47 protein-coding genes and 2 pseudogenes are annotated in these 57671 nt (G+C 63.0%); 24 read left to right on the top strand and 25 right to left on the bottom strand.

Translation table 11 applies throughout. The features are described 5' to 3' along the window. The first annotated feature begins 78 nt into the window (after positions 1-78). Positions 79-585 (top strand): GNAT family N-acetyltransferase, encoded by a 507-nt coding sequence (locus tag ACGLHT_RS08455; protein ID WP_137164219.1) that lies wholly within the window; start codon positions 79-81, stop codon positions 583-585. A gap of 747 nt (positions 586-1332) precedes the next feature. Here the strand turns inward: ACGLHT_RS08455 and ACGLHT_RS08450 are convergent. The 3 genes from ACGLHT_RS08450 to ACGLHT_RS08440 are packed head-to-tail and all read right to left on the bottom strand — an operon-like array spanning position 1333 to position 7035. Next, positions 1333-2709 (bottom strand): efflux transporter outer membrane subunit, encoded by a 1377-nt coding sequence (locus tag ACGLHT_RS08450; RefSeq protein ID WP_274119951.1) that lies wholly within the window; start codon positions 2707-2709, stop codon positions 1333-1335. Then, a complete protein-coding gene (locus tag ACGLHT_RS08445; RefSeq protein WP_274119950.1) occupies positions 2709-5840 on the bottom strand; it encodes an efflux RND transporter permease subunit in 3132 nt (1043 codons plus the stop codon). The genes ACGLHT_RS08450 and ACGLHT_RS08445 overlap by 1 nt, the downstream gene beginning before the upstream one ends. A 10-nt stretch (positions 5841-5850) precedes the next feature. Then, entirely contained in the window at positions 5851-7035 is a 1185-nt protein-coding gene (locus ACGLHT_RS08440) for an efflux RND transporter periplasmic adaptor subunit (protein WP_274119949.1), read from the bottom strand. A 151-nt stretch (positions 7036-7186) separates the two neighbouring features. Between ACGLHT_RS08440 and ACGLHT_RS08435 the strand changes: the two genes are divergently transcribed. From ACGLHT_RS08435 to ACGLHT_RS08410, 6 genes and pseudogenes are all read left to right on the top strand, one after another. Then, the gene (locus ACGLHT_RS08435) at positions 7187-8581 is read left to right on the top strand and encodes an ATP-binding protein (RefSeq protein ID WP_137164214.1); all 1395 of its coding nucleotides are present in this window, start codon (positions 7187-7189) and stop codon (positions 8579-8581) included. Next, entirely contained in the window at positions 8578-9240 is a 663-nt protein-coding gene (locus ACGLHT_RS08430; protein ID WP_137164213.1) for a response regulator, read from the top strand. The genes ACGLHT_RS08435 and ACGLHT_RS08430 overlap by 4 nt, the downstream gene beginning before the upstream one ends. Positions 9241-9680: 440 nt before the next feature. Beyond that, a complete protein-coding gene (locus tag ACGLHT_RS08425) occupies positions 9681-10082 on the top strand; it encodes a GFA family protein (protein ID WP_137164211.1) in 402 nt (133 codons plus the stop codon). A gap of 320 nt (positions 10083-10402) precedes the next feature. Next, complete coding sequence (locus ACGLHT_RS08420) at positions 10403-11977, top strand: phospholipase D family protein (RefSeq protein ID WP_137164210.1); 1575 nt, start codon at positions 10403-10405, stop codon at positions 11975-11977. A 68-nt stretch (positions 11978-12045) separates the two neighbouring features. Further along, complete coding sequence (locus ACGLHT_RS08415) at positions 12046-12438, top strand: DUF5329 domain-containing protein (RefSeq protein WP_274078438.1); 393 nt, start codon at positions 12046-12048, stop codon at positions 12436-12438. A gap of 31 nt (positions 12439-12469) precedes the next feature. Continuing rightward, a pseudogene (locus tag ACGLHT_RS08410) lies at positions 12470-12660 on the top strand (aldehyde dehydrogenase); the annotation flags it as partial. A gap of 59 nt (positions 12661-12719) precedes the next feature. On the opposite strand, the gene ACGLHT_RS08405 reads toward ACGLHT_RS08410, so the two are convergent. Next, positions 12720-13631, bottom strand: coding sequence for a LysR family transcriptional regulator (locus ACGLHT_RS08405; RefSeq protein ID WP_274078437.1), 912 nt, complete (start codon positions 13629-13631; stop codon positions 12720-12722). 9 nt (positions 13632-13640) lie between these two features. On the opposite strand from ACGLHT_RS08405, the pseudogene ACGLHT_RS08400 reads away from it, so the two are divergent. From ACGLHT_RS08400 to chrA, 7 genes and pseudogenes are all read left to right on the top strand, one after another. Further along, a pseudogene (locus ACGLHT_RS08400) lies at positions 13641-14309 on the top strand (ketopantoate reductase family protein); the annotation flags it as partial. Beyond that, positions 14306-14704: a VOC family protein gene (locus ACGLHT_RS08395; protein ID WP_025339475.1), complete on the top strand. Its 399-nt coding sequence runs from the start codon at positions 14306-14308 to the stop codon at positions 14702-14704. The pseudogene ACGLHT_RS08400 and the gene ACGLHT_RS08395, both read left to right, overlap by 4 nt. Beyond that, positions 14701-15156 carry a MaoC family dehydratase gene (locus tag ACGLHT_RS08390; RefSeq protein WP_075045462.1) on the top strand — a complete coding sequence of 152 codons (456 nt, stop codon included), beginning with the start codon at positions 14701-14703 and terminating at the stop codon, positions 15154-15156. The genes ACGLHT_RS08395 and ACGLHT_RS08390 overlap by 4 nt, the downstream gene beginning before the upstream one ends. Beyond that, a complete protein-coding gene (locus tag ACGLHT_RS08385) occupies positions 15153-16385 on the top strand; it encodes a CaiB/BaiF CoA-transferase family protein (protein WP_274119948.1) in 1233 nt (410 codons plus the stop codon). Before ACGLHT_RS08390 ends, ACGLHT_RS08385 begins: the two co-directional genes overlap by 4 nt. Next, positions 16382-17200, top strand: a complete 819-nt coding sequence (gene aroE / locus ACGLHT_RS08380; RefSeq protein WP_274119946.1) for a shikimate dehydrogenase — start codon at positions 16382-16384, stop codon at positions 17198-17200. Before ACGLHT_RS08385 ends, aroE begins: the two co-directional genes overlap by 4 nt. A gap of 290 nt (positions 17201-17490) precedes the next feature. Beyond that, complete coding sequence (locus tag ACGLHT_RS08375; RefSeq protein WP_137164205.1) at positions 17491-18432, top strand: chromate resistance protein ChrB domain-containing protein; 942 nt, start codon at positions 17491-17493, stop codon at positions 18430-18432. Further along, on the top strand, positions 18425-19795 hold the full coding sequence (gene chrA, locus ACGLHT_RS08370; protein ID WP_274119945.1) for a chromate efflux transporter: 1371 nt from the start codon (positions 18425-18427) through the stop codon (positions 19793-19795). Before ACGLHT_RS08375 ends, chrA begins: the two co-directional genes overlap by 8 nt. Before the next feature lie 41 nt (positions 19796-19836). On the opposite strand, the gene ACGLHT_RS08365 is transcribed toward chrA, so the two are convergent. The 13 genes from ACGLHT_RS08365 to ACGLHT_RS08305 all read right to left on the bottom strand — a co-directional run bounded on the left by ACGLHT_RS08365 (position 19837) and on the right by ACGLHT_RS08305 (position 36639). Then, positions 19837-22248 (bottom strand): TonB-dependent siderophore receptor, encoded by a 2412-nt coding sequence (locus ACGLHT_RS08365; protein WP_274119944.1) that lies wholly within the window; start codon positions 22246-22248, stop codon positions 19837-19839. Positions 22249-22282: 34 nt separating this feature from the next. Next, the gene (locus ACGLHT_RS08360; protein WP_025339468.1) at positions 22283-22777 is read right to left on the bottom strand and encodes a RidA family protein; all 495 of its coding nucleotides are present in this window, start codon (positions 22775-22777) and stop codon (positions 22283-22285) included. 19 nt (positions 22778-22796) lie between these two features. Continuing rightward, positions 22797-24359 carry an FAD-dependent oxidoreductase gene (locus tag ACGLHT_RS08355; protein WP_274119943.1) on the bottom strand — a complete coding sequence of 521 codons (1563 nt, stop codon included), beginning with the start codon at positions 24357-24359 and terminating at the stop codon, positions 22797-22799. 542 nt (positions 24360-24901) lie between these two features. Next, the gene (locus tag ACGLHT_RS08350; RefSeq protein WP_085588200.1) at positions 24902-26002 is read right to left on the bottom strand and encodes an LLM class flavin-dependent oxidoreductase; all 1101 of its coding nucleotides are present in this window, start codon (positions 26000-26002) and stop codon (positions 24902-24904) included. A gap of 31 nt (positions 26003-26033) precedes the next feature. Beyond that, a complete protein-coding gene (locus ACGLHT_RS08345) occupies positions 26034-27368 on the bottom strand; it encodes an LLM class flavin-dependent oxidoreductase (protein WP_075045455.1) in 1335 nt (444 codons plus the stop codon). 72 nt (positions 27369-27440) lie between these two features. After that, on the bottom strand, positions 27441-29060 hold the full coding sequence (locus ACGLHT_RS08340) for an ABC transporter ATP-binding protein (protein WP_274119942.1): 1620 nt from the start codon (positions 29058-29060) through the stop codon (positions 27441-27443). Beyond that, a complete protein-coding gene (locus tag ACGLHT_RS08335; RefSeq protein ID WP_075045453.1) occupies positions 29057-29971 on the bottom strand; it encodes an ABC transporter permease in 915 nt (304 codons plus the stop codon). Before ACGLHT_RS08335 ends, ACGLHT_RS08340 begins: the two co-directional genes overlap by 4 nt. Position 29972: 1 nt before the next feature. Beyond that, the gene (locus tag ACGLHT_RS08330) at positions 29973-30923 is read right to left on the bottom strand and encodes an ABC transporter permease (RefSeq protein WP_075045452.1); all 951 of its coding nucleotides are present in this window, start codon (positions 30921-30923) and stop codon (positions 29973-29975) included. After that, positions 30920-32539 carry an ABC transporter substrate-binding protein gene (locus ACGLHT_RS08325; protein WP_274119941.1) on the bottom strand — a complete coding sequence of 540 codons (1620 nt, stop codon included), beginning with the start codon at positions 32537-32539 and terminating at the stop codon, positions 30920-30922. The genes ACGLHT_RS08330 and ACGLHT_RS08325 overlap by 4 nt, the downstream gene beginning before the upstream one ends. A 155-nt stretch (positions 32540-32694) precedes the next feature. Next, positions 32695-33489 carry a class II aldolase/adducin family protein gene (locus ACGLHT_RS08320; RefSeq protein WP_075045450.1) on the bottom strand — a complete coding sequence of 265 codons (795 nt, stop codon included), beginning with the start codon at positions 33487-33489 and terminating at the stop codon, positions 32695-32697. A 17-nt stretch (positions 33490-33506) separates the two neighbouring features. Beyond that, complete coding sequence (locus ACGLHT_RS08315; RefSeq protein WP_085616298.1) at positions 33507-34451, bottom strand: D-isomer specific 2-hydroxyacid dehydrogenase family protein; 945 nt, start codon at positions 34449-34451, stop codon at positions 33507-33509. Next, the gene (locus ACGLHT_RS08310) at positions 34448-35581 is read right to left on the bottom strand and encodes an acyl-CoA dehydrogenase family protein (protein WP_274119940.1); all 1134 of its coding nucleotides are present in this window, start codon (positions 35579-35581) and stop codon (positions 34448-34450) included. Before ACGLHT_RS08310 ends, ACGLHT_RS08315 begins: the two co-directional genes overlap by 4 nt. 167 nt (positions 35582-35748) lie before the next feature. Then, positions 35749-36639 carry a LysR family transcriptional regulator gene (locus ACGLHT_RS08305; protein WP_075045447.1) on the bottom strand — a complete coding sequence of 297 codons (891 nt, stop codon included), beginning with the start codon at positions 36637-36639 and terminating at the stop codon, positions 35749-35751. A gap of 198 nt (positions 36640-36837) precedes the next feature. Here ACGLHT_RS08305 and ACGLHT_RS08300 point away from each other — a divergent pair, with 198 nt between their 5' ends. Both ACGLHT_RS08300 and ACGLHT_RS08295 read left to right on the top strand, forming a co-directional pair. Beyond that, positions 36838-37803 carry an ABC transporter substrate-binding protein gene (locus ACGLHT_RS08300; RefSeq protein WP_274119939.1) on the top strand — a complete coding sequence of 322 codons (966 nt, stop codon included), beginning with the start codon at positions 36838-36840 and terminating at the stop codon, positions 37801-37803. A gap of 16 nt (positions 37804-37819) precedes the next feature. Continuing rightward, a complete protein-coding gene (locus ACGLHT_RS08295; protein WP_075045444.1) occupies positions 37820-38776 on the top strand; it encodes an aliphatic sulfonate ABC transporter substrate-binding protein in 957 nt (318 codons plus the stop codon). Between the two features lie 68 nt (positions 38777-38844). Here ACGLHT_RS08295 and ACGLHT_RS08290 read toward each other — a convergent pair whose 3' ends face one another. The 5 genes from ACGLHT_RS08290 to ACGLHT_RS08270 form a co-directional block, all read right to left on the bottom strand. Then, positions 38845-39336, bottom strand: coding sequence for a GNAT family N-acetyltransferase (locus ACGLHT_RS08290; RefSeq protein ID WP_274119938.1), 492 nt, complete (start codon positions 39334-39336; stop codon positions 38845-38847). Between the two features lie 299 nt (positions 39337-39635). Beyond that, the gene (locus ACGLHT_RS08285; protein WP_025339453.1) at positions 39636-40901 is read right to left on the bottom strand and encodes an MFS transporter; all 1266 of its coding nucleotides are present in this window, start codon (positions 40899-40901) and stop codon (positions 39636-39638) included. Between the two features lie 33 nt (positions 40902-40934). Beyond that, positions 40935-42005: a sugar phosphate isomerase/epimerase gene (locus tag ACGLHT_RS08280; RefSeq protein WP_274119937.1), complete on the bottom strand. Its 1071-nt coding sequence runs from the start codon at positions 42003-42005 to the stop codon at positions 40935-40937. 112 nt (positions 42006-42117) lie between these two features. Next, entirely contained in the window at positions 42118-43623 is a 1506-nt protein-coding gene (locus ACGLHT_RS08275; protein WP_274119936.1) for a PLP-dependent aminotransferase family protein, read from the bottom strand. Positions 43624-44009: 386 nt separating this feature from the next. Further along, positions 44010-44531, bottom strand: coding sequence for an SRPBCC domain-containing protein (locus tag ACGLHT_RS08270; protein ID WP_274119935.1), 522 nt, complete (start codon positions 44529-44531; stop codon positions 44010-44012). An 87-nt stretch (positions 44532-44618) separates the two neighbouring features. Here ACGLHT_RS08270 and ACGLHT_RS08265 point away from each other — a divergent pair, with 87 nt between their 5' ends. From ACGLHT_RS08265 to ACGLHT_RS08255, 3 genes are all read left to right on the top strand, one after another. Next, the gene (locus ACGLHT_RS08265) at positions 44619-45524 is read left to right on the top strand and encodes a LysR family transcriptional regulator (RefSeq protein ID WP_274119934.1); all 906 of its coding nucleotides are present in this window, start codon (positions 44619-44621) and stop codon (positions 45522-45524) included. Between the two features lie 302 nt (positions 45525-45826). Continuing rightward, positions 45827-46063 (top strand): hypothetical protein, encoded by a 237-nt coding sequence (locus ACGLHT_RS08260; RefSeq protein ID WP_337993816.1) that lies wholly within the window; start codon positions 45827-45829, stop codon positions 46061-46063. A 772-nt stretch (positions 46064-46835) separates the two neighbouring features. Next, positions 46836-49388, top strand: a complete 2553-nt coding sequence (locus ACGLHT_RS08255) for an EAL domain-containing protein (protein WP_274119932.1) — start codon at positions 46836-46838, stop codon at positions 49386-49388. A 22-nt stretch (positions 49389-49410) separates the two neighbouring features. On the opposite strand, the gene ACGLHT_RS08250 is transcribed toward ACGLHT_RS08255, so the two are convergent. Further along, the gene (locus tag ACGLHT_RS08250) at positions 49411-50325 is read right to left on the bottom strand and encodes a LysR family transcriptional regulator (protein ID WP_137164192.1); all 915 of its coding nucleotides are present in this window, start codon (positions 50323-50325) and stop codon (positions 49411-49413) included. A gap of 199 nt (positions 50326-50524) precedes the next feature. On the opposite strand from ACGLHT_RS08250, the gene ACGLHT_RS08245 reads away from it, so the two are divergent. From ACGLHT_RS08245 to hutH, 4 genes are all read left to right on the top strand, one after another. After that, the gene (locus ACGLHT_RS08245) at positions 50525-51493 is read left to right on the top strand and encodes an ABC transporter substrate-binding protein (protein ID WP_015270114.1); all 969 of its coding nucleotides are present in this window, start codon (positions 50525-50527) and stop codon (positions 51491-51493) included. Positions 51494-51568: 75 nt separating this feature from the next. Continuing rightward, entirely contained in the window at positions 51569-52420 is an 852-nt protein-coding gene (locus ACGLHT_RS08240) for a proline/glycine betaine ABC transporter permease (RefSeq protein ID WP_137164191.1), read from the top strand. Then, positions 52417-53250 carry a glycine betaine/L-proline ABC transporter ATP-binding protein gene (locus ACGLHT_RS08235; RefSeq protein WP_081742278.1) on the top strand — a complete coding sequence of 278 codons (834 nt, stop codon included), beginning with the start codon at positions 52417-52419 and terminating at the stop codon, positions 53248-53250. Before ACGLHT_RS08240 ends, ACGLHT_RS08235 begins: the two co-directional genes overlap by 4 nt. 11 nt (positions 53251-53261) lie before the next feature. Beyond that, a complete protein-coding gene (gene hutH / locus ACGLHT_RS08230) occupies positions 53262-54785 on the top strand; it encodes a histidine ammonia-lyase (RefSeq protein WP_038408167.1) in 1524 nt (507 codons plus the stop codon). An 87-nt stretch (positions 54786-54872) separates the two neighbouring features. Here hutH and ACGLHT_RS08225 read toward each other — a convergent pair whose 3' ends face one another. Continuing rightward, complete coding sequence (locus tag ACGLHT_RS08225; protein WP_137164819.1) at positions 54873-55730, bottom strand: SDR family oxidoreductase; 858 nt, start codon at positions 55728-55730, stop codon at positions 54873-54875. Positions 55731-55928: 198 nt separating this feature from the next. Here ACGLHT_RS08225 and ACGLHT_RS08220 point away from each other — a divergent pair, with 198 nt between their 5' ends. After that, positions 55929-57281, top strand: coding sequence for a sodium:proton antiporter (locus ACGLHT_RS08220; protein WP_137164818.1), 1353 nt, complete (start codon positions 55929-55931; stop codon positions 57279-57281). 90 nt (positions 57282-57371) lie between these two features. On the opposite strand, the gene ACGLHT_RS08215 is transcribed toward ACGLHT_RS08220, so the two are convergent. Next, positions 57372-57590, bottom strand: coding sequence for a general stress protein (locus ACGLHT_RS08215; RefSeq protein ID WP_003256807.1), 219 nt, complete (start codon positions 57588-57590; stop codon positions 57372-57374). Between the last annotated feature and the right edge of the window lie 81 nt (positions 57591-57671).

Genomic DNA, 57671 nt, shown 5'->3' with positions numbered 1-57671 from the left:
AGACATCAGGTGTAGCCGCAGTCGAGCCGCAGCTGGCATGCTTGTTGATCGCTAGCGGGAAGACGCAGGGAGTCTACGATGGAACGGTCTTGCATTACTTATTACCTGGAAATGATCTCGGCTTCCGAGTTGCAGGAAAAACCACAGCGTCACGACCTTCAGATCATCGAATGTGAAGTGCCTCAGGCGGAATTCAATCGTTTTCTCTACAAGCTGGTAGGAACGCCCTGGGAGTGGGGCGATCTTGATAGCTGGAGCAGTTCCGAATGGCAGGCACTCGTTGAACAGGAGTGCCACCGTACCTGGGTTGCCTATCACCGCGGCGCGATAGCCGGCTATTACGAGCTTTATCGCCCCGATGGCTGTAACTGCGAAATCCGCTACTTCGGGTTGGCACCGCAGTTTCTAGGGTGTGGCTTCGGCGGGGCACTCTTGAGTCACGCTGTTCGATCTGCGTGGGAATGGCAAGGTACAGAGCGGGTGTGGGTACACACATGCACGTTCGACCATCCTGCCGCGCTTGGAAATTATCAGGCGCGCGGATTTCGTGTTTTCAAGCAGGAGGAGACGCAGCCAAGCCAATGAGCGCTGACGCCAGACTGCGAAAGCTCGCCATGGAAGAAGGCGGCCGATCACGAGGGGCCGTTTTCGGCCCAAAGCGAACACTGATCCAAAGCTCTTTAGTCAGTGCAGGCCTCATCGTCGGCAAGCCGGCTCCCACAGGAATATCACCAGTTCAGGCATGCGCTGTACTTGTGGGAGCCGCGCTTGCCGGCGATGGGCCGCGAAGCGGCCCCGGTTACAGATGTCCGCTTTGGGTCGTTTGCTGCCGGTCGTAGATGACGGCTTTCGACCCAAAGCAGACGCTGAAAAAAACTGATGTCGTGAGTGCCATGCGCACTCTGTGGGAGCGGGCGTGCCCGCGAACACCGGCGCAGCCGGTGCCAGTCTCCGCGTTTGATTCTTCGCGGGCGCGCCCGCTCCCACAGAGATTGCTGTTCGGCTCACCGGCAGCAACGGGTCGTTTGCTGCCGGTCGTAGATGACCGTTTTCGACCCAAAGCGGACACTGATCTAAAGCTCTGTAGTCAGTGCAGGCCTCATCGCCGGCAAGCCGGCTCCCGCAGGAATATCACCAGCCTTCAGGCATGCGCTGTACTTGTGGGAGCCGCGCTTGCCGGCGATGGGCCGCGAAGCGGCCCCGATTACAGATGTCCGCTTCGAGTCGATAGCTGGATGGGCGGGGCTGAAAATTGGCTGCCTACACATTGCTCTTTCTGAACGATGTCGAGAGCAGATGGGGGCATTATCGGGCTTGTATCAACTGGATTTTTCACCGTTTTCCCCATTCGCCACCAAGTGTTTTGTACAAGGTCACCCGGTTGGTCTGTTCTGTCAGTTTCAGGTTGATCAGCGACTGCTGCGCCGAATACAAAGAGCGCTGGGCGTCGAGCACGTCCATAAAGCTTTCCGAGCCTTCCTTGTATAGGGCCAACGAGAGCTGATAAGCGGTGTCGGTAGCGTCGGTCAGGCTGCGCTGGGCATCAAGGCGCTCATTGATATGACCACGCACTGACAGCGCATCAGCCACTTCGCTGAACGCGGTCTGGATCGTCTTCTCGTAGGTCGCCACTTCGATTTCGCTGTTGACCTTGGCTGCATCCAGGCTGGCCCGATTGCTGCCTGCGTTGAAGATCGGCAGGTTGATCGAGGGGGCGAAGCTCCATGCGCCACTGCCGTCTTTGAACAACCCGGACAGCTCGCTGCTGGCGGTGCCGCCGCTGGCGGTAAGGGTAATGCTCGGGAAAAACGCAGCCCGAGCCGCACCGATATCAGCATTGGCCGCCTTCAGTGAATGCTCAGCGGCCAAAACGTCCGGGCGACGCTGCAGCAGGCTCGAGGGCAGGCCCTGCGGCACGCCCACCAGCAGTGTGGTATCGAATGGCTGGTCGCCTGGCAGCAGCGTGTCGCTCAGGCGTTCGCCGACCAGCAGTTCGAGGGCGTTACGGTCCTGCTCGACCTGGCTGGCATAATTGGCCGCATCGGCCCGGGCGGACTCGACTGTACTGCGCGCTTGCGCCAGGCTCACCCCGGACTCGCCGCCCAGTCCATGGCTCTGCTGCACCAGAGTGTAGGTTTTCTGCTGGCTGGCATAGGTGTCATTTGCCAGCTTGAGCAGTTGCTGGTCGGCGGCCAGGGTCATCCAGGCCGTCGCGACCTCGGCTACCAGACTGAGCTGCGTGCTGCGGCGAGTTTGCTCCAGCGAAAGGTACTGCTCCAGCGCAGCATCCTTGAGGTTACCCAGGCGGCCAAACAGGTCCAGCTCATAGCTGCTGACGCCCAGGCCCACGCTGTACTGGCTGCTGACCGCCGAGCTGCCGTTGGTCACGCTGCGCTGTCGGGTACCTTCGGCAGTTGCCGAAACTGCCGGAAACAGCTCGGCGCGCTGGATGCGGTACTGCGCCCGCTGGTATTCGACATTCAATGCGGCCACGCGCAGGTCGCGGTTGTTGGTCAACGCCAGCGCCACGGTATCGCGTAGGCGGGCATCGGTGAACAGCGATTTCCAGTTGATATCGGCGCTCGTGGTGCTTGCGCTGGTGGCGGTTGGCCACTGCTCGGCTACCGGTGCTGCCGGGCGCTGGTAGTCGGGTGCGAGGTTTACGCAGCCAGTAAGCACCAGCGCCAGCAACAAGGGGGACAGACGCATCACGCTTCTCCTGCAACAGTATCGACAGTGCTGGCGCCTCGGCCGGCCAAGCGCTGCACAAGGGCATAAAACAACGGGATGAAGAACAGGCCAAGCAGGGTGGCGGCGAGCATGCCACCCAGCACGCCGGTGCCAATTGCTTTTCGTCCACCGGCCCCGGCGCCGCTGCTCAGTGCCAGCGGCAGTACGCCAAGGATGAATGCCAGCGAGGTCATCAGTACTGGCCGCAGGCGAATGCGCACGGCCTCCAGGATGGCAGTGATGAGGTCCTGGCCGCGCTCGTATCCTTCTTTGGCGAACTCGACGATCAGAATGGCGTTTTTCGCCGTCAAACCCACCGTGGTCAGCAACCCGACCTGGAAGTAGACATCGTTGGCCAGGCCGCGCAGGCCCGTCAGCAGCAGCGCGCCAAGGATCCCCACCGGCACCACCAGCATCACCGCAAAGGGCACCGACCAGCTTTCGTACAGCGCCGCCAGGCACAGGAACACGAACATGATCGAGATGGCATACAGCAGGGGGGCTTGGGTACCCGCCATACGTTCCTGGTATGACTGCCCGGCCCAGGCGTAGCCGATGCCGTCAGGCAATTGCGCCATGATCTGCTCGACTGCCGTCATGGCCTCGCCGGAGCTCACGCCACTGGCCGGCTCACCTACCAGTTCGTACGAGCCGAAGCCATTGAAGCGCTCCAGTAACGGCGAAGCGGTGCTCCATGAGGTGTTGGTGAATGCCGACAACGGCACCATGGCATCACTGTCGTTTCGCACATACCAGGCGCCGATATCCTCGGCCAGCATGCGCTTGTCGGCCTCGCCCTGCAGGTAGACTTTCTTCACCCGGCCGGCGTCGACGAAGTCGTTAACGTAACTGCCGCCCATCACGGTGCTGAGGGTGTCATTGATATCGCTGGCGGAAACACCCATGGCACCGGCCTTGCGGTCGTCGATGGCGACGTTCAGCTGGGGCGTGTCTTCCAGCCCCTGAGCACGAACGTTGGCCAGGCGCGCGTCTTTGGCCGCCAAGGTAAGGAACTGATCGCGGGCCTTGAGCAGCTCGGCGTGACCGAGGCCTGCCAGGTCCTGCAACTGCACATCGAAGCCTGAGCTCTGTCCCAGGCCTTGGATAGCCGGTGGGGCTATGACGAACACATTGGCATCGAGGATCTTTGCCAGCGCCATGTTGGCCCTTCGTGCCACCGCTGTGGCGCTGTGTTCGTCGCCCTGGCGTTCGCTCCAGTCCTTGAGTTTGATGAAGGCTCGCCCCGAATTCTGTGCGTTACCGCCGGTACCCAGGCCGCGCACAGTGAGGATCGACGCCACCTCCGGTTGTTGCAGCATGTATTCCTGAACCTGGCGGTTGACCGCTTGCAAGCGCTCGTCGGTGCCGCCCACCGGCAGGGTCATCTGCATCATCAGCATGCCCTGGTCTTCCTCAGGCAGAAAAGCCGTGGGCAGTTTCTCGAACATCAGCGCCACGCCACCCAGCAGCAGTACGTAGACCAGCAGGCCGCGCAGCGGACGCGCAAGTACATTGCCGACACCGCGCTGGTAGCGCTGTGAGGTACGGTCGAAGGTACGGTTGAACCAGCCGAAGAAGCCACGCTGCGTTGTACCGTGGGCCGTCACCGGCTTGAGCAGGGTGGCACAGAGGGCCGGAGTCAGGGTCATCGCTACCAGGACAGACAAGGCCATGGCTGCTACCAGGGTTACCGAAAACTGACGGTAGATGATCCCGGTTGAGCCGCCGAAGAAGGCCATCGGGATGAATACTGCCGAGAGCACCACGGCAATACCGATCAGCGCGCCGCTGATCTCGTCCATCGACTGGCGGGTCGCCTCACGCGGCGACAGGCCTTTTTCGGCCATGATGCGCTCGACGTTCTCCACCACCACGATGGCATCGTCAACCAACAAGCCGATCGCCAGCACCATGCCGAACATGGTCAACGTGTTGATCGAGTAGCCGAGCATCGCCAATACGCCGAAGGTGCCGAGCAACACCACTGGTACGGCAATGGCGGGGATCAGCGTGGCGCGCAGGTTCTGCATGAACAGGTACATGATCAGCACCACCAGGGCGATGGCTTCGAACAGGGTCTTGACCACCTCCTCGATGGAAATCTTCACGAACGGCGCGGTGTTGTAGGCCACCTCGCTACGCAGTTGCAGCTTGCTGGGGAAGAACTGTTCCAGTTCGGCCAACTTGGCTTGCACCGCTTCAGAAACGTCCAGTGCGTTGGCACCGGTGGCCAGGCTCACCGCAAGGCCGCCGGAAGGCCGGCCATTGTGCTCGGCGACCACGTCGTAGCTTTCGCTGCCCAGCTCTACCCGGGCCACGTCGGCCAGAGTCACCATAGCGCCGGCACTGTTGGACTTGAGAACCAGGTCGCGGAACTGCGCGGCGGTCTGTAGCTTGCTGCGGGCGTTGATGGTGGCGTTGAGCTGCTGGCCGGCGCGAGCAGGCAGAGCGCCCAACTGGCCGGCCGAGGTGTCGACGTTCTGCGCTTCCAGCGCGCCGCTGATGTCTGAGGGCATCAGCGCGAATTGCTTGAGCTTGTCCGGGTCGAGCCAGATGCGCATGGCGTAGCTCGAACCGAGGGTGGTCACATCGCCGACGCCGCTGACCCGGCTGATCTGGTCATACAAGGTGCTGGAGATGAAGTCACTGATGTCGGTGGCGGTCACATCAGGGCTGTCCGATACCAGGGATACGATGATGAGGAAGTCGCTGGCCGAATTGTTGATCTGGATACCCTGCTGCTGCACGGTATCGGGCAGGCGCGCCTTGGCCTGCTCCAGCTTGGTCTGCACCTGCATTTGCGCGGTATTTACATCCGTGCCGGCCTCGAATGTCAGGGTGATTTTGGCGCTGCCGGACGAGCTGCTGGTGGAGGACATGTAGGTGAGGCCGTCGAGGCCGGTCATCTGCTGTTCGATGACCTGGGTCACCGAATCTTCCATTGTCTTGGCCGACGCGCCGGTGTAGGTGGCGTTGAGGCTGATCTGCGGCGGGGCGATGTTGGGATACTGCGCCAGCGGCAGTTCGAAGATGGCCAGGCCACCGCCAAGCATGATCAGGATGGCGATGACCCAGGCGAAGATTGGCCGGTCGATGAAAAAACGTGCCATGGGATGGGCCTCAGTTGCTATCGTTGTGAGCGGTCAGGGGGGTGTTCTGCACCTGCACCTGTTGGCCAACACGCACCTTTTGCAAACCCTCCATGATGACCTTGTCGCCAGCTGCCAGGCCGTGACTGACCCACCAACGGTTGTCTACAGCACGGGCCAACGTCAGCTCACGCTGTTCTACCTTGCCATCGACCACTACCAGGGCGGTGGCGCTACCGCGCTCGTCACGGCTGACGGCCTGCTGCGGTACCAAAATAGCGTCGTTCTGTACGCCTTCCTGCAACGTTGCCTTGATGTACATGCCCGGCATCAGCAGGCCGTCGGGATTGGGCACCACTGCGCGGAACGTCACACTGCCGGTGCTTTGGTCAACGCTGACGCCGTTGAAGGTGAGGGTGCCGGCATGGGCGTAGGCGCTCCCATCTTCAAGTTCCAGGGTCACACGAGCGGCATCCGCCTGCCCGCTGCGTGCCAGCTTGCCTTCGGCCAGTTCGCGCTTGAGGCGTAGCAGGGTGCTGCTTGGCTGGGTGAAGTCGACGTAGATCGGATCGAGTTGCTGTACCGTGGTGAGGGCCGTGGTCTGCTCGGCAGTGACCAGTGCGCCAGGGGTGACCGTGGAAGTGGCTGTGCGGCCATCGATCGGTGCGTTGATGCGGGTGTAGTCGAGGTTGATCTGTGCGGTACGCTGCTCCGCCAAGGCAGACTGCAGGCTGGCACGGGCCTCGAGCAAGGCCGACTGGGCGCTTTCGTTGTCTTCGGCACTGATTGCGTCGAGCTTCACCAGTTGAGCATCACGCTTGGCTTTGAGTTCGGCAGCCCGCAGCGTGGCTCTGGCCGAGCTGACGGTGGCCTTGGCCTGGGCCAAGGTGGCCTGGTAGGACTGCGGGTCAATCTGGTACAGCGCCTGGCCGGCCTTGACCGTGTCACCCTCATTGAACAGACGTTTCTGAATGATGCCGCCAACTTGCGGACGGATCTCGGCAATCAGGTGGGCGCTGGCGCGACCGGGCAGGGTGGTGGTCAGGGCCTGGGCGGAGGTTGTCACTTCATGCACCGCCACTTCCTGTACAGGAGCGGGGGCTGCAGCGGTTTCGGTTTCACCGCACCCTCCCAGGACAAGTAGGCCGGCGCCAAGCAGTAGCGCCCGGGACCAAGGTGATCGTGTATAGAACAGGGAGAGGAATAACGTATGCATCGCAGGCTCCGACCCAATTGATTCAGATGGCCCAAGCGTGCGTGGAAATTGTGCAGCAAATGTGCAGAAAGGATGGAGATTGGCCTGCGCGCCTTGCGGCGCTGGAGTTGGCACGCTTCAATGGTGGCAATTCCAATTCACCGGCGGAGCTATGAGAGTCAGCCTTTCGCACAAGTTTTTCTTCGCGATGCTCTTGGTCTGCACTTTCGCCGTGTTGGGCATGGTGTTCGCCGCCTACTTAAGTTTGAAGTATGGCTTTCTCGGCTACCTCAATCAGCAAGCCGAGGAGCGCATGGATCGCATCGTGCCGCGGGTCGAGCAGGCCTATGCGCGTAATGGCAGCTGGGACTTCATCCGTCGCGACAAGGACCAGTGGTTCGAACTGCTGCGCCCGGACGATATCCAGCCGGACAAGACTTTCGACCCCAGCTTGCTGACGGTCTCCGACCTGACTGGCGCGTTCGTGCGCTTCGCCCTGCTCGATGCCCAGCGCCGGCCGATCATCGGCTACCAGGGGCCTGGCAGTGAAATGCTGCTGCGCCCGATCAGGCATCAAGAACAGCTGGTCGGCTGGATGGCCCTTGCGCCGCTGCAGTCGGTGACCAGCGTGGGTGACCGCCGCTTCCAGCTGAACCAGCTGCGCTCCAGCCTGCTGATAGGTCTGGCCTGCCTGTTGGCCACGGGTGTGATCGCCTGGTGGCTTAGCCGTGCCTTGCTGCGCCCGATCCGTGAAGTGGCCAGTGCCACCCATCGCCTGGCTGCAGGTGATTATGAAATCCAGCTGCCGGTGCGTTCGGCAGACGAAGCTGGGCAACTGGCCGGCGATTTCAACCGCATGGCCGCCACGCTGGCGAGCAACGAGCGCCTGCGCCGCGACTTCATGGCTGATATTTCCCACGAGCTGCGCACGCCGCTGGCGGTGATGCGGGCCGAACTCGAAGCCATGGAAGATGGCATTCGCCCGGTCGATAGCAACGGTCTGCGCTCGCTGCAAGGCGAAGTCGGGTCGCTGAGCAAGCTGGTCGACGACCTGTTCGACCTGTCGTTGACCGAAGTAGGTGGACCGACCTATCGTCGCGAACGTATCGACCTGCGGGTGCTGCTGCCGGTGGTGGCCGATGCCTTCCAGGCCGGTTTTGCCGAGCGTGGCCTGGCGTTGCGCCTGGAGTTGCCGGAAGAACCGCTGTGGGTGCTGGGCGATGAGTCACGCCTGGGCCAGTTGTTGCACAACCTGCTGGAAAACAGTCGCCGTTATACCGATGCGGGCGGTCACACGGTGCTGCGCGCATTCCAGGACGGCGACCAAGTGCTGGTGCAATGCGAGGACACCGCCCCCAGCGTGGACAGTGCATCCCTGGCGCGCCTGTTCGAGCGTTTCTACCGCGCCGAGCGTTCGCGTAACCGTGCCAGTGGGGGCACCGGCCTGGGCCTGGCAATCTGCCGTGGCATCGCCGAAGTACACGGTGGCAAGCTGACGGCCAAGGGCTCGGCCTTGGGCGGCTTGCTGTTGTCACTCACGCTTCCGGTTGCCGGAGATCAGGCATGAGCCAGATTCTGTTGGTGGAAGATGAACCCAAGCTCGCCGCGCTGGTGGGCGATTACCTGCGCGCCGGTGGCTACCGCGTCGACCACCAGGAGGACGGCCTGGCGGTGATCCCGGCGATTCGCCAGGGCCAGTACGACCTGATTCTGCTCGACCTGATGCTGCCCGGTCGCGATGGCCTGGATATCTGCCGCGAGCTGCGCAGCTTCAGCCAGATGCCATTGATCATGATGACCGCCAGGGTCGACGAGATCGACCGCCTGCTGGGCTTGGAGCTGGGCGCCGACGACTACATCTGCAAGCCGTTCTCACCACGCGAGTTAGTCGCACGGGTCAAGGCCGTGTTGCGCCGTAGCGGGCAGCAGGCACCGAGCCTGGGCGTGGAGCTCGACTCTCGATCATTCCAGGCGCGCTACATGGGGGTGGCGCTGGACCTGACGCCGGTAGAGTTTCGCATGCTTGCGGCACTGGCGGCTCGCCCGGGACAAGTGCTGTCACGCGACCAACTGATGAATCACATCTACCGAGACCATCGCGTCGTCGCAGACCGAACCGTAGACAGTCACGTGAAGAATTTACGGCGCAAACTGTCAGGGGTAACTCCAGGACATGACCCGCTCAGGTCGGTATACGGGGTGGGTTACAGCCTGGAGCTTGAGTAGAACCCGGCCGCCAGCGGAGCGCCAGTGCCAGGCGCAACCGGTTGGGCACAAGGTTATCGAAATCAACTGCTCATCTATTTCATATCTAAATTCCCGAGCGGTTTGGTTGTTACGCCAGACCGGAGCAGATACGAGGGCGCTTTCGACCCGTAGCGGTCATTTTGCCCCACAGCAATCATTGTGGGAGCGGGTTCACCCGCGAACACCGGCACGGCCGGTGCCATCCACCGCGGCGCCTGCTTCGCGGGTAAACCCGCTCCCACAGAGTACGCGTCGCGCTTACGAAACCAGTTATCTTTTAGCGTCCGTTTTGGGTCGAGAGCAGCTGGTCGTGGGTGACCGCTTTCGACCCATAGCAGCCATTTACCGAGAGCGAATTACAACCTGTCGACCAATTCAGCCAAGACAGTTACGCTCGCGTCATTTGCACGGAAGCATCAATGAAAAAGACTTACGAAGGTAGCTGCTTGTGCTCAGCAGTAAGTTTCGAACTAGTCACTGCGCCAAAGGCAGTTACTCACTGCCATTGCAGCCAGTGCCGCAAAGGTCACGGGGCTGCATTCGCATCCTACGGTAGCGTCCCGCGTAGCGACCTGCGAGTACTACGTGGCGCCGATAGCATCAGGACGTATGCGTCTTCACCGACAGTAATGCGCGAATTTTGTCTGGCGTGCGGTTCGACTTTATTCTGGTCACGTTCTCAAGGTGAATATGCCGGCTGGATATCCATAGCGCTAGGAACGCTTGATACCCCCTTCGAGCCGAAGCAGCAGAGACATGTGCACGTCGACTCCGCTGCGCCTTGGTACACACAGGCCAGCATTCGGATCCAGCTCGGCTGACCGACATAGGTTAATACTCGCTATCAACAGGAGCAGCCGATTTGCAACGGACGCCAAGAGCATAAGTGCGCTTGCAGTTGACCTAGTCGTCGCAGCCTGATCAGGTTATGCAAGGTCCTTAGATGCTAGATCGCGACTGATTGGCGGCAGGCGCCTTCGGTGAAGGCACCGCGGTCAGCAGGAGATGAACTACGCTTCTGTAATAACACCGCAGATCGAAGAAACATTGCACAAGGTCGATACGGCCGGATGCTGGTGGTAAGGGACTGGCCATTCTTCGGGACCCGGCACCCTCATCGCCATCACCCGGGGTAGCCTCCGTGACAATCAAACAGCCCCTTACTGCTCTGCTGTTACTCGCCCTGCTGTCTGGTGGTTGTACAACGCCCACTGTCTCTCACGAACCCAGTCAGGCCTTGCCTGCGAACGATTCGGCGTTCGGTCGTTCTATCCAGGCCCAGGCAGCCCCCCATCGGGGCCAGTCGGGCTTTCGCTTGTTCTCCGATAGTGCCGAGGCTTTCGCCGCACGCGCCGAGCTGATTCGCAATGCTCAAAGCAGCATCGACTTGCAGTACTACATCGTTCACGACGGCATCAGTACTCGGATACTGGTGCGCGAGCTGCTCATCGCCGCCGACCGTGGCGTGCGCGTCAGGATCTTGCTCGATGACACCACCAGCGATGACCTGGAGCGAATTATCGCGACACTGGCGGCGCATCCGCATATACAGATCCGCGTGTTCAATCCACTGCACCTGGGCCGCAGTACCGTCGTGACGCGTACCATGGGCCGGCTGTTCAACCTGGCCCGGCAGCACCGGCGCATGCACAACAAATTGTGGGTGGTGGACAACAGTGCGGCCATCGTCGGCGGGCGCAATCTGGGGGACGAGTATTTCGATGCCGAGCCCAACAGGAATTTCACCGACATCGACATGCTCGGCGTCGGGCCGGTTGCAGAACAATTGGGACATAGTTTCGACCAGTACTGGAACAGTGCCCTGAGCAAGCCCATCGAGCAGTTCATCTCGACCAGGTCGACGACCGGGGACCTGAAAAACCTCCGGACTCGGCTGGACGAGTCCCTGGAGAAAGTACGCAAACAGAATCATGCGCTCTATCAACAACTGATGAGCTACACCACCCAGCCACGCCTGAATGACTGGCGCAGGGAGTTGATCTGGGCCTGGAACAAAGCGATGTGGGATGCACCGAGCAAGGTCTTGTCGAGTGGCGAGCCAGCCCCGTACTTGTTGTTGGCCACCCAATTGGCACCCGAGCTCAATGGGGTATCCAAGGAGCTGATCCTTGTCTCGGCGTACATGGTACCCGGCCAACCAGGGGTGGTGTACCTGACCCGTCGTGCCGACGCTGGCGTGTCGATCAGCTTGCTGACCAACTCACTGGAAGCCACCGATGTACCCGCCGCGCACGGCGCTTACGCGCCTTATCGCAAAACCTTGCTTGAGCATGGTGTGCAGTTGTTCGAATTACGCAGCCAATCCGGTGACAATGGCGACAGCGACAGTGGGCTGGGCCTGTTTCATAGAGGATCCTCCAATAGCTCCGAGTCCAGCCTGCATAGCAAGGCGATGATATTCGACCAGCAGAAAGCGTTTATCGGCTCGTTCAATTTCGACTCGCGCTCCTTGTTGTGGAATACCGAAGTCGGCGTGTTGGTCGATGACCCTGAGCTTGCTGGACGGGTGCGCGAACTGGCTCTGGAGGGGATGGCACCGGCTCTCAGTTATCACACCCGGCTGGAAAAGAATCAGCTGGTATGGGTCACCGAAGACGATGGCAAGCAACATACATTGACCAAGGAACCGGGGAGTTGGTGGCGACACTTCAATTCCTGGCTCAGCAGCGCGATCGGGCTGGAGAAAATGTTATAGCGTGGTTGTGTTGTAATTAATCGTCGGAGGCCACTCCGGTCATTCATTTCATTTTCAGGACCAGGATCATGCAGATGTGGATGAGGGCCCCCGGGCGGCTTGTCAGCCAATCGATGATGGCGATAGGGATTGGCTTCATCGCGATCATCGTGGGTAGGGAAGTATCTGCTACACCTCAAACCACTCAAGAGATAAGAGGCTTGCTGGACTTTGTCGAGCATAGTGAGTGCAGGTTCGTGCGCAATGGTACCGAATACTCTGGTCCCCGGGCTCGGGCGCATTTGATGCAGAAGCTGGATTATCTCGAAGGTAGGAAAATGGTGAAAAGCGCGGAAGACTTCATTGATCTTGCTGCCACCAAAAGCAGTATGAGTGGCCGCACCTATGAGGTGCGATGTCCAGAAGGCGTGGAGCCGGCGAGCATATGGTTGAAACGAGAGCTACAAAGGCAACGGCAATAGATCCAAGGCGCGACGATGATTAGCGCCACTGGTCTGCTACCAGTGCTGCGACAAGCATGGTCATGAAGCGAACTACCTCACCATGAACAAACTGGTTGCCTCGACCAAGGCTACCGGTGGATTTCCCATCGTTTGAACCTTGCTGAAGGCCCCGATGCCTACAAGCACTTTGATGCGCGGGATGATGGCTGGACGAAGGTGGTGCTCAAGCCTGCTGCCTGATTCGCACCCCGATGCTTCCAGGCAAGGAAGCTCGGCGAGGGAGGCGTTCGTCTGGTGTGCTAACTGGCACCTGCTTGAAACAAGCCCCGAACCACCTCCCTCATCCAGCGATTCCCGCTGTCTTGCTGGTAGCGCGCGTGCCAATGCTGCTTGACCGTGAAGCCCTCCACTGCAAACGGGCAATCGTGCACCTGCAGACCATGCATGTTGGCAAGTGTCTGCCCGATGTGCCGTGGCAGCGTAGCCACCAGGTCGGTCGACCCGACAATCATGCCTAATCCCAGAAACGCCGGCAGCTCCAGCATTATCCTGCGTTCGATGCCGGCCCGTGCCAGGCCAGCCTCGAGCAACTTCTGCCCGGTCCCGGCACTGATCTGTACATGCCCCTCGCCCTGGTAGCGTGCCACGCTCATGCCTTGGCCCAAACGAGGGTGTTGTGGGTTGCTCAGGCAGACCCAGTCCTGTTCGAACAACACTTGCTGATACATCCCCGCACCCAGCCAAGGCACAAAGCCGATGGCCAGGTCCGCCTCGCCGGACTCCAGCGCGCTTTCGGTGTTGCCATCTATGCGCGCCGCCTCCAGGCGAATACCCGGCGCATGGGTACGCAGGTGGTTGAGGATGCTGGGCAGCAGGGTGATATGGCTGGCATCACTGACGCACAGGCGAAAGCGACGCTGGGCCGTGGCCGGAACGAATTGCGGCTCCCAGGTAGTCAGGCGCCGCAGCGATTCCAGCACCTCGCGGCATGGCCCGATCAACTGGTCTGCCCGCGGGGTAGGGGCCATGCCCCCGGGGGTGCGCACGAACAGCGGGTCGTTCAGTTCTTCACGCAAGCGCCCCAACCAGATACTCACGGTAGGTTGACTCTGGCCGAGCTGTTCAGCGCTACGGGTCACGCTACGGCAGTGGTAAAGCACATCGAACAGCTGCAGCAGCTTGGGATCAGGCAAGGCATCGAGCGTGCTCATTATTGCGAGCCGCAGACGCTGGTGCTATCGCTGCAGAACGGTCTTGGCCACGAAGACATCCTGGCCGAGGCCGTGGGGCGTGAGCGGGTATTGGCCGGCAAGACCTACGTCGGTGGCGTGCTGCTGGCGCCGGGTTCGATCCGTGCCGGCGTGGCAGGCAAACACACCTTCATCGGCGAGCTCGACGGCCAACGGACCTCGCGTGTGCAGGCCATCGCCGAGGCTTTCAATGGCGCCGGGCTCGCCACCACGGTCAGCGACAACATTCTCGGCACCATGTGGGACAAGCTGCTGGTCAACGTCGCGACAGGCGCGCTCAGCGGCATCACCATGCTCAGTTATGGCCAGCTGTACAGCGAGCCGCTGCTGGAAAGCACCGCCAAGGCAGCGGTCAGCGAAGCCATCGCCGTCGCCGAGCGGGCCGGCATCCGCCTGAGCCTCACCAGCCCGGACGCTGCGTGGTGCCTGGCAGCTGAAGGCCTGCCGACAAGCTTCCGTACCTCGATGCTGCAGAGCCTGGAAAAAGGCTCGGTCACCGAGATCGATTTCATCAACGGCTCCGTCGTGCGCTGGGGCCAGCGCCACGGCGTGGCTACGCCGGTCAACGCGACCCTGGTTGCCTGCATCAAGGGTATCGAGCGCGCCATGGCCGATCAGCAGAAGGGAAGTAATCCATGAGCCAGCCGAAAGCCTACCTTGAACACGTTGCGTTCTGGGTGCGGGACATCCAGTGGCACATCCGCTTTTTCAGCGAGGTGTGCGGCATGACCATGCGCGAGATGCAAGGTGACGCCGAGCAGCCTGCGCAGTACTGGACCCTCGGTGGCCTGCAGTTCATCCACCAGCCGGACTTTGCCGGCCCGGAAGGGCGCATGGCACACCTGGGCATCATGTGCGAGGACCTCGAAGCCGCGTTGGCCGCCGCACAGCGTTTTGGCGTCAGCGAAATGCCTCAGGGCCGCAACTGGCTGCGCCTGCCTGACGGCCTGGCGGTCGAGTTCATTCAGGCATTGCCGGCGAAATGCGTCGCCCAGGCACTGGCCATCGACCCACGTGCAGAGGTGGTGGCATGAGCGTGGTGGAAAAATACTGGGACGATGCCTGCGAAGGCGATGAATGCATCAGCCCCACCTACACCGTTACCCGCGAACGCATCCTGGCCTACGCCGAACTCACCGGCGACCACACCCCGGTGCATGTCGACGAGGCGTACGCCAACGCGAGCCACTTCGGCTGCCTGGTTGCCCATGGCCTGTTCGGCCTGTCGATCGCCGACGGCCTGAAGACCCAGTGCGAATACCGCTTTGTACCGGGCATGTCGCTGGGCTGGACCTGGGACTTCGTGCTGCCGATCAAGGTCGACGATGTGCTGCACGTGCGCATGCGCGTGGGGGCGATGCGCCCGAGCAACAGCCGACCGGGCTGGGGCATCGTGGTCTTGCCGTCGGAGCTGATCAACCAGCATGGCGAAGTCGTGCAGCGTGGCGAGCACAGGCTGATGGTGCCGAGGAGAGTGCAGGCATGAGCCAGGCATTGCCATTGACGGGTATTCGCGTCATCGACTACAGCCACTTCCTGGCCGGGCCCTATGTGGGCCGTTGCCTGGCAGCACTGGGCGCCGAGGTGATCAAGGTCGAACGGCCGGGCAGCGGCGATGCCGGCCGCCAGCACGCGTTTACCCTTGATGAACAGCAGAGCGGTTACTTCCTGCAGCTGAACATGGGCAAGCAGGGCGTCAGCGTGAACATGAAGGACCCGCGTGGCAAAGCGTTCATGCAGCGCCTTACCGACTCGGCCGATGTGTTCATCGAAAACTATCGCCCCGGCGCCCTGGACAAGCTGGGCCTGGGCTATGCCGAGGTGTCAGCGCGCAACCCGCGTCTGGTGTACTGCTCCATCTCCGCCTACGGCCATACCGGCCCGGATGCCCACCGCGCCGGCTTCGGGCTGATCGCCGAGGCCAAGAGCGGGATCATGCAGATGGTCGGCGTGCCGGGCGAAGCGCCGCCGTTGCTGCGCATTTCTTTGGGCGACATGTACACCGGCATCCATGCCGTGGCGGCGATCAATGCGGCGCTGTTGGGCCGGGTGAGCAGTGGTCGTGGCCAGCACATCGACATGGCCCTGTACGACACGCTGGTGTCGATGCATGAATACGCGGTGCAGTGCTACACCTTGTCCGATGGCACCGTCCTGCCCGAGCAGACCGGCCATGACATGCCCACCTCCACCCTGTACGGCGTGTTTCGTGCGGCTGATGGCGACCTGGTAATCGCCGCCCAGGTCGACGACGCCTGGAAGCGCTTTGCCGCGATGCTCGAAGCCAACGGTGGCCCGCCCGGGTTCGGCAGCGACAGCCGCTACCACTGCCTCAATGGCCGCAACGCCCACCGCCAGGCGATCCTGGCCGTGGTGCGTGACTGGGTCGGTGCGCGCCGGGTAGCCGACATCCTGCAATTGCTCGATGGCATCGACATTCCCAGCGCCAAGGTGCAGCGCATCGACGAGGTCGTGGCTGACCCGCAGATCCAGGCGCGCAACATGGTCATCGAGCAGCAGCACCCGCGCTACGGTACCTTGCGCCTGCCCAACCTGCCGTTCCGCTTTTCCGAGTGCGACACCACGATCCACCAAGTGGCCCCGGACCTCGGTCAGCACAATGCCGAAGTGGCCGCCGGCCTGGGTTTCAGCCTTGAAGAAATCACCGCGATGCAGGCAGACGGTGTGCTGTTCACCCATGGAGATGCACGATGAGCGACCGCTATGCAGTGATCGGCCGACCGATCAACCACACCAAGTCCCCGTTGATTCATGGCCTGTTCGCCCAGGCCAGTGGCCAGTGCCTGGAGTACGGCGCCATCGAGGGCGAGCTCGAGGGCTTCGAGGCCCAGGTGCTGAACTTTCGCAACGATGGCGGGTTGGGCATGAACATCACCGCGCCGTTCAAGCTGCGCGCCTTCGAGCTGGCTGACCAACGCAGCGAGCGCGCACAGCTGGCGCGGGCGGTCAATGCATTGAAGTTCGAGAATGGCCGTATCTTTGCCGAGAACTTCGACGGCATCGGCTTGCTGCGGGATATCGAGGAAAACCTCGGTGAACCGCTGGCCAATCGACGGGTACTGCTGCTCGGCGCCGGTGGCGCGGTACGTGGTGCATTGCTGCCGTTTCTGCAGGCGGGGCCAAGCGAGCTGGTGCTTGCCAACCGTGACATGGCCAAGGCGCTCAGCCTGCGCAACGAACTGGACCACCCAAGGCTGCGCATCAGCCGTTATGAGGAGCTGGATGGACAGTCCTTCGACATCGTGGTCAATGCCACTTCCGCGAGCCTCACCGGCGAGCTGCCGCCGCTACCTGAAGGTGTGCTGGGCGAGACGCGGCTGGCTTACGAGCTGGCGTATGGCAAAGGCCTGACGCCGTTCCTGCACATGGCCCAGGCGCAGGGTGTGGCGCGCCTGGCCGACGGTGTCGGCATGCTGGTCGAGCAGGCGGCGGAGGCTTTCGCCTGGTGGCGCGGGGTGCGGCCTGAAACCCGTGCCGTGATCGATCGCCTGACCATTCCACTGGAGTAGGATCCCGCTCCTATGGAACTCCACATAACTCCTTGATTTAGCAGGGACCCTGTGGGAGCGGGTTTACCCTGGTGCCAGTCAGTTGAGCGATTTGGGGCCGCTTTGCGGCCCATCGCCGGCAAGCCGGGCTCCCACAGGTACGGCGCAGACCTCAAGGTTTTCGCGGTCCCTGTGGGAGCCCGGCTTGCCGGCGATGGGCTGCGCAGCAGCCCCAAAAGCTACGGGCCTGTTGATTTTGCACAGTTTCAGTTTAATGTAGAGGTACAAACATATTGTGTTGAGTACTCTACATGATCCACTGGTCGCTACTGATCCTCGGATTGCCGACGGCCAATGCCACCGAGCGCATGCGTGCCTGGAGGAGCCTGAAGGCCTCTGGAGCCGCAGTGCTGAGGGATGGTGTTTACCTGCTGCCCGAACAATGTGCGGGTCGGGAAGTTTTCGAGGCAGTCGAGCGCGACGTGCTGGCTATCAACGGCACCGCATTTCTCCTGTCGCTGCCTGAGCGTGAAGAGCGCTTCAGCAGGCTGTTCGACAGGAGCGACGAGTACGCCAGCCTGATGGAAGAAATTGCAGGCTGCAGGGCCGAGCTGGCGCCAGAGAATGCGCTGCAGACCGCACGGCAGGTGCGCAAGCTCAGAAAGGCCTTCAGCCAGTTGGCGGCGACCGATTTTTTCCCGGGCGTGCCCAAGGCACACGCCGATGCGGCGCTCCAAGAGCTCGAAGCCGCGATTGGCCGCGCACTGTCTTCCGATGAGCCGAGTGCCCACGACGAGGCGATCACCCGACTGGAACGCAACGACTACCAGGGGCGCCTTTGGGCCACCCGCAAGCGCCCATGGGTGGATCGGCTGGCATGTGCCTGGTTGATTCGTCGCTTCATCGATGCCGACGCTCGATTCATCTGGCTGGACAGGCCTGAAGACTGCCCGGGCGATGCGCTGGGCTTCGATTTTGATGGGGCCAGGTTCAGCCATGTCGGCCAGCGGGTGTCCTTCGAAACCCTCATCGAGAGCTTTGCCCTACAGCAGCCGGGCCTGGCACGCTTGGCCGCGGTCATTCACTACCTGGATGTGGGAGGCAACCAGCCCTCGGAAGCACCAGGTATCGAACGTGTCCTCGCGGGCTTGAGACAAAGCATTGGCGATGACGATCAACTGACAACGGTCGCCGGGGGCATCTTCGATGGCCTTCTGACGGCTTTCGCGAGTGAGGAAGCGCAAAATGGTTGATAGCACCTCTGCAGTGGGCGAACAGCCACCATCGCAAGCGGTTCAGCGGCCGATCGGACTGTTCGAAGCATTCCTGTTCTGGCTCAAGCTGGGCTTCATCAGTTTTGGTGGGCCCGCCGGGCAGATCTCGATCATGCACCAGGAACTGGTCGAGCGCCGGCGCTGGATCAGCGAGAAGCGGTTCCTGCACGCGCTGAACTACTGCATGTTGTTGCCAGGCCCCGAAGCACAGCAACTGGCCACCTACATCGGTTGGCTCATGCACCGCTCCTGGGGTGGGGTGATTGCCGGCGTATTGTTCGTATTGCCCTCACTGTTCATCCTGATTGGCCTGTCCTGGGTCTACATCGCCTTTGGCGAGGTGCCGGTGGTGGCGGGGGGCTTCTACGGCATCAAGCCTGCAGTCACGGCCATTGTCGTCCACGCGGCTCACCGGATCGGCTCGCGCGCGCTGAAGAACGGCTGGCTGTGGGCCATGGCCGCAGCGTCGTTCGTGGCCATCTTTGCCCTCAATGTGCCGTTCCCGTTGATCGTGCTGGTTGCCGGTATCGCAGGCTATGTGGGCGGTCGCTTCGCCCCCGGCAAATTCGTGATCGGTGGTGGTCATGGGGCTGCCAGGAACAGCTACGGCCCGGCCCTGATCGACGATGACACACCAACGCCTGAGCATGCGCGTTTTCGGGTGGGGCATTTGCTGCGTCTGGTGCTGATCGGCGCAGTACTGTGGACCTTGCCCATGGGGCTGCTGACACTGACGTTTGGCTGGGCCGGCACTCTGACGCAAATGGGCTGGTTCTTCACCAAGGCCGCACTTTTGACCTTCGGTGGCGCCTACGCCGTCCTGCCCTATGTGTATCAGGGCGCCGTCGGGCATTACGGCTGGCTGTCACCCACTCAGATGATCGATGGCCTTGCCTTGGGAGAAACCACGCCAGGACCATTGATCATGGTGGTGGCTTTCGTCGGCTTCGTCGGTGGCTACGTGCATCCGATGTTCGGTGAGCAAAACCCGTTCCTGGCCGGTGCAGTCGCGGCCAGCCTCGTCACCTGGTTCACCTTCCTGCCGTCGTTCCTGTTCATCCTCGCCGGTGGCCCGTTGGTGGAGTCGACCCACAACGAGATGAAGTTCACCGCACCGCTGACGGGGATCACGGCTGCGGTCGTGGGGGTGATCCTGAACCTCGCCATGTTCTTCGGCTATCACGTGCTCTGGCCAAAGGGTTTCAGTGGGGCGTTCGACTGGCCTTCGGCGTTGATCGCCATTGCTGCCGCAGTGGCCCTGTTCCGCTTCAAGCGTGGCGTGATCCAGGTACTGTTCAGTTGCGCCTTGGCCGGTGTGGCGGTCCATATGTTGCGTGGTTGATACCGGTTGCCGGCCGACATCGTCGGCCGGCTTGTCACGAATCAGAAGGTGTAGGTCACCCGCCCGAAGTAATACCCGCCGGTAAAGCCATAGGGCGAGTACACCCCGTATCCCTTGACCATGGTCTTGCTGCTCGGTGCCTGGCGCTCGGGGTAGATATCGAACAGGTTGCGCGCCCCAATCGCCACTTCCAGGTCCTTGGTCAGCTGGTAGCCTGCATCCAGGTCGGTGATCCAGCGCGCCTTGTACTCGCGGTCCAGCGAACGGTCGTTGGCGGCATTCACCTCGCGCCAGGATCCGTAGCGGGTCAGCCCCAGGTTGACCCGGTAGCGGTCCAGGCGCCAGTTGCCGCCAAGGATCAGCTTGGTGTGCGGTTGTACCTCGGTCAGCAGGTTGCGCGCCTGGCGATTCATAAGTTCGTAGGGCGTGCCAAGGATGTTCACGCTCTGCTTGTAGTCGAGGATCTCGGTGTCGTTCCAGTTGAAGGCTGCCGTCCACTTCACCGTCCCTGCACCGCCCAGGTCCTGGTCGTAGCTGCCCACCAGGTCCAGGCCCTTGGTGCGGGTATCGGCGCCGTTGGTGAAGTACTGGCCGCCCGAGGTCGAGTCGATACCGTTGGCGAGCAAGGCCTGGGTGACCTCGGGGCCGAGCAGGGTACCGGTGAGGGTGATGCGGTCGCGCACGTTGATCAGATAGGCATCGGCGGTGAAGGCCAGGCGCTCGCCGGGCTGCCAGGCCAGCCCCAGGCTGTAGTTGGTGGACTTTTCCGGTTTCAGTGGTTCGGCGCCCAGCGCCTTGGCGGCGGCCGAATCCACCGGCAGCACGCCATAGTTGATCGACTGGTACACGCCGTCGACCACGCCGTAGGTGGTGGAGCGGGCGCTGAACAGGTTGTTGGCCAAGGACGGCGCGCGGAAGCCGTTGCTCACCGTCGCCCGCACGGCCAGTTCGGGGGTCAGCTCGTAGCGGGTGGTCAGCTTGCCGCTGCGGGTGGCCCCGATATTGCGATCATAGTGCTCGTAGCGCAGGGCAGCGCCCCAGTACCACTGCGGCAGCGGGTTGAAACCCACGTCCAGGTAACCGGCGTAGCTGTTGCGGCTGGCACTGGTGGCCTCGGCGGGGGAGATGCCGTTGGTGACCTGGGCGCCGGAGGCGGCGCAATTGCCGGGCGCCTTGCAGTAGCCGCCGTCGGCCCAGCTGGCCCAGTCGCCAGCCTGCACCTGGTAGGTATCGCGGCGCTGTTCCAGGCCCCAGGAGAAGTCCAGCGGCTTGGTCAGCCCAACCTCGAAGCTGCGGTGCAGGTCGAGGTTGCTGGTCAGTTGCGAGCTGACCCAGGTGCCGGATTCGAAATGGTTGGGCGTGGCCTCGCCCAGTGACGGGTTCTGGTTGTTCCAGGTGCCCTGTTCGGCCTCGTTGCGCCCGTAGGTGCTGGACAGGTCCCAGTCCCATTCGCCGGCCAGGCCCCTGGCGCCAAACGCCGCCTGGTAGTCGTATTCCTCGATGTACCAGGTGGGCGTGTAGCCCGAGGGGCGCCCGTTGGGCCCGGTGGTGATGGTGTTGACGATGGTCGGCAGGCGGAAGTTCTGGCCCTGCTCGGCCTTGCGGTACGACCAGGTGCTGAACGAGTAGAGCGTCAGGTCGTCCTGCAGCGGCAGTTCAGCGTTGTAGACCAGGGTCAGAAGGTTGATCTTCGGCGTGCCATAGCCGCCGTAGGTAACCTTGCCGGCGCGGTCCAGGGCTTCGGCCTGGCTGTAGCCATTGGCGCTGGCCTTGTTGTCGTCGTTCTGGCTGCGGGCGTCCAGTGCCAGCTGGACGATGCCGTCGCGGCCGATCTCGAAGCCCTTGTTCAGGCTTTGCTGCACGGTCTGCTTCTTGCCGTCGTAGCCCTGGCCTGCGGTGGTCACGGCAGTGCCGCTGGCGTCGGCCTTGAGGATCACGTTGATCACCCCGGCGATGGCGTCGGAGCCGTATTGGGCGGCCGCACCATCACGCAGCACCTCGACATGGTCGATGGCGCTGATGGGAATCAGGTCAAGGTCGGCGGGGGCTGCGCCGGCGTTGATGCCGCTGATGTTGAGCGTAGCGCTGGTATGGCGGCGCTTGCCGTTGACCAGCACCAGTACCTGGGCGGCGTTGAGGCCGCGCAGGTTAGGGGCGCGGGCCATGCCGCTGGCGTCCCAGCCGGTCTTTTCCGGCAAGGTCAGCGACGGCACGCTGGCGCTGAGGGCTTCCATCAGGCCGGGCTTGCCGGTTTCCTGCAACTGCTTGGCGCTGATCACGTCGATGGGCACCGGGCTGCTGGTTACGGTGCGTTTCTCGCTGCCACGGTTGCCGGTGACGATCACCGTGCCCAGGGCCTGGGCGGCGGGTTCCTCGGCCAGGCTGGGTGCGTTGTGCAGCCCGGCGGCCAGGGCCACGCCGAAAAAAGAGGCAGTTTTAAAAGCTGGCTTCATGCACGCAGTTCCTTGTCTGGCATGGCTGGCGCACTTACGGCGCCTTGGCCGCGATCGCGTCGATTTCCACCAGCGCGCCCGGCAATGGCAGGGCCACCACCTGGATGGCGGTGCGGGTCGGTGTACGGGGTTGCTCGGCGGTGGCGAAGAACTCGGTGTAGGCCGCCTGCAGCCCGGCGAAGTCGAGGGCGCCGCCGTTGGCTGGGTCGCCTACCAGGAACACCCGCAACTGGACGATGTCGCCAAGGTCCAGGCCCTGGCTGCGCAGCGCCGTGCGCAGCTTGTTCAGCACCGAGCGGGCCTGGGTTTCGGTGTTGCCCAGCGCTGCAACGCTACCCTTGGGCGCCTTTGGGTCGGCCACGTCCGGCAGGGTGCCGCTGATGAAGGTCAGCTGGCTGCCGGCCGGTACCGTGACCAGCTGCGAGATGGGGAAGTTCGAGCCGGGTGGCGCGACGCGCTTGATGCCGTCGGCGTGGGCGTTGAGGGTGAGCGACATGAGTACTCCGGCAAGCAGAAGAAGACGAGGCATGGGGGTGGTTCCTTGCAGGTCAGGCGGCAACGCCGCGGGTGGTCTGGCTGGCGTGTTTGGCAATCAGGCCGACCACCCGGCGGGCGGACTCGGCGGCACTGTTCTGCCAGATGCCCACGCCGCCATGGGCCAGGGCGTCGCTGGCCAGCCAGGTACGCCCCTGGGGCTGGTTGAGCAGGTCGTAGCCGGGCTGGGCGACTTCGTCGTGGACGATCCACGGCGCTTCGCTGAAGGGGATCTTCGACCAGTTCACCACCACCGGCCTGGCCAGCTTGTGGCTGTGGCCCGGATGCAGCGATTCCACCGCCTGGCGCGAGGAGGCGACCTGGGCCTGCAGCGGCTTGGCGGCAAACTGGTGGGCCACCGCGCCCGTGTTGTAGGTGGCGACCAGCACACCCTGGGCGCTGTTGAGGTGATCGCTGGGGTACCACAGGGTGCGGGCTTCGTGGTTGATGTAGCTGAGCCCACCATAGATCTGGAAGTCGGTTTCCCAGAAGCGCGGCGACTGCCAGGCCACCTTGTTGGCCTTGTCGCCTTCGGCGCTGGCGATGGCCTGCCTGAAGGCCTTGTCGAAGTTGTTCGGCAGCTTGGCCAGCAGCGGCAGGGGCAGGGTGACGATGGCGTAGTCGGCCTGTTCGACGTGCTGCTGGCCGCTCTTGCGGTCGCGCCAGACCACCTTGGCACCGTTGTCACCGGTGTCCACCCCCAGCACCTCGGCGCCCAGGCGCACACTGTCCTTGACCTGGCGATAGAACGCCTTGGGAATCTGGTCCATGCCACCGACCGGCTGGAACATGGTCGAGGAGAACTCGGGGATTTCGTCGAACACCAGCGGCAAAAGCAGGTTGCTGTCCAGCAGCTGGTCCAGCGGCACCGGCTGGCGCTGGATCGGGGTCTGGTCGCCGGCGCCGGCGAAGCGGGTGTAGCCGGCGCGTACCGAACCGCGGTACTGCTGCTGGCTGTCGAGGTCGCCGTAGACCTTGAGGAAGTCCAGCAAGGCCTTGCGCTGGCTGCTGTCGAGCTCGGCATCGAGGGAGTTGCGGCTGACACTGCGTGCCAGCAGTTCGCTGAAGTGCCCGCGGGTATCATTGACTGCCTGGCGCAGCAGCAGCGGTGGGCGAGCCAGGTCTGGTTGGGCCAGGGCGTTGCGGCTGCTGTTGACCAGCACCTGCAGCTCCACGCCCAGCTCACGGCAGTAGCCGAGGATGGTCAGGTGATGGCTGGGCAGGCGCGCGGCGCCGGCGTTGAAGAAGTGCCCCGGGTCGAACTCGACGGTTTGCGAACTGCCGTCGTTGTGCTCGACGCGGTCGCCCTGGCGCAAGGTCCAGACCCGGCCACCGACCCGCTCGCGGGCCTCCAGCACGGTGACCGAAAAGCCGGCCTTGCGCAGCTCGTAGGCGGATACCAGGCCGGAAATACCAGCGCCGACAATCACCACGCGCTTGCCGTTGCCGCCGCTTGCGGCCAGTTTCAGCGGTTGGAAGGTGGCAGCCAGGGCATTCTGCCCCAGCGCGCCCAGGGCTGCCGAATAGCCGCCAATGGCGGCGAGGCGGGAGATCAGGTCTCTACGGGACAATCCCATGTCGCATGCTCCGAGAAGGTTGGGTTCGGATGTGCGCAACGGGCGGATCGAAGGGAGGGACCCGACGGCGGCTGGCACAAATCCATTTGCCTCCGCCATGTTGGGGTCGGTTTACAGAACCTAATGGACTTTCACGATGCTGTGAAAGGCTTTTTTGTTCTATGTTAATTATGTTTATTACTGATAAATCGCATCAGTATAAATGCGTAATGCTGATTTTTGAGCGGGGCCTTGTGGGAGCAACTGTCTTGCTCAATTTCTAAAATCTAGCGCGTCGCCTGCTTCGCGGGCTTGCCCGCTCCCACAGGTACTGCGTTGGCTTCGGGTTCACGCTGTACCTGTGGGAGCGGCCGTGGCCGCGAACACCGGCGCAGCCGGTGCCATGCACCGTGTTGGATTCTTCGCGGCTAAAGCCGCTCCCACAGGGTACGAGGATCGCTTGCGAACTCAGTTATCTGTCCGACAGCGCGGCCCAAAGGGCTGGGCAATCTCCCACAAGGTCCCTGCCAAGGCAACGAAAGGGCCTGCACAGGCGGCAGGGCCTATGCAGAACGCGTACTGCGTCCTGCCTCACGCTGGGCCACCAGTGCGCGGATTCGCGGAATCAGCTCTTGTCCGTACTCCACGGCATCGCGCAACTGCTCGAAGCCACGGAACAGGAAGGTGCTCACACCCAGTTCGTAGTAGGCCAACGCCGCTTCGGCCACCTGCTCGGGCGTGCCCACCAGTGAGGTGGAATTGCCGGCCCCGCCGCCCAAAGCTGCGATTTCGGTCCACAGCCGGGTATCGTGCACCTTCCGCTGGCCGGCCAGCTGTACCAGGCGCTCGGAGCCGACATTGCTCTTGCCGAAATTCTTCTCGCGGCGGTTGCCCTGGCGGATGCCGATGCGCTGCCTGGCATCGGCCAGGATGCGTTCGGCCCGCGCCCAGGCCTCTTCCTCGGTGGCCCCCAGGATCGGCCGCAGCGACAGGCTGAAGCGGATGTGATTCTCCCGCCCGTGACGGGCCGCGGCCTTGCGCACCTGGGCAATGCGCTCGCGCACCTGCTCCAGTGGCTCCCCCCACATCATGTACACATCGGCGTGTTTCGCCGCGACCTCCACCGCCGCCTCCGAAGCGCCGGAGAAGTACACCGGCAGCTTGCCCACCGGCTTGACCAGGGTCAGGTTGTCTTCCACCCGGTAATGCTCGCCGTGGTGGTCGAAGGGTGTGGTCTGCGTCCAGGTGTTGCGTAGTACCTGCAGGTATTCGTCGGTGCGGGCGTAGCGGGCGTCCTTGTCGAGGAAGTCGCCGTCGCGCTGCAGGTCGCCGCTGTCGCCGCCGGTGATCACGTTGATCGAGGCGCGGCCGCGGCTGAGCTGGTCGAGGGTGGCGAACTGCCGGGCGGCGAAGGTTGGCGCCTGGAACCCGGGGCGGTGCGCCACCAGCAGGCCGATGCGCTCGGTCAGCGCGGCTACGTAGCTGGCCAGTATCATCGAGTCCGGCGCGCTGGTGTTGACTGCCAGCAGGGCCTTGTCGAAGCCGGCGTATTCCTGGGCCTGGGCGAAGGCCTTGATGAAATCAAGGTCGACCAGCGGGCCGCGCGGGGCCTGTGATTCGCTGCTTTCCTGGGGGCCGATGAGGCCGATGAATTCTAGGCTCATGCAATGGAACTCCTTTTCGTGTGGGGCGGATTCAGGCAGCTGCGATCTGCCCGCGGCGCAGTGTGTTGCGGTTGGTCGGAACGCTCAGGCCAAAGCTGTCGCGCAGGGTGCTGCCGCTGTATTCGCTGCGCACCAGGCCGCGCGCTTGCAGCAGGGGCACCACCAGCTCGGTGAAATACTGCAGGCCATCGGGCAGCAGCGAGTTGATGATGAAACCGTCGGCGGCGCCGTCTTCGAACCAGTCCTGCAAGGCGTTGGCGACCTGCTCGGGGGTGCCGGTGAAGTCGCGTCTTGGGCGCGAGAAGCGCAAGGCCAGTTGGCGCAGGCTCAGGCTTTCGTCGCGGGCCAGTTGCTTCAACTGGTCGGCGGTGCCTTTGTGGCTGTTGTCGCCAAGGGTGCCCAGGTCGGGGAACGGCGCATCCAGCTCGTGCTGGCTGAAGTCGTAGTCGTTGAACGGGCGGCCGAGGGCGACCAGGGCGTCCTCGATGCTCACCAGGTCGACGGCCTGCTGGTAGCGGCGCTCCACCTCTGCTTCGTCGCGGCCGACGATGGGGCGGATGCCCGGCAGGATGAACAGCTGGTCCGGGTCGCGGCCATGGCTTGCGGCGCGTTGCTTCAAATCCTGGTAGTAGGCGCGTGCATCGCTGAACGACTCGGGGTTGACGAAGATCGCATCGGCGTTCTGCGCGGCGAAGTTGCGCCCGTCCTCCGACACACCGGCCTGGAAGATCAGCGGCTGGCCCTGGGGCGAGCGCTGGATGTTCAGCGGGCCCTTGACCTTGAAGAACTCGCCCTTGTGGCCCAGGGTGTGCAACTTGGCCGGGTCGAAGAATTCGCCGCTCTGCTTGTCGCGGGTGAAGGCGTCGTCTTCCCATGAGTCCCACAGGCCCTTGACCACCTCGACATGCTCGCGGGCGATGCGGTAGCGCACGGCGTGGGGCGGGTGCTGGTCCTTGCCGAAGTTGTCGGCGGTGCCCGACAGCCATGAGGTGACCACGTTCCAGCCGGCGCGGCCGCCGCTGATCAAATCCAGCGAGGCGAGCTGGCGGGCGACCTGGAACGGTTCGGTATAGCTGACCGTGACCGTGGCCACCAGGCCGATATGGGTGGTGACCGCCGCCAGTGCCGAGAGAATGGTCAGCGGCTCGAAGCGGTTGAGGTAGTGGGGGCTGGAACGGGCATGGATGTGCAGGCTGTCGGCGATGAAGGCGAAATCGAACTTGGCCGCCTCGGCCAATTGCGCCTGCTGCTTGTAGAAACCGAAGTTGACGCTGGCGTCGGCCAGCGCCTCGGGGTGGCGCCATTCGCCCCAGCCGTGGCCGACACCGTGGATCATTGCGCCGAGATGGATCTGTCTTTTGCTCATGTTCAATACCTCTTGCCAGATAGGTCTCAATGTCTGATCCGCGCGGCACGACCGTGGCGCGCGGCAAAACGGTCAAACCGCCACGGGCAGCACGCTGCGCGAATGCCCGGGTATCGCCTCGATCAGCGCCCGCGTATAGGCGCTGGCCGGTTGGCCGAACACCTGCACCGCCGGCCCTTGCTCGACCACCTGGCCGCGCTGCAGCACCAGCACCTGGTCGGCCATGCTCGCCACCACCGCCAGGTCGTGGGAGACCAGCACGTAGGCCATTCCCAGCTCGCGCTGCAGCTCATCCAGCAGGGCGAGGATCTGCGCCTGCACCGACACGTCCAGCGCACTGACCGGTTCGTCGAGCAGCAGCACCTCGGGCTCCAGGGCCAATGCCCGGGCGATCGCCACCCGTTGGCGCTGGCCGCCCGACAGCTCCCGGGGCAGGCGGTCGAGGAAGTGCACCGGCAGGTGCACCCGCGTGATCAGTTCACGGGCCCTGCGCTCCAGGGCCTCGCCCTTGAGCAGGCCGAACGACACCAGCGGTTCGACGATGCTGTCGAACACGGTGAAGCGCGGGTCGAGCGCGGCGAACGGGTTCTGCTGCACCAGCTGGATGCGCCGGCGCAGGGGGCGGAACTGCCGCCAGCTGCAGGCACTGACGTCCACGCCAGCGAACTCCACCCGCCCGTGGCTGGGTTTTTCCAGCCCGAGGGCGATCCGTAGCGCGGTGCTCTTGCCTGAGCCCGACTCGCCGACGATGGCCAGGGTCTGCCCGGCATGCACCTCAAGGTTCAGGTCATGCAGGGCGGTGAAGTGGGCATCCTGCCCGGGCAACGCGAAGTGCTTGCCGACGTTGCTCAGGCGCAGCAGCGCTGCCTGGCCCCTCGGCGCGCCAGGCCTGCGCCGTGGCACGAAGGCCGGCGCGGCGTTGAGCAGGTCGCGGGTGTAGGGTTGCCGTGCGCCCCAGAGGATCTGCCTGGGCGAGGCCTGCTCGACGAGCTCACCCTGTTTCATGACCAGCAGGCGGTCGGCGCGGTCGCAGGCCATGCCCAGGTCGTGGGTGATGATCAGCAGCGCAATGCCGCGCTCGGCCACCAGCCGTTGCAGGTGGTCGAGGATGCGCCGCTGTACCGTCACGTCCAGCGCGCTGGTGGGCTCGTCGGCGATGATCAGCCGCGGCTCGCCGGCCAGGGCGATGGCGATCAGCACCCGCTGGCGCATGCCGCCGGAAAGTTCATGGGGGTACTGGCGGGCGCGCAGCGCCGGGTCGTCCAGGCCGACCTGGGCCAGCAGCTCCAGCACATCGGCATCCACCGTCGGGTAGCGTCGGCCGCGGGCCAGCAGCAAGACCTCGGCGATCTGCCGGCCGATGCGCAGGGTCGGGTTGAGGCTGACCATCGGGTCCTGCGGTACCAGGCCGATGGTGCGCCCGCGCAACTGGCGCCGGGTACGCTCGTTGGCCTGGGCCACATCCACGCCGTCGACCCACAGCTGGCCCTGCTCGATGCGGGCATTGCCCGGCAGCAGGCCGAGCAGGGCATTGGCCAGGGTCGACTTGCCCGAGCCGGACTCGCCGACGATGGCCAGCGTCTCGCCCTGGGCCAGGCTGAACGACAGTTGGCGCAAGGCCTGGATGGGTTGCCCGGCGAAGGTGTAGCTGACACTCAGGTCGCGGACCTCGATCAGGGGGCGCTGGCTCATCGGGCATGCTCCTCGGCGCTGCGCGCCAGGTGGTTGAGGCTGAACACCACGGCCACCACGAACAGCCCCGGCAGCAGGGAGACCCAGGGGGCGGTGATCAGGAAGTGGCGGCCGTTGGCGATCAGCGTGCCCCATTCCGCCGCCGGCGGCGCCGCGCCGAAGCCGAGGAAGCTCAGCCCGGCGGTGGCCAGGATGGCGGCGCCGAAGTCCAGGGTGGCGAGCACCGCCACCGGGCCCCAGGCGTTGGGCAGCACATGGCGCAGCAGTGTGCGCGCCCAGCTGGCACCGCCCAGGCGGGCGGCCTCGACATAGGGCAGGGTCTTGATGCGCAGCACTTCGGCGCGGGTGGTGCGGGCAAAGCCCGGGATGATGCCGACGCCCACGGCGACTGCCACAGGCACCGTGCCAAAGCCGATCGCGGTGACGATGGCCAAGGCCAGCAGCAGGCCGGGCAGTGCCAGCAACACGTCGATCAGGCGCATCAGCGCCGCGTCGACGCGCCCACCGGCAAAGCCGGCCAGCACGCCCAGGCCGAGGCCACCGAGCAGGGCGATGGCCACCGCCAGCAATGCGGCCAGCACCGACAGACGCGCGCCATAGACCACCCGGGTATACAGGTCGCGACCCAGCTCGTCGGTGCCGAACCAGTGCACCACGCCGGGGGCGCTGAGCTTGTCGGCGGGCGAGGTGGCGTAGGGGTCGAAGCTGGTCAGCAACTGCGGGGCCAGTGCCGCGAACAGGGCGAACAGCACGATCAATAGCGCCAGGCTGAAGCCGGGCCTGCGCAGCAGCGGGATCAGGGCCTGCCGGGCGCGCTGCAGGTGCGTGCGCCGCTTCCAGGCGCTGGCAGGATGTGCCACCTCGCCCGTGGGCTGGGTGTCGATCGGGGACAGGGAAAGGTCAATGGTCATCTCAGCTCACCTTGGCCGTGTGGGTGATGCGTGGGTCGAGGTACGGGTAGAGCAGGTCGACGATCAGGTTCACCACCACGAAGGCGGTGGCCGATACCGCGACGATCGCCAGCACCACCGGGATGTCCTGGCGCAGCACGGCCTCCTGGGCCAGGCGGCCGACGCCGTTGCGCGAGAAGATGGTTTCCACCAGCACCGCGCCGGATACCGTATTGCCGACCTGCAGGCCGATCAGGGTCAACAGCGGCAAGGCCGCGTTGCGCAAGCCATGGCGCGCCTGCACCTGGGCCCGGCTCAGGCCCTTGGCGAAGGCGGTGGTGATGTAGGGTTCCTGCCACACGCCCTGGAAGCCACGCTGCAGCACCTGGGCGTACACCGCGGCGCTGGGGATCGCCAAGGTGATCGCCGGCAGCACCAGGCTGGCCAGGCCCTGGCTGCCGGTGGCCGGGAACCAGCCGAGGGCGAAGGCGAATACCTGGATCAGCAGCAGGCCCATCCAGAACACCGGCACCGAGAAACCCAGCGACGGCAGGCGTGCCAGGGCGGTCTTCAGTGGCCGCCATTGCAGGTAGGCGGTCAGGTAGGCCAGGCCGACCCCGGCCAGCAGCGACAGGGCGATGGCCGCGCCGGCCAGGGCCAGGGTCTGCGGCAGGCGCTCGGCCAGCAGCGCAGTGACCGGCCGGCCCAGTGACAACGACTGCCCGAGGTCGCCGTGCAGGGCGCGCCACAGCAGGTCGAAGTACTGCTCGAGCAGCCCCTTGTCCAGCCCGTAGTAGGCACGGGCCTTGGCCAGGTCCTCGGGTGACAGGCCATCGGCCTCCATGCCCGAGGCGCTGAGCATGATCGCCAGGGTGTCGCCCGGTAGCAGGTAGAGGATGAAGTAGGTGATGGTGTAGGCGCCCCACAGCACCAACAGGGCCTGGCCGATGCGGCCGATCAGGTAGCGTTTCATGGCTGGCCGACCTGGATGTCACTGAGCAGCGCGAAGCCTTCTGCAGTCCAGCGGAAGTCCTTGACCCGCGGCGCGGTGGCGGCTTGCCAGACGCGCTCGTACAGCGGGAACGCCGACGCCTCGTCGACCAGCAGGTCCTGCAGCTGGCCGTAGGCCTGGGCCCGTTGCGGGGCGGCGGTGGCGGTGATGCCGCTGTCGAACAGCGCCTGGGCCCTGGCCAGGGTGTGCGGTTCGTAGGTGTTGGTGGCCAACGTGGTGCTGCTTGCCGCCCGCGGGTCGAGGATGGTCTGCAGGATGATCGGGTCGGCGCGGGTCATGTAGGTGGAGGTCAGGTCGTAGTTGCCGGACGCGTTCCCGGCCACCCATTCGGCGCGGGTCAGCACATTGAGCTTGAGGTCGATGCCGACCTTGCGCAGCTGGTCCTGCACCAGCACGTCACCGGCGCTTTCGGCCGGGGTAAGGTTGTAGCGCAGGGTCAGGCGCTGGCCGTTCTTGTGCCGGTAGCCGTCCTCGCCCTTGTGCCAGCCGGCGGCCTCGAGCAGTTGCTCGGCGCCCGTGGGGTCATAGGCGAGCTTGTCGGCCTGGGGCTTGAAGTACGGCGTGGTGACGTCGTAAACGCCGCTCACCACCGGGAACGCGGCGTTGTACACGGTATGCGCGTAGCTGGTGCGGTCGATGGCCTTCTGCAGTGCCAGGCGCACCTGGCGGTCGGCCAGCAGGCGGTCGTTGCGGGTGTTGGGGTAGAGGTTGAGCGCCGGGCCCGGCAGCGAGCGGCTCTGGATGGTCGCACCCTTGGACTGGAACAGCTTCAGGTCGACTTCCGAGAACGGGTTGCGCGGCCACAGGATGTCGGCCTTGCCCTGCAGGAACAGGCCGTTGCGCACGCTTTCCTCGGGGATGTAGCTGATGTCCACGGCATCGAGGTGCGCCGGGCCCTTGTTGTGCATGTTGGCTGATGGCCAGGCGTAGTCGGCACGCTTGACCAGCCGGGCGCCGACCTCCGGGGTGTAGTGCTCGAGGATGAACGGGCCGGTGCCGATGATGTTGCCCAGCGAGCGTGCCTGGGCAGTCAGCTTGTAGGAGGCTGGCGCAAGGATGGCCAGGTTGGTGGTCGAGGTGGCCTGCAGGAAGCCGGCGTTGGGTTTGGCCAGGACCAGGCGCACGGTGAAGTCGTCCAGCACCTCGGCGTGGTCGTAGCCGGCCAGGTAGGTAGCACCGAAGGTGGCCGGCAGCTGCGTGGCGAAGGCCTTGTTGCTGTCGAAGGCGGTTTTCACGGCGTGGGCGTCGAAGCGTTCGCCGTTGCTGAAGGTGACGTCCTGGCGCAGCTGGAAGGTGTAGCTCAGGGTATCGGCACTGACCTCCCAGCTTTTTGCCAGCCAGGGGATGATGCGGCCGGTTTGCGGGTCCTGGTCGGTCAGGGACTCGGCCACGTTGCGCAGCAGTACGCGGTGCTCCAGCCAGTAGACCTGGAAGGGGTCGACGCTGACCAGGGTGGTGTTGTCGCCCCAGAAGGCGATGTTCAGGGTGTTGCTGGCCGAGGTGTTGTCGGCTGGGGAGCAGGCGGTCAGGGCCAGGGCCAGGGAGCCGATGGCGAACAGGCGGTGCAGTGGGGGCATGGGATGGTCCTTCATTGAATTGGGGTTACCTGTGCCGGCCTCTTCGCGGGTAAACCCGCTCCCACAGGGATTTCACTTTCCTTGAGTGGTGCGCCGTACCTGTGGGAGCGGGTTTACCCGCGAAGAGGCCGGTACAGGCGACAGCTGCCTTCCAGTCAGCCCTGGTAATCGCGGCCTTCGCGGTCCAACTGCCGGATCAACGCATCCCAATGCCGCTGGATGCCTTCCCCCTTGCCATCGGAAAACCGCTTCGACTGTTCATGCACCTTGGCAATCGCCGCCTGCGATGCATGCAGCAGCTGGTCATTGCCCCCGGCCTGGGCCGCCACCTGGATGTTGCAGGCCCGCTCCAGCCCATGCAGCTCACGGAACGCGTGCTCGACGCTGATCCCCCCGGTGAGCAACCCGTGGTTGCGCAGGATGAGGATGTTGCTGTCGCCCAGGTTGGCCACCAGCCGCTGCTGTTCGTCCAGGTCCAGGGCCACGCCTTCGTAGTCGTGGTAAACCACCCGGCTGTAGTAGGCCAAGGCGTGCTGGGAGATCGGCAGCAGGCCGTCGCGCTGGGCCGATACCGCTGCGCCGTCGCGGGTGTGAGTGTGCAGCACGGCCTTCAGGTCGGGGCGGGCGCGGTGGATTGCGCTGTGGATCACGTAGCCGGCCTGGTTGATGCCCAGCCCCAGCGGGTCGTCGATGATGGTGCCGTCGACGTCGACCTTGACCAGGTTGGAGGCGGTGATTTCGTCGAACAGCAGGCCGAAGGCGTTGATCAGGAAGTGTTCGTCCGGCCCCGGCACGCGGGCCGAAAAGTGCGTGTAGATGTGGTCGGTCCAGCGGAACAGGGCGGCCAGGCGGTAGGCGGCGGCCAGCTTGACCCGTACCTCCCACTCTTCGGCGCTGACCCGGTCGCGCACCTTGTCGGTGCTGGTAGTGACGGCAGACAGTGAACTCATGGTGTGCTCTCCGGTAATCAGTAGCCGCGCGCGGTGTCGACCAGGTTGGCTAGGGGCGCCTGCTCGCGGTAGCGGTGGAAGTTGGCGATGAAGGCTTCGAGCAGGGCCGGGTAGCCGTCCTCGGAAATGGCCGAGGTGTGCGGCGACAGGAACACCCGTGGGTGGTGATACAGCGGGTGGCCGGCGGGCAGCGGCTCGGGGTCGGTGACATCCAGGCTGGCGCGGCCGATCAGGCCGCTGTCCAGGGCCTCGAGCAGGGCCTGCTGGTCGAGCAGGCCACCGCGGGCGATGTTGATCAGGTGCAGGCCAGGGCGGGCATGGGCCAGCACCTGACGGTCGACCAGGCCACGGGTGGCGGCGGTGAGTGGGGCGGCCAGCACCAGGTGGTCGCTGCCGGCGAACAACTGCTGCAGGTCGGCGGCGCGCTCCACCCCGGGCACCTCGGCGATGGCCTGGCCGGGGCGGCTCAAGGCCAGCACCTGCATGCCAAGGGCCACTGCCTTGCGCGCCAGGCTCTGGCCGATGCTGCCAAAACCGAGAATGCCCAGGGTGCGGCCGCGCAACGGCGCCAGCGGGGTCAGGCGCCAGTCGGCATCCTTGACCCACAGCCCCGGCAGTTGCTTGGCGGCGGCGAACACCAGGGCCAGGGCGAATTCGGCCACCTGCTCGGCATTGGCGCCCTTGCCGCTGGTGACCGGTGTGCCCTGGAACACCCAGTCGGGGTAGAAGTCGATGCCCGAGGACACCAGCTGTACCCACTTCAGCCCCCAGGGCCAGCCCGGCGGCGGGGTGTCGATGCGCTGCCCGCGCACGTTGATCGGGCGCAGGATGAATACATCGGCAGGGGCTTGCAGGGCCAGCTGGCCGGGGGCGATATCGATGACTTCATGGTCCGGCAGGTGTTCGCGCAGGTGCTGGTTGGCCTGGGCGTCGAGCTGGCTGGCGATGATCGAATGGCTCATGCGTGCACCTCCGCCAGCGCCGCGCGGCCGGCCTGGCCGAACACCACATCGTCCTGCGGGGTGTGGATGCGGCTGCAGAGCACGTCACGGTAGTGCCGTTCCAGCGGATTGCGCCGCGACAGCCCGGGGTTGCCGGCGGCCTCGATGGCCAGCTCCACGGCCTGGATGGCATTGGCGCTGACCAGGTGCTTGAGCTGCCCGGCATGCTGCGCGGCAACCTGCCCGGCGGTGGCTGCGTCAAGCAGGCCCTGGTTGGCGAACAGCAGGGTGTCGATGCGCCCCAGCACGTCCTGGAAGCGCGGCAGGCTGGCCAGCGGCGCGCCCAGGTTGGAGGGGGTACGCTGCTTGAGAAAACCCGCCAGCCAGTCGCGGGCGGCACGGGCCACGCCGTCGTACACCGCCGGCAGCAGTACGGCCATCCACAGCAGGCTCTCGCCGTCGAGCTCGGCCTTCGGTGCGCTTGCCGGGCTGACGCTGACGGCATGGTCGAGGGGGATCAGCACGTCATCGAAGCGCACTTCGTGGCTGCAGGTGGCGCGCATGCCCAGGTGGTCCCAGTCATCGACGATGATGATGCCGGGCGTGTCGCGGTGCACCAGGAAGCCGCCGACCAGCGGGTCGGCGTCGTCGCTGCGGCCCCAGACCAGGTACCAGGTCAGGCCGTGGCTGCCGGTGGAGTAGATCTTGCGCCCGCTCAGGCGCCAGCCCTCGGCTGTGCGCCGCGCCACGGTGGCGGGCAGGCCGCCGCGGGCCGGGGTGCCGAGTTCGGGTTCAACGCGCAGGGCGTTGATCAGTGCGCCCTGTTGCACGGCATCACGGGCCACGCGCTGGCGCAGGTGTTCGGGCCAGCGGGCCTCGTCCTGCAGGCGAAAGTGCTGCAGGTACTGCATCACCAGGATCAACGCGGTGGCCGGGTCGCCCTTGCCGACCGCGCCGATCACCCGACGGGCGCTGGCCAGGTCCGCGCCAGTGCCACCGAGTGCGCGGGGTACGGTGAAGGCGAGCAGGCCGTGGCGGTGCAGCAGGTCGAAATTGTCCTGGGGGAACTGCGCGCTGCGGTCGTAGCGTTCGGCGTTGGCCGCGAGGGCCTGCGTCAGCTCGGCGAGGGCGCTGTCGGAGGGGTGACTCATGGGGTTTCATCCCTGAATGACGGTGTGTTGCTAAGACCGTATTCGTATGGATGAACGCTGTAAAAGTCTTTTTGGTTCTATGCTAATTATTTGTTTTAAGAATTTATTGTTTTTGCTGGTATGCATGAATTGCATTTATTGGCGGGGCGCCAAGCGCCCCTGCGTGGTCAACCCAGGAGCCTGTGCCCTGCCACCTCACCGAAAAGCTCGACCGGTTCCTGCAGGTTGCCCAGGTAACGTGGATGGAACAGCCACAGGTCTACCTGCGGCTTGAAATCACTGACATTGATCACATCCAGCGCATCGCGGTGGCGGCTGGCCTGCAACAGTGGTTCGGGCACCAGCCCCAGACCCTGGCCGTTGGCGACCAGGCCCAGTTGCAATTCGGTGCCGAAGGTTTCCAGGTTGATCGACAGGCTCAGCCCTTGTTCGCTCAGCGCCCGCTGCAGACCGGCGCGGAAACCACAGCCGTCGGGGTTGAGCACCCAGCCACGGGTGTAGCAGTCCTTGAGCTTGTAGCTGCGCTTGGTGACGCTGCCCTTGGCGGCTACCACCTTCAGCGGCATGCGCGCGATCGAGCGGCTGGCGATGCCTTCGGGGAAGATCTTGCCCGGTGGGAACAGCGCGGCGGCGGCGTCCAGTTCAGCGTTTTCCATGCGCGCGATAAGGCTGCTGCCCCAACCGCTGCTGACCTGGGTGCGCAATTGCGGGTAGGCCTCGCGAATCTGCGCCAGGGCATCGAGCAGCACCACGTCACCCAGAGTTTGCGGCACACCCAGGCGCAGGGTGCCCGAAGGCGCGCCATCGTTGGCCACCAGTTCGCGCAGCGAGTCGATCTCGCGCAGGATCGCCTTGCACTGCTCGTACACCCGCAAGCCCATGGGGGTGGGCTTGAGCGGCTTGGTGTTGCGGTCGAGCAGGGTGGCGCCAAGGTCTTCCTCGAAGTTCTGCACCCGGCGGGTGATCGCCGGTTGCGTCAGTTGCAGGGCCTCGGCGGCGAGGTTGGTGGATTGGCAGCGGATGACCGCGACGAAGGCGTCCATATCATCGATTTTCATAACTGGCGCTCACAGGGTCGGATGGAAAATAAGGCATTAGCATAATCTGCCTGGCGGGTAATGCCATCGGTTCTGTTTCGATAGATGAAAACGCATATTAGGATATTCCTAAAATCAATTTAATTTATTTGACGGATCTCGCTAGAGTCGCCTGGCACGGGCTGCATGATGCTGCCCGCCCAGACACCGAGGAACGCCATGTCCATCCGATCGAAGCTGCTGACCCTGGCCGCGGCCCTGCTGCTGGCCAGCCAGGCCGGCGCCGCCGAGCGCCTGACCCTGCGCATCGGCGACCAGAAGGGCAACATGCGCGCCCAGCTGGAAGCCGCAGGCGCCTTGCGCGACCTGCCGTACGACATCCACTGGGCCGAGTTCCCCGCTGCCGCGCCGCTGGCCGAGGCGCTCAATGCCGGGGCGATCGATGCCGGCATCATCGGCGATGCGCCGCTGCTGTTCGTGCTGGCTTCGGGGGCACCGGTCAAGGCCATTGCCGTGGACAAGTCCGACCCCTATGGCACGGCGCTGCTGGTGCGCCCTGACACGCAGCTGCACAGCGCGGCCGAGCTCAAGGGCAAGCGCATCGCCACCGGTCGCGGGTCGATCGGCCATCATCTGGCCCTCAAGGCACTGGACCAGGTCGGCTTGAGCGAGAAGGATGTGGAGTTCCGCTTCCTCGGGCCGGTGGACGCCAAGATCGCCCTGGCCAACGGCTCGGTGGACGCCTGGTCGACCTGGGAACCCTACACCGCGCTGGCCGAGCTGAGCGGGCAGGGCCGGGTGCTGGTCAACGGCCGCGGCCTTTCCAGCGGCAACAGCTTCCTCGCCGCCACCGACAAGGCGCTGGATCAACCCGAGCGGCGCGCGGCGTTGCAGGACTACCTCAACCGCCTGGCCGGGGCGCAGGTCTGGGCCAACCAGCACCTGGACAGCTACTCGAAAACCCTGGCCGCGATCATCGGCTTCCCCGAGGACGCCGCTCGCCTGCAGTTCGAGCGCCGCCAACTGCGCTGGCAGGTGATCGACCCGCAGACCGTGGCGCAACAGCAGGACACCGCCGATTTCTACCACGCCCACGGCCTGATGAGCGAACGCCTCGATGTGGCACCGACCTTCGCCACTGGCTTCACCCTGTCCGATGCCGCCACGCTGGCCACGCAACCCTGACTCCGGAGACCTCTACATGTCCTTCAAACCCCTGCGCCAGCTTGGCCTGGCGCTGCTGGCCAGCGCCTTGCTGCCGAGCCTCGCCAGCGCCGAACAGACCCTGCGCATCGGCTACCAGAAATCCTCGACCCTGCTGACCCTGCTCAAGGCCCGCGGCAGCCTCGAACAACGCCTGCAGGCCGAGGGCATTCGCGTCAGCTGGCACGAGTTCCCCAGCGGCCTGCCATTGCTGGAGGCGCTGAACCTGGGCAATGTCGACCTGTCCGCAGATGTTGCCGACACCGTACCGGTGTTCACCCAGGCTGCCGGTGCCAGGCTCACCTACTTCGCCCGGGAGACGCCATCGCCAACGGCCCAGGCCATCCTGGTGCCCGCGGACTCGCCACTCAGGACCCTGGCCGACCTCAAGGGCAAGCGCGTGGCGGTGACCAAGGCGGCTGGCAGCCACTACCTGCTGATCCAGGCCCTGGCCAAGGCCGGGCTGACCTTCAAGGACATCACCCCGGCCTACCTGATCCCTGCCGACGGCCGCGCCGCCTTCGAGAACCACAAGGTCGATGCCTGGGTAACCTGGGACCCTTACGTGGCCAGCGCCCAGCGCCAGCAGAACGCCCGCATCCTGGCCGATGGCAGCGAACTGGCCAGCTACCAGCGCTACTACCTGGCCAGCAGCGACTATGCCCAGGCTCACCCCGAGGTGCTGCAGCAGGTGTACCAGGCCCTGCGTGAGGCAGGTGTCTGGACCAAGGCCAACCCGGCGGCCGCAGCACGCATCCTCGGGCCGTTGTGGGGCAACCTGGACAGTGCCACGGTGCAGCAGGCCAATGCCCGGCGCAGCTACGACGTGCAGCCGGTGAAGCCGGAGAACCTGGCCGAACAGCAGCGCATCGCCGATGCGTTCTACCGCGAGGGACTGTTGCCCAAGGCGGTGGATGCCAAGGCGGTGAGCTTGTATCAGCCGGTTGCAGACTAGCGTGGGTAGTCTGTTTGGTTTGTTCTGTCTTGTTTTCAATGTCCGCTTTCGGGCGAAAGCGGTAACTATCAACTAATGGATTTGGCCATTTCCGACGTTCCAGTCCAACCGGTTTGCTCATAGACCGGTTTACCCGTCTCGGTTGCGTGCAGGACAGCGAAGGTGATGCCTCGGCGAGCGAACTCGGCGTCGGCTGCCTGCATCAAGGCTGAAGCCAGGCCACGGCGGCGATAGGCCGGCTGGACGAACACATTCAGCACGTACCCACGCTTGTCCAGGGTCGGGTGCGATGGATGGGGAGGCCAATCAATGCTCATCAAGCCAATGGCTGCGACAGGTTGGTCGCCATCAAGGAGCTTGAAACCGTAGTACCGACCGTCACCGAGCCGCTCTTCCAGCCATGGGCGAAAGTGCTGAGTCATGACTTGCAGTTTTTCAGGGTCGCCACCCGCCTCGAGAAACATCTTCTGGCGATGCGAGCAGATCATTTCTGCGTCAGCGGGCCCGACAGGCCGGCACTCCAAGCCTGAAAACTCTCCACATCCTTGTAGGTCGATCATCGTTTATCCCGTGTCAGTGGCCGATTCATGGAAAGGCAGCCTATGGCACCTTCAGGCCTGTTTGCAATGGCTGACGATCGACCTTGGCAAGCCACTCAGCTTTTGTCATCTCTCCTGGAACTGCACATAACTCATTGAATCAGCGGGGCCCATGTAGGAGCGGCCTTGTGTCGCGATGGGGCGCGCAGCGGCCCCGGCAATTTCAACTGTTGCGCATCATTCCTGGGGCCGCGATGCGGCCCTTTCGCGACACAAGGCCGCTCCTACAGGTACAGCGACAACCTCGAGAGCAACGATGATCAGGCTTGTACCGCGTTGACCCCGCCAGTGGGCATGGATTTTTTGCGCACCGCTTGATAGAGAAGGCTGGACACCATGAAGCCCACGATGGCCAGTATGCTCATCAAGGTGAACACATAGTTGTAGCCCTGTTGACCAGGGAAGTGGTCGAGGAGCGCGCCATAGATGACGTAGGCAAACATGCCGGGGGCATAGCCGATCAGGCAACCGATGCCGAAGGCCGAGCCGGTGATGTGCTGGGGAATGCCGACTTCGCCCATGGGTGCCCAGAACACGCCGCGCATCGAGAACACAATCAGGGCGAAGGACAGGGTGGCCGCCATTCCCGCATAGATGAAGCCCGGGCTTTTTGGAATCAGCATGATCACGCCCATCAACGGCAGTAACGCCAGGAATGCCCACTTCAGGTAACGGCTGGTGCTCTTGAACTGCTTGTCGGCAATGAAACCACCGGCAGGCCCGCCGAGGATTTTCAGGAAGTACTGGTTGATGATGCCGTAGGCGCCTACCAACGCCACGGGCAACCCGTACATTTCCTTGAGGTAGGGAATGAAATAGGTCAGGCCGCAGTAGACGATGTAGACCATGAACACGTTGAGACTGACCAACCAGATGCCGGGTACCTTGATCGCCTCCATCAGGTTCGCCAGACCGTTTTTCGGCTTGGCGGCCGATTGCGCGTTACCGCCCTTGAGCAGGAGCCAGGTCAGGGTGCCGGCCAGAATGTCGATGACCGAGTAGAACAGGATCGCCGACTTCAGGCCGGTTTCCCCCGAGCCCATGGCGACGAACACGCCCAGTGCGGAAAAGGCCACCAGCGTATCCACAACGCCACGCCCGCCTTCCAGCAGGCCGAACAACCGGCCTTGCTCCTGATCGTCACCCAGATTACGGATGGCTTTGAGCAGCGATGGCCAGAACAGGCAGTCGGCACAGACGGCCAACAGACTGAACACGATCAGCAAGCTGCTGAAGGGCGGAAAGGTTGCCAGGTACAACCCAAGAGCTCCGGTCCCGATCAGGCCGAGGGGGATCAGTTTGCGCGTGTCATAGCGATCGGCGAGCAGGCCGCCAACCACAAACAGTGCAGTCGCGATGATTGCGTTGGCACTCAACAGCACGCCGATTTCAGTGTGGCTCAGGCCCATGAATTCCTGCATGGGGACATAGAAGGCGTCCTTGAGGTTCGCCAACTTGTAAATGGTGCCGCCACCGAGGATGAGAATCAGGAGTCTGAGCCATTTGGCCTTGTTTTGAGTTGTCATTATTGTTCTCCGGGCGTAATCGGGTCGTCAGGTTCAGGCGTTGGAAGGGGTGGCCAGGGTCAGTTCAGCCAAGGTGCGCAGTTCGCCCAGCAAGCGTCGGACATAGGCCACCTGATTGTTCGCCCAGCGGTGTTCGTCGGCCAGCATGCGCTCGAGCGAGTAGCCTTTCGGGAGCGGCGTTTCGCTCATCTCCCGGTAAGCAATGAATGGATCGGCCGCTTCAAGGCTCTGCCGGAAGGCCGGGGCCACGTAGTGATTTTCCTGCTCGAGAATGAACGCGATCACCTGTGGGGTTGCTTCGCCCAGCATCAACAGTTCGAACAGCATGCGGGCGCTGGGCAGGTCGTCTTCGTCGCTGCCTTGCAATACGCCGTAATGGCCGAAGCCGTTTTGTTCGGGGACGATGCGTACGCCCTTGAGGTGAGCCTGGCGGATGTACGGCGCCAGGTTGTGCAGGGCCTGCAGGGGCTGTTCGCAGGCATTGATCATGTTGCCGAAGTCGAACAGGGCATGCAGGCGAGGGTGGTTGAGACGGTTGAGCAACTGCGCGATTTCGCTGCTCTTGAGTTCTTCATGCTGCTCGAAGTCAAAGTACAGATCGTTGGCGTCGGCCTGTTGTGCGAGGTAGTGCAGGTCGGTCTCGATCACGTCCATCACCCGCGACAGCGTGCCCTCGTAACGTGAGTAGACACGGATGTTGCGCACCCCCAGGGCCTTGGCGATGGCGATCACCTGGTCGACATCCTTTTTCAGCGTGCTGCTGATTTCCAGGTGCACATCCAGCCCCAGCGCCTTGGCCTTGCTGGCAAACGCCTGGAGCTGCTCTGGCGACATCTGGCTCAGGCTGTTTTCCTCGCCGTCGAGCAAGTGCAGGCTCAGGCCTTGCAGCTCGTGGCGATAGGCGAAGTCCAGCAGGTCGGCGGGGGTGACACGACCGTGGGTGAGGTTGGTCAGCAGCGGGTAGGCGTGGGCAAACAGGCGCAATTGCCCGAGACGCTCAAGCAACCGCTGGGCCAGTGCTTCGGTCAGCACTGGAGCAGCTACGTGTTCGACCACCTTGTGGCTCAGCAAGGCGTTGAATCGTTCCTGGATCTTGTTGTTCATTAGAGTCGTTCCTGGTTCAGACTCCGGGTCTACCGGCGCAGCCTTTATCGCGCCAGTCAGGAACTCTCGATAGATCCATTATCAACTAATTGATAAGGCCACTTGCCTCGCATCAAGTGGCTGGCGGAAGGTAACCCAGCGTGCGCAAGGCCTGGGCCAGCTCCTCGACACGCTCCCGGGCCTGCTTTTCTGGCGTGCCGGCAAAGCCGATCAACAGGGCCGGCGGCAGGTCATGCTTGATGCGGTAGTCGCTCAAGGCGTAGGTGTGAATGTTGTGTCGGGCCAGTTGCCGGGCGATTTCAGTGTCACTGAGTTCGGGGGGCAGCCAGGCGATCAGGTGCATGCCGGCATCCGTCGGAGTAATCCTGAAAAAGCTGCCGATCTGCTTTTCAAGTTGTTCGATCAATGCCTGCTGGCGCGCCTTGTACAGTGCACGCATGCGGCGGATGTGCCCCAGGAAGTGGCCTTCGCTCATGAAATCCGCCGTTGTGGCCTGAAGCAGTGTGGGCGGGCTACGATCCATGACCGCGCGCAGGGTGCAGAAGGGCTCGACCAGAGCCTGCGGCAGAATCACGTAACCCAGTCGCAGTGACGGAAAGAGCACTTTGCTGAACGTGCCGACGTAGATCACCCGGGCCATCTGGTCCAAGGCATACAGTGCCGGGAGAAGTCGACCACTGTAGCGAAACTCGCTGTCGCAATCGTCCTCGATGATCCAGCTCTGATGCTGCGCAGCCCAGTCGATGAGTGCCTGGCGCCGCACATAACTCAGGGTGACACCCAAAGGATGCTGACGCGAAGGCGTACAAAATACCAGGCGTGCATCAGGGCACTCGGCAAGGCCTTGCTGGACATCGATCCCCTGTTCGTCAATACGCAACGGAATGATCTTGGCCCCTTGGGCTTGCAACGCAATTCGCGCGGCGATGTGCCCAGGGTCTTCCATCCAGACACTGTCCTGCGGATTGAGCAGCAGCATGCCCAGCAGGTTGAACGCTTGCTGCGCGCCGGAAACGATCACCACTTGCTCGGCATTGCAGTCGATACCTCGCGCATCGAAGACGTATTCGGCAATCGCTGTGCGAAACGCCTGCAAACCTTGCAACTCGCCATAACCCAGAATCGCCTTGGTCGGCTTGAGCAAATGACGGTTCATCAGGCGCCGCCAGATGGCTTGCGGAAATTCTTCATAGGTGCTGTGACTGGGCAGGAAGGAGGTCGGCGTCGCGGGATCCCAGTCGGCATAGGACACCCCGCGAAAATGATCGCTGCGCAGCGACAGCATCGACTGGCTCAGTTCGGACAGGCGCGGTGGCTGGCGCGGTTGCTCGTCCTCGATACTCCGGTTTTCCCACTCAGTACCGACATACGTACCTGCACCCGTGCGCGAGGCCAGGAAGCCTTCGGCAATCAACTGATCGAAAGCATTGAGGATGGTGATCCGCGACAGCCCCAACTCGATGCTCAAGGTCCGGGTCGACGGCAGGCGCACGCCCCCCTGAATTCTGCCGTTGAGTATCTGTTTGCGAATCTGCAGATACAGCTGGCGGTACAGGGGTATGGCACTGGCACGGTCCAGTTCGATAGCCGACAGCAGCAAACCTGTGGGGGATTTCATGACATGCTCGTCTGGTGAAATGGGACTTGACCTGGAAACCGTCAGGTGACGGGGCTTTCAGGGTAGCGAGCGATACCCGATAAGTCATCCGTCCGGCTTTGATGTCCGGCGCAGCGTCCGTTTTGGGTAGATAGTGGCCAGTCGCGAATGGCTGCAAGCGACCCAAAGCGGACATCTGTGACCGGGGCCGCTTCGCGGCCCATCGCCGGCAAGCGCGGCTCCCACAGGTACAGCGCATGCCTGAAGGCTGGTGATATTCCTGTGGGAGCCGGCTTGCCGGCGATGAGGCCGGTACTGACAACAGAGCTTTGGATCAGTGTCCGCTCTGGGTCGAAAGCGGTCACCCTCGACCAGCATCCGACCTTCTGTGGCCGCTCACCCACTACTTACACTTGATTCGCTTCCTTGGCTTCACGTGCAGCGTTTACCAATCCATCCAGCCAGTCTTGGTGGCCGTTGATCATCGGATTGGGCTTAGCGTGGGCCAGTTCCAGGGCAGGCTTACCTCTCTGGGTTTCCTGGGTGAGGATTCGCACTCGACCATGCGACAGATCTTCAATGAGCCATGCATGGTGCACGTCCAATCGTGTATCGCCTTCGCCGGCCCAACCATGCCAGGCAATCCGGCCTGGAGAGCTTGAGGTGGGAGGTATATGTTCATTGCACTGGGCTTCGACTGGAAAGCCGAAGGTCTCAAAGTAAAAACGCACCCCCACATTCAGGTGGGGCTCCGCATGATCGTGGAAAGTGACATTTGCTGAGTTGCTGTAGTAAGTGGGCCATTTGGCCGCCTGGCTCAGCAGCGGCCAGATGTCCGAGGCGGTCAAGCCGGCGACGATCACCTCATTGGAGGCGAAATTTTCGGTGAGACCGGGCAAATAGCCTTCTGGCCAGATTATCTCGTTCATGGGGTATGGCGCCTGTCGTTGTGGATTCAGTTCAGGATGGGTGCTAGCTTGAAATAACTCCAATCGAGATGATTTATCCATAGCATCATGGAATCTGATATCAGAAAGCTGGACCTCAACTTGCTCAGAGCCTTGGACGCCTTGCTCGATGAGCGCAGCGTGACCCGGGCAGCTGATCGCCTGGCACTTACCCAACCGGCCGTAACCGGAATGCTTAACCGACTGCGTGAAAGCTTCAACGACCCGCTTTTCGTCAGGGCACAACGCGGTATCGTGCCGACACTGCGTGCAGAGCAACTGGCGTTGCCGATCAAGCAGCTGCTAGCCGATGTGGCGGGTATGCTTCAGCCCCAAGCGTTCGATCCGCAGACGGCTGAACTGACCATCAAGCTCGCATCAACTGACTATGCGTTGCGAGCAATCGTGGTTCCGTTCCTAAGCGCCCTCCGCGAACGAGCGTCGAACATACGGATTTCTGTGCTTCCGATCGACGATCAAGCGCTTCAATTCCAACTGGAGCGCGGTGATGTCGACCTAGCGCTGGTAGCCAATGGCGCAGCGGCTCCTGACCTCCATGTCAAACCGCTATTTGATGAGAGCTACGTGTGCGTGATGCGCGCGGATCATCCAGATTCCACATCATCGCGGATTTCGCTGACGCGCTTTTGCGCTTTGGACCATGTGTTGGTATCACCATCGGGAGGGGGCTTCCATGGCGTTACCGACGAAGCGCTGAGGAAAATTGGAAAGTCTCGGCGAGTCACCGTCTCGGTTACGAGCTTCCTGGTGCTGCCGGAGATCTTGATGGCCAGCGATTTGATAGCCGTGGTGCCTCGGCGGCTGGCCATCCGCAACCCTGGACTCACGATTGTGGAGCCGCCTGTCGAGATCCCCGGCTTCTGCAAAATGCTGGCCTGGCATGAGAGAACCCATCGGGACGCAGGCCATCGATGGATACGCACCCTCATGTCGGAGACCGTCAAAATCCTTTAACGAACCGCCGCATTCAGCAACGTGGGCAGGTGGGAATAAGAAGTTGTCGTGTGCCTCGAGGGGCGTTTCACGCATCCACGGCAAGTATGGCGGCTGTGCGTGGGGCGCCTCCGTGCGCGCCGGTTTCCTTGATTCCCGGTTGACCAACCCGCGTACAGTCGCCACCCATTCGTTTGGTCACGTTGTGTGGCGGCTCCAGTGAATCAAGGAGCGACACAATGACAAAAGGCTTACCCGATCCTCCCGTACGCGCCACCACGGCGTCCTCCAGTTTCTCCACGTGCGAATGCAGCCATCCACCGTTGTTTGCCGTGCGTTCTGGGGTGGACTACGAAGATGCGCTGGTGCATCTGTCCACGCTGCTCAAAGGCGCGTTTGCGACCAATCTCAAGGCACTGGAGCTGGCCAAGGGGACCTGTCGTGATCTGTTGTTGAGTAACGAAAATGGGCTGGATTCGGCCAAGGCGGTGGTGGAAGCGTTGCTGGATGGGGTGGAGAGGCAGCAGCTGGTTGGGCAGAAGACAGTGCCGGGTGTCTGACGAGCGTTTGGGCTTTGTTTGACTCAAGCGGTAGCCGTGATTGACCTCGAGGGCCCCTTCGCGGGTGAACCCGCTCCCACAGGTTCAGCGCCAACTCGAAGCCCGCGCAGTACCTGTGGGAGCGGGCGCGCCCGCGAAGCAGACGACGCGGTGGATGGCACCGGCTTGGCCGGTGTTCGCGGGCATGCCCGCTCCCACAGGTGCCGCGTGATCTCAAGTGCGGCGCCGTCCCAGTGGGGTTTACCCGCGAATGGGGCGGTGCCGGGTGTCTGGCGGGCGTCTGGGTTTTGTTGAAATCCAGCGGCAGCCGTGATTGACCTCGACGGCCTCTTCGCGGGTGAACCCGCTCCCACAGGTTCTGCGTCAACTCGAAGCCAGCGCAGTACCTGTGGGAGCGGGCGCGCCCGCGAAGCAGACGACGCGGTGGATGGCACCGGCTTTGCCGGTGTTCGCGGGCATGCCCGCTCACAGGTACCGCGTGATCTTAAATGCGACGCCGTCCCTGTGGGAGCGGGTTTACCCGCGAAGCAGGCGCCGCGGTGGATGGCACCGGCTGTGCCGGTGTTCGCGGGTAAACCCGCTCCCACAATGATCGCCGTTGGGCAAAACGACAGTTATGGGTCGTTATCCGCGGTACGCACCAGAACCGTTATCCAACCTGGCCCGTATCAGGCTTTAGGTTGCCTTTCGCCAACCACCGATCGTCAGCTCCATCGACCTCCAAGCCTGCCGCCCGGTCAACCGGGAGACCCTAGGCCGCGATGGTGAACCAATGGACGTCTTTGCTGACAATGAAATGTCGACCCGCAGTGATGTGGTCGGGCAACTGATCGTGGCGTTTTCCCTGATTCTGCTGTTGGCCTTGTTGCTGGGGCTGTTCTCCCTCTACCGCCTCGCCGGGGCACTGGACGCCCGAGAAGTGGAGCAAAGCCGCTTCTATGCAGAATCCGCGATGGCCCAGTTGCAGAAGAATGACAAGACGTTCCTGCTGACCCATGCCAACTGGCAGGCCGCCTATGATCACTTGGGCGGGCAGGTCGATGCACATTGGGCATACGACGAGGACAATGTCGGCGCCACGCTCTATACCTCCGACGGGTACGAAGGCGTATATGTGCTCGATGACGACGGTACACGGTACGCAATACTGGACGGTAAGCTCAGCCAGCAGGGCCTTGAGCAGCATACCGTCAGTGCCGGCAAGATCCTGCAGGAGGCTCGACAAGCAGCGCTGCACGATCAGGCGTCTTCAGGCTATCTGGTCTTTCGTGGCCAGCCGGCGGTGTACGTCGCTGCACTGATCCGCCCGCAGACCCAGCCGGCCCGCCCGCCGGGACCCACTGCGGTGTTGGTGTTCATTCGGGTTCTGTCGCCACAGGTGCTCTTGCCGCTGGGCCAGGCTGCGGGGCTGTCCGGCCTGGCCGTGGGCGATTCGGCCGATCAGCGCCAAGGGCGCGGTGCCTTGCCACTCGAAGGCAGCGGCCACACCTTGACATGGGATATACCGCAGCCCGGCACCGAACTGATCCACACGGTAATCGCGCCCTTGGCTATCGCCGTTCTGTTCATCGCACTGAGCATGGCATTGTTTGCACGCTATGCGATCCGCGCCAGCAGCAGGATCGATCGCAGCCACCGTGCTCTGGTGACTTCCAGGGTCGCCCTGCAATCAAGTGAAGAGCGCTTCAAGGCAGTGGCCGAAGCTGCCTCGGACTGGATCTGGGAAACGGATGTGCTCCTTCGCCTGACCTACCTTTCGGACCGGTTCACCGAACTCACCGGGCACCCCGTCGAAGCGTGGCGACAGCGCCCGATTACCGAGTTGCTGTCGTGTGATACCAGCAACCTCCGGACCTCGCTGCACAGCCTGGCAGCGACAGGCTCCTCCGGCACGCTGCGCTGCCAGTACCAGGACCATCTAGGCCAGCAGCGTATCTGCAGGATCGCCTCTCGCGCGATCGTGGCCGAGGGCGTGTGTACCGGCTTTCGTGGCACGTGCAGCGACATCACCGACGAAGTCGCCGCCCATGCCCAGATTCAGCACCTCTCCTTGCACGACGCCCTGACCGGCCTGCCGAATCGCAACAAGCTGTTCCGTTTCCTCGAACAATCAGCCCCTGGCGCTGAGCTACCCCAGGTGGCGCTGCTGATGCTCGATCTGGACAACTTCAAGCCAATCAACGACAGCCTTGGGCATCCGGCCGGCGACGCGGTGCTGCTCGAGGTAGCGAGCCGCCTCGGTCATGTTACCCGCGACAGTGATCTGGTCGCCCGTCTGGGAGGCGATGAGTTCATCGTCGTGCTGACCCGGCCAGGCGATCACCAGGACATGGACCGCTTCTGCATGCGCGTGATCGAGGCGATCAAACGCCCCATTCAGGTCGAAGGGCATGTCGTGCAAGTGGGGGTAAGCCTGGGTGTAGTGCTGTCGGCCGAGTACCCTGGTACGGCGAGCGACCTGATCCGGCACGCCGACGTGGCCCTTTACAGAGCCAAGCAGGCGGGCAAGAACACCTGGCGATTCTTTTCGGCACAGATGAACGCAGCATTGATGGAGAAGCGTGTGCTGGAAAGCGAGCTGCGCGAGGGCATACCGCGTGGCGAGCTGGTGCTGCATTTTCAGCCGCGCTTCAAGGTCGATGGGGTCTCGATCGCATCGGCCGAGGCCCTGGTGCGCTGGCAACACCCGCGCCTGGGCCTGCTCCGCCCGGATCGTTTCATCCCGCTTGCCGAAGAGTCCGACCTGATCGTGCTGCTTGGCAACTGGGTGCTGCAGGAAGCCTGTACCAAGGCGCGGGGCTGGCCGCAGGCGGTGATGGTCTCGGTCAACATGTCGCCGGCCCAGTTCAGCCGCAGCGATGTGGTTCGCGACGTCGGCAACGCGTTGCGCGCCACCGGGCTGCCAGCCCACCGCCTGGAGCTGGAAATTACCGAGAACGTCATGCTCAACGATGTCGAAGGCGCACTGCACACCATGCTTGCACTGAAGGAGCTGGGCGTGCTCCTGAACATGGATGACTTCGGGACCGGTTACTCCTCGTTGGGCTACCTGCGTACCTACCCGTTCGACAGCATCAAGATCGACAAGCGTTTCGTGCAGCACCTGGGCAAGAGTGGCAGCGACCGTAGCGTGGTCCAGGCCATCATCAACCTTGGCAATGCAATGGGCATGACGGTGACTGCCGAAGGTGTCGAGACCGCCGAGCAACTGGCCTTGCTCAGCGATGACCAATGCCATGAAGTACAAGGCTTTTTGCTCAGCAAACCGCTGGAAAACGAGGTACTGATGGGGATGATGAAAGACCAGGTATCGTTAGCGCAGTGACGCCTCGCAGAGGAGGGCAGTTTCATTCGGACGCAAACGACGGCCGCTCCGCGAACCATGCCACCGCCAGTTCCTTGAAAGCCTCAGCCGAAGGCGTCAGCGGATAGCGCTGATCATGCGCCAGCACGATGCTGTGCGTTGGCAATTTCTCCTCGGTCGGCCGACACACCAGCGCTTGGCCATCATAGCTGCGGTCACCAAATGGCCGGGTGTAGATCAGTGCCACGCCAAACCCGTTGGCGACCAGGCTACGCTGCATCTCGAAGGTGCGCACGCGGTGCACAGCGGCGGGCGAAAGATCGTAGAAGCTGAACAGGTCCAGCACATGCTGCCAGCTGTGGACCTGATCGGTGACTACCAGGGTGTATTCGGATAGCGCTTTGAGGCTGACGCGCGATTCCTTGGCCAACGGGTGATCGGCAGCCAGCAGTACCTGAGCGGTCAGCTGGCACAGCTGGGTGCATTGAGTGTTCGGCGGCAGACCCAGATCGTAGGTGATCGCCAGCTCTATCGCGCCCTCACTCAGCCGCTTGCCAACATAATCGAAGCTGCCTTCGCGCATATCGACCGTGACCCTCGGGCAGGACTCCTGCATCCGTCGCACGATCTGTGGCAGGCAATAGGGCGCCAGGTCTTCAAAACACCCGACCACCAACTCTCCGACACACTTTCCCGCATTGGCATTGATCTCGGCAAAGGTCCGAGCCTCGCTCAGAACGCGACGGGCCTGGACCATGACGGTACGCCCGAACGGGGTCAGCGATATGCCGAGGCCACGTTGGCGCACGAAAATCGATTGGCCCAGCACCTCTTCCAATTCGCTGATGGCCGCCGAAATGGAGGGCTGTGAAACATGAAGCTCCATGGCGGCAGTCGTCAGGTTCCCGTGCTTGGCCGCTGCGAGCGCGTAGCGCAGTTGTCGCAGTGTGAACTTCATAGGTTTTTCCGTTGTGATACATCAGGACATATTATTTTATCCTTTTTTGAGGTTGTGAAATATTTCCTCTGTGCAGTGGCCACCGATCACAGGTGCCACGCCGATGCCGATTGCAAGGCTGATCAGCCAGTTTGGCGACCCTCTTTGGGCCGGATGCCCTCGACTACTGCAATCCATGTTCTTGTTTGGGAGCGTCACAATGAAAATTACAAAGGCTCTGCTGACCACGACACTATCTTTCGGGCTGCTGGCGGCCGCTGGTGCCAGCCAGGCGGCCGGCTGGTGCGAGTCTGGCAAACCGGTGAAATTCGCCGGATTGAACTGGGAAAGCGGGATGCTGCTCACGGACGTGATGCAGTTCGTGCTGAAAAATGGTTATGGCTGTGAAACCGACAGCTTGCCGGGTAACTCCATCTCCATGGAAAACGCCCTGAGCAGCAACGACATTCAGGTGTTTGCCGAAGAGTGGGTAGGGCGCAGCGAGGTCTGGAACAAGGCTGCGGCCGCCGGCAAGGTCGTTGGCGTCGGCGCACCGGTCGTTGGCGCGGTCGAAGGCTGGTATGTGCCGCGTTACGTGATCGAAGGCGACCCCAAGCGCAAACTCGAAGCCAAGGCACCGAACCTCAAGACCATCGCCGATCTTGGGCAATACGCCCAGGTATTCAAAGACCCGGAAGAACCGGACAAGGGGCGCTTCTACAATTGCCCGGCCGGCTGGACCTGCGAGCTGGACAACAGCGAGATGCTCAAACACTACGGCCTGGAAAGCAGCTACACCAACTTCCGCCCGGGCACCGGCCCGGCACTGGATGCCGCCGTGCTGTCGAGCTACAAGCGTGGCGAGCCGATCCTGTTCTACTACTGGTCGCCGACGCCGCTGATGGGCCTGGTCGACCTGGTCAAGCTGGACGAGAAGCCAGGCGTGGATAAATCCCTGACCATCAAAGTGGGCCTGTCTAAGGCCTTCCACGAGCAGGCGCCGGAACTGGTGGCGGTGCTGGAAAAGGTCAATCTGCCGATCGACCTGCTGAACCAGAACCTGGCGCGCATGAGCAAAGATCGCATCGAGTCGCCGGAGCTGGCCAAGTTGTTCCTCAAGGAGCACCCCGAGGTCTGGCACAGCTGGGTCAGCGAAGACGCAGCCAAAAAGGTGGACGCGGCACTCTGAGCGTGTGGGCTCGTCCGGCTCCTGCCGGACAAGGCACGCGACAGTCCGTTTCATGCACTTGCTCGAGAGAATTCCATGTTTCCCAAGAACTTCACGTTTTCCATTGCCGACTGGGTCAATGGCTGGGTCGATGCGCTTGTAACAAACTACGGTGATGTGTTCCGGCACATCTCCGACACCCTGCTGTGGGCCATCGTCAACCTCGAAGGCCTGCTGCGCGCATTGCCCTGGTGGCTGATGCTGGCCATCGTCGCCGGTATCGCCTGGCACGCCACCCGCAAAGTCGTGACCACTGCCGTGATCGTCGGCTTGCTGTTCCTGGTCGGCGCGGTCGGCCTCTGGGACAAGCTGATGCAGACCCTGGCGCTGATGCTGGTCGCAACGCTGATATCGGTCCTGGTCGGCATTCCGCTGGGTGTGCTGTCGGCGCGCAACGATCGCCTGCGGGCGGTGTTGATGCCGCTGCTCGACATCATGCAGACCATGCCCAGCTTCGTGTACCTGATACCGGTGCTGATGCTGTTCGGCCTGGGCAAGGTGCCGGCGATCTTCGCCACCGTCATCTATGCCGCGCCGCCGTTGATTCGCCTGACCGACCTGGGCATTCGCCAGGTGGATGGCGAGGTCATGGAGGCGATCAACGCTTTCGGTGCCAATCGCATGCAGCAACTGTTCGGCGTGCAGCTGCCACTGGCGTTGCCGAGCATCATGGCCGGTATCAACCAGACCACCATGATGGCCCTGTCGATGGTGGTCATCGCCTCGATGATCGGTGCCCGCGGCCTGGGTGAAGACGTTTTGGTCGGCATCCAGACCCTGAATGTGGGCCGCGGCCTCGAAGCAGGCCTGGCCATCGTGATTCTGGCGGTCGTGATCGACCGCATTACCCAGGCCTATGGCCGACCACGGCATGGGGTGGGCAAATGAGCGCCAAACAGACAATGAACAAGATCGAAGTCAAGAATGTCTTCAAGATATTCGGTGCTCGCGCCGAAGATGCCCTGAAACTGATCCGCCAGCAAAAAGCCAAGGATCAGGTCCTGGCCGAAACCGGCTGCGTGGTCGGGGTCAACGATCTCTCGTTGTCCATCGGCAGCGGCGAGATCTTCGTGATCATGGGGCTGTCGGGCTCGGGCAAGTCGACCCTGGTGCGCCACTTCAACCGCCTGATCGACCCGACCAGCGGCCAGATCCTGGTCGATGGCGAAGACATTCTGCAGTACGACATGGAGGCCCTGCGCGAATTCCGCCGGCACAAGATCAGCATGGTGTTTCAGAGCTTCGGCCTGTTGCCGCACCGCACCGTGCTGGACAACGTCGCCTACGGCCTGAAAGTCCGTGGCGAGAGCAAGGCCATGTGCACAGAGCGTGCCCTGCACTGGATCAACACCGTGGGCCTCAAGGGTTACGAAAAGTCGTACCCGCACCAGTTGTCGGGTGGCATGCGTCAGCGCGTCGGCCTGGCCCGCGCCCTGGCTGCCGACACCGACATCATCCTGATGGATGAAGCCTTCAGTGCGCTCGACCCACTGATTCGCGCCGAAATGCAGGACCAGTTGCTGGAGCTGCAGAAGACCCTGCACAAGACCATCGTCTTCATCACGCACGACCTGGACGAGGCGGTGCGTATCGGCAACCGGATTGCCATTCTCAAGGACGGTCGCCTGGTCCAGGTCGGCACACCGAAAGAAATCCTCTACCAGCCTGCGGACGAATACGTCGATCGTTTCGTGCAGCGTCGCGTAGCTTCGCTTTAAGGAACGCGTGTATGTCGTTTGCCGAAAGAATCATCATCGCCGAGGCGCCAGTGCGTTGGCAGGACGTGGTGGCTGTGGCCCGGCATGGCGCGAAGCTTGAGCTGGCCCCATCGGCCTGGGCGCGGATCGAGAACGCCCAGGCGATTGTCCAGCGCATCGTTTCCAGCGGTGACCGCGCCTATGGCGTCAATACCGGGCTTGGCGCCTTGTGCAATGTCTCGTTGCAGGACGAACAACTCAGCCAGCTGTCGCACAACACTTTGCTCAGCCATGCCTGTGGCGTGGGTACGGCGCTGTCGGATGAACAGACCCGGGCGATCATGTGCGCGGCGATCATCAATTTCTGCCAGGGCCGTTCCGGCCTGCAGCGCAAGGTGGTCGAGGCGCTGCTGACCCTGCTCAACCAGCACATCACCCCGCAGGTGCCGAAGCAAGGGTCGGTGGGGTACCTGACCCACATGGCGCATATCAGCATCAGCTTGCTGGGCGTCGGCCAGGTCAGCTATCGCGGCCAGATCATGCCGGCGCAGCAGGCCTTGGCCGAGGTCGGCCTGGCGCCGGTCAAACTGGGTGCCAAGGATGGCCTGTGCCTGGTCAACGGTACCCCTTGCATGACCGGCCTGAGCTGCTTGTCGCTGGACGACGCCACTCGGTTGAGCCAATGGGCGGACGTTATCAGCGCCATGAGCTTCGAGGCCCTGCGCGGCCAGCTTGATGCCTTCGACCCTGAAATCATCGCGATGAAACCGCACCCCGGCATGCAGCGCGTGGGCAGTAACCTGCGGCGCCTGCTCGACGGCAGCGAAATCATTGCCAGCAGCCAAGGCATTCGCACCCAGGATGCCTTGAGCATTCGCTCGATCCCGCAGGTTCATGGCGCCGCGCGCGATCAGCTGGAACACGCTGCGCGGCAGATCGAAACCGAACTCAACTCCACCACCGACAACCCGATGCTGCTGGGTACGCCCGAGTCGTATCGGGTAGTTTCCCAGGCGAATCCGCACGGCCAGTCGGTGGCCATGGCGGCCGACTTGCTGGCTATCGCGGTGGCCGAGATCGGGGCGATTGCCGAGCGTCGTCTCGATCGCCTGATCAACCCGTTGGTCAGCGGCTTGCCGGCCTTCCTGGTCAGCCAGCCGGGGGTGAATTCGGGCATGATGATTGTCCAGTACGTGGCCGCTTCACTGTGTGCGGAAAACCGTCAGCTGGCACAACCGGCAGTCGTCGACAACTACGTCACCTCCGGCCTGCAGGAGGACCATCTGAGCATGGGCACCAATGCCGGGTTGAAGCTGCACCGCGCCCTGGAGAACTGCACGCAGATCCTCGCCATCGAATACCTGTTGGCGGCCCAGGCATTCGAGTTCCTCAAGGAGCAGCGCTTTGGCGCGGGTACCAGCGTTGCTTGGCGGTTGTTGCGCGAACGGGTCCCGGCGTATGCCCAGGACCGTTGGCTGGCACCGGATATCGCCAGCAGCGCATCGATCCTGAAGGATCCGGGCCTGCTTGGCGCTGCATTCCCCGAGCTGCTATGACCGATGCATCCGCGCGCTGTGTAGGCGTTATGGCTGCCGGGTGCCGTACGGGATGCGTCCGTACGGCATGTTTTTCCCAGCAATTTTCTAGAGGATCGGTTTGCCGCCAGTAACTCCGTAACGTGAACCACTGATGTAACTGGCCTCGTCGGAGCCCAGCAATACGTAGATCGGGGCGACTTCCACCGGTTGCCCAGGACGGCCCAACGGTGTTTTCGAACCGAAGTTCCTGACCGCTTCGTCTGGCATGGTGGAGGGAATCAGAGGCGTCCAGATAGGCCCCGGTGCCACGCTGTTCACTCGGATTCCCTTTTTTCCGAGTAGTTGAGCCAAGCCAGCAGTGAAGTTGGCAATCGCACCTTTGGTCGTTGCATAGGCCAGCAAGCTTGGAGAGGGGTCGTCGGAGTTGACCGAGCTCGTATTGATGATCGAACTCCCCTTTGGCATGGAAGCGATTGCCGCCTGGCAGATTCGAAAGATGGCGGTGATGTTGGTATCGAAGGTTTTTACCCATTCATCATCGTCGATTTCTTCCAGGGTTTCGTGGGACATCTGGAACGCCGCGTTATTGACCAGAATGTCGATACGCCCGAACTGTTCGACTGTCTTTTCGACGATGTCGTAGCAGTGCTGTTTCTGCGCCAAGTCCCCTGGCAACAGCAGGCATTGTCGGCCCGCTGCCTTAACCCAGCGCGCTGTTTCTTGCGCGTCTTCATGCTCATTGAGGTAGGCGATGGCAACGTCGGCTCCTTCGCGGGCGTAGGCGATGGCTACCGCCCGGCCGATACCGCTGTCCGCTCCAGTGATAAGTGCAATTTTGCCTTCCAGTCGGTTCTGACCGGTATACGACTGCTCTCCGCAGTCTGGATACGGCTCCATCTTCCGCTGAGAACCGGGGACGTCTTGAGGCTGGGGGGGGAAGGGCGGAGTAGGGAAGTCTCGCACGGTAGTCGCTCCTGCAGTTGAGAACGTTAATACCGGTTTGAAACGATTGGCCCTGGTTTTGTTGGTTTCAATCTGCATTCGGTACGATGAGCGGTGCGGGGTACATTACCCAATGAGTTACGTGCAATGCAGCGGAACGACCTGTTTCGCCAGAAAGTCCAAAATGTAGTCGAAAACTCTTTCAAGGCTTGTGCGCAGATGACCTTCATCGTCTGGTTCGCCATGCTGGGCGCCGTCTTGCTGCTACTGGCGCTCTCATCCTCCTACCTGCGATGGATCCCTGTGACTTCGTCCGTGGTGTGCCTTGCCCTGGGTATCGGCCTGGGCACATCGGGGTTGGGTTTTCTTCATCTGGACCTGAGCAAGGCGAGCGGCTGGATGGAGCACCTCACCGAAGTCGCTGTGCTGTTTTCGCTGTTCTTCAGTGGCTTGAAGTTGCGCCTGCCCTTGCATGACCGCAGATGGTGGTGCGCCTTCTACCTGGCAGGGCCGGTGATGTTGGTCTGCATCGGTGGGGTAACGCTGGTGCTGCATCATGGCCTGAACCTGGGGTGGGGCATATCGGTATTGATCGGGGCGATACTCGCACCCACAGACCCCGTGCTTGCCACCCTGGTACAGGTGGTTGATGCCCGGGATGATGATCCGGTGCGTTTCAGCTTGTCTGGCGAGGCAGGGCTCAACGATGGCGTGGCGTTCCCCTTCGTCATCCTCGGGTTGTTCCTTCAGCAGGATACCGGCCAGGCATGGTTCAGTGACTGGTTGTTCAAGGACATGCTGTGGGCAGTGACCGCAGGCCTGTTGCTTGGTTACTGGATGGGGCGCGGCCTGGGCAAGCTCACGCTCTTTTTGCGCCTGCGCAACGACGACAGTACCGTGTCGCCCAATGACTATCTGGCCCTTGCCCTGATTGCGCTGGCTTACGTGAGCGCCGAGTCGATTCAGGCCTATGGGTTTTTAGCGGTGTTCGCTGCTGGCCTCGGTTTACGCCAGGCAGAGGTTCAGACCTCCAATGGCCCCGAAGAGCCGGCTGCTGAACACCTGGTACAGCCCGTGGTAGGCCACCAGCATGTGGCGCCGGAGATGGCCGTCAAAGGTGATGTGCAAGGCCTCGACGACTCGCAGGTGGCAGCAGGCATCATGTTGGGGGATATGCTGGCTTTCGGCAGCTTGATCGAACGGGCAATGGAGGTGTTTCTGGTGACCATGCTCGGGGTAGTACTCATCGAGCATTGGGACTGGCGGGCCTTGATCGTCGCCGCAGCGCTTTTCCTGCTGATTCGTCCCTTGAGCATCCTCGTGTTTCCGGCTCGAGGAATGCTGGATATCCGGCAGCGTGGGCTATTGGGATGGTTTGGCATTCGAGGAATCGGCAGTTTCTACTATCTGTTCTATGCCCTCAATCACGGGCTGCTTGCCACGTCAGCCGCGCAGAGTATCAACCTGGTTCTATCGGTGGTGGCGCTAAGCATTCTGCTGCACGGATTGAGCGTTCAACCGCTGCTTGCCAGATACGAAGCGTGGAAAGGGCGGCTCACTGCTTCGGTGTAGCTTGAAACCGACGCAGCACGTGTGGTGGCCGCTGCGTTCAATTTGAAAAAAGGCCAGGGCGCCGTGCACCCTGGCCGAACTCATTTCAAGTTAGCGATTTTCGCTACCACGACCGCCGCCGTGACTGTTCTGTCCGCCTTTGCGTCCAGCCTCGGAGGCGCGCTCACGGTCGTTGGCAAAATTGCCCCCAGAGCTCTGGCCGCCTTTGCGACCTGCCTCCGATGCCTTCTCACGGTCATTGGCAAAGTTGCCTGGGTTGTTCTGTGCGGTACCACCTTGGTGGCCACGATTGGATTGGTTGTCAGCCATGATCTTTCACCTCATGTCGTCACACAGGAAAGTCTGTGTTCAACTCGGACGTCAGGCAGGGGGGCGTTTGCTCCACTGCTT

The organism is Pseudomonas sp. PsB (assembly GCF_043658375.1).
Taxonomy (GTDB): domain Bacteria; phylum Pseudomonadota; class Gammaproteobacteria; order Pseudomonadales; family Pseudomonadaceae; genus Aquipseudomonas; species Aquipseudomonas putida_Z.
Note: the sequence above shows the minus strand (reverse complement) of the source record. Positions and strands in the feature narration are given on the sequence as shown.

Coding starts and splice junctions, on each gene's coding strand:
- ACGLHT_RS08340 (WP_274119942.1), bottom strand. CDS start 29,060: ATGAGCCAGCGCCCCCTGATCGAGGTCCGCGACCTGAGTGTCAGCTAC.
- ACGLHT_RS08325 (WP_274119941.1), bottom strand. CDS start 32,539: ATGCCCCCACTGCACCGCCTGTTCGCCATCGGCTCCCTGGCCCTGGCC.
- ACGLHT_RS08445 (WP_274119950.1), bottom strand. CDS start 5,840: ATGGCACGTTTTTTCATCGACCGGCCAATCTTCGCCTGGGTCATCGCC.
- ACGLHT_RS08255 (WP_274119932.1), top strand. CDS start 46,836: ATGGACGTCTTTGCTGACAATGAAATGTCGACCCGCAGTGATGTGGTC.
- ACGLHT_RS08235 (WP_081742278.1), top strand. CDS start 52,417: ATGAGCGCCAAACAGACAATGAACAAGATCGAAGTCAAGAATGTCTTC.
- ACGLHT_RS08240 (WP_137164191.1), top strand. CDS start 51,569: ATGTTTCCCAAGAACTTCACGTTTTCCATTGCCGACTGGGTCAATGGC.
- hutH (WP_038408167.1), top strand. CDS start 53,262: ATGTCGTTTGCCGAAAGAATCATCATCGCCGAGGCGCCAGTGCGTTGG.
- ACGLHT_RS08300 (WP_274119939.1), top strand. CDS start 36,838: ATGTCCATCCGATCGAAGCTGCTGACCCTGGCCGCGGCCCTGCTGCTG.
- ACGLHT_RS08215 (WP_003256807.1), bottom strand. CDS start 57,590: ATGGCTGACAACCAATCCAATCGTGGCCACCAAGGTGGTACCGCACAG.
- ACGLHT_RS08425 (WP_137164211.1), top strand. CDS start 9,681: ATGAAAAAGACTTACGAAGGTAGCTGCTTGTGCTCAGCAGTAAGTTTC.
- ACGLHT_RS08360 (WP_025339468.1), bottom strand. CDS start 22,777: ATGCCTCGTCTTCTTCTGCTTGCCGGAGTACTCATGTCGCTCACCCTC.
- ACGLHT_RS08280 (WP_274119937.1), bottom strand. CDS start 42,005: ATGAACAACAAGATCCAGGAACGATTCAACGCCTTGCTGAGCCACAAG.
- ACGLHT_RS08355 (WP_274119943.1), bottom strand. CDS start 24,359: ATGGGATTGTCCCGTAGAGACCTGATCTCCCGCCTCGCCGCCATTGGC.
- ACGLHT_RS08220 (WP_137164818.1), top strand. CDS start 55,929: ATGACCTTCATCGTCTGGTTCGCCATGCTGGGCGCCGTCTTGCTGCTA.
- ACGLHT_RS08435 (WP_137164214.1), top strand. CDS start 7,187: ATGAGAGTCAGCCTTTCGCACAAGTTTTTCTTCGCGATGCTCTTGGTC.
- ACGLHT_RS08315 (WP_085616298.1), bottom strand. CDS start 34,451: ATGAGCCATTCGATCATCGCCAGCCAGCTCGACGCCCAGGCCAACCAG.
- ACGLHT_RS08455 (WP_137164219.1), top strand. CDS start 79: ATGGAACGGTCTTGCATTACTTATTACCTGGAAATGATCTCGGCTTCC.
- ACGLHT_RS08395 (WP_025339475.1), top strand. CDS start 14,306: ATGAGCCAGCCGAAAGCCTACCTTGAACACGTTGCGTTCTGGGTGCGG.
- aroE (WP_274119946.1), top strand. CDS start 16,382: ATGAGCGACCGCTATGCAGTGATCGGCCGACCGATCAACCACACCAAG.
- ACGLHT_RS08375 (WP_137164205.1), top strand. CDS start 17,491: ATGATCCACTGGTCGCTACTGATCCTCGGATTGCCGACGGCCAATGCC.
- ACGLHT_RS08345 (WP_075045455.1), bottom strand. CDS start 27,368: ATGAGCAAAAGACAGATCCATCTCGGCGCAATGATCCACGGTGTCGGC.
- chrA (WP_274119945.1), top strand. CDS start 18,425: ATGGTTGATAGCACCTCTGCAGTGGGCGAACAGCCACCATCGCAAGCG.
- ACGLHT_RS08305 (WP_075045447.1), bottom strand. CDS start 36,639: ATGAAAATCGATGATATGGACGCCTTCGTCGCGGTCATCCGCTGCCAA.
- ACGLHT_RS08285 (WP_025339453.1), bottom strand. CDS start 40,901: ATGACAACTCAAAACAAGGCCAAATGGCTCAGACTCCTGATTCTCATC.
- ACGLHT_RS08295 (WP_075045444.1), top strand. CDS start 37,820: ATGTCCTTCAAACCCCTGCGCCAGCTTGGCCTGGCGCTGCTGGCCAGC.
- ACGLHT_RS08440 (WP_274119949.1), bottom strand. CDS start 7,035: ATGCATACGTTATTCCTCTCCCTGTTCTATACACGATCACCTTGGTCC.
- ACGLHT_RS08415 (WP_274078438.1), top strand. CDS start 12,046: ATGCAGATGTGGATGAGGGCCCCCGGGCGGCTTGTCAGCCAATCGATG.
- ACGLHT_RS08390 (WP_075045462.1), top strand. CDS start 14,701: ATGAGCGTGGTGGAAAAATACTGGGACGATGCCTGCGAAGGCGATGAA.
- ACGLHT_RS08335 (WP_075045453.1), bottom strand. CDS start 29,971: ATGACCATTGACCTTTCCCTGTCCCCGATCGACACCCAGCCCACGGGC.
- ACGLHT_RS08350 (WP_085588200.1), bottom strand. CDS start 26,002: ATGAGCCTAGAATTCATCGGCCTCATCGGCCCCCAGGAAAGCAGCGAA.
- ACGLHT_RS08385 (WP_274119948.1), top strand. CDS start 15,153: ATGAGCCAGGCATTGCCATTGACGGGTATTCGCGTCATCGACTACAGC.
- ACGLHT_RS08245 (WP_015270114.1), top strand. CDS start 50,525: ATGAAAATTACAAAGGCTCTGCTGACCACGACACTATCTTTCGGGCTG.
- ACGLHT_RS08250 (WP_137164192.1), bottom strand. CDS start 50,325: ATGAAGTTCACACTGCGACAACTGCGCTACGCGCTCGCAGCGGCCAAG.
- ACGLHT_RS08365 (WP_274119944.1), bottom strand. CDS start 22,248: ATGAAGCCAGCTTTTAAAACTGCCTCTTTTTTCGGCGTGGCCCTGGCC.
- ACGLHT_RS08320 (WP_075045450.1), bottom strand. CDS start 33,489: ATGAGTTCACTGTCTGCCGTCACTACCAGCACCGACAAGGTGCGCGAC.
- ACGLHT_RS08330 (WP_075045452.1), bottom strand. CDS start 30,923: ATGAAACGCTACCTGATCGGCCGCATCGGCCAGGCCCTGTTGGTGCTG.
- ACGLHT_RS08405 (WP_274078437.1), bottom strand. CDS start 13,631: ATGAGCACGCTCGATGCCTTGCCTGATCCCAAGCTGCTGCAGCTGTTC.
- ACGLHT_RS08310 (WP_274119940.1), bottom strand. CDS start 35,581: ATGAGTCACCCCTCCGACAGCGCCCTCGCCGAGCTGACGCAGGCCCTC.
- ACGLHT_RS08265 (WP_274119934.1), top strand. CDS start 44,619: ATGGAATCTGATATCAGAAAGCTGGACCTCAACTTGCTCAGAGCCTTG.
- ACGLHT_RS08275 (WP_274119936.1), bottom strand. CDS start 43,623: ATGAAATCCCCCACAGGTTTGCTGCTGTCGGCTATCGAACTGGACCGT.
- ACGLHT_RS08430 (WP_137164213.1), top strand. CDS start 8,578: ATGAGCCAGATTCTGTTGGTGGAAGATGAACCCAAGCTCGCCGCGCTG.
- ACGLHT_RS08450 (WP_274119951.1), bottom strand. CDS start 2,709: ATGCGTCTGTCCCCCTTGTTGCTGGCGCTGGTGCTTACTGGCTGCGTA.
- ACGLHT_RS08270 (WP_274119935.1), bottom strand. CDS start 44,531: ATGAACGAGATAATCTGGCCAGAAGGCTATTTGCCCGGTCTCACCGAA.
- ACGLHT_RS08290 (WP_274119938.1), bottom strand. CDS start 39,336: ATGATCGACCTACAAGGATGTGGAGAGTTTTCAGGCTTGGAGTGCCGG.